Below are 55,335 nucleotides of genomic sequence, written 5' to 3'. Positions count from 1 at the left end.
ATCTGCAGGGCAACACCGACGAGGTGACCGGCCTGTGGAATCGCACGGCCTTCGAGCGCCGGCTCGCGCAGGAGTGGACGCGCTGGAGCCGCCATGGAGGCGATCTCGCGCTGCTGGCCGTCGATCTGGATCACTTCAAGCATTTCAACGATCTGCATGGCCACCCGGTCGGCGATGAGGCGCTGCGGCAGGCGGCGCAGGGCCTCGAAGGCAGCCTGCGCGGCCATGACGTGCTTGCGCATTGCGGGGCCGGCGAGTTCAGCGTGTTGCTGCCGTCGACCGACACGGGCGGTGCGATGGCGGCAGCCGAGCGCATGCGCATCGCCCTGGCGGCGGTGCCCTGGGCGGTCGAGCCGTTGACGGCGAGCATTGGCGTCGCGGTGGCGGCGCACGCGGCCGACATCGAGCCGATCGCATTGACGCGACGCGCCCATCGTGGCCTCACCCACGCCAAGGCGCAGGGCCGCAATTGCGTGGAGCTGTGTCTGACGTGAGCTTTGCCGGCGAGGCGGCCGATCGGACCGCCGCGCTTCAGGCGCTGTCGCCGCCCAGCACCCAGACGCCTGCGGGCGGCAGGTTACCCCACACCACGTCGCACAGCGACCAGCGCAGCGAGCTGCGAGCCGGCAGCTCGAAAGGAGCACGCGGCTGGTAGGTGTACTGGACCATGCGTCGCGTCGGGTGGGCCTCGATGAACTGAAGCAACGCCGCCAACGTGGTCGTGCGCAGTGGCTCGGGCAGGCTTCTGAACGGCAGCGACGAGACCAGCATCGTGTCGACAGGAGCGTGCGCATGCCGCGCCAGCACCTCGTGCGCGGGAGCGCAGGCCACCTCGATGTCGGGGAAGCGTCGCCGCAGGCCGTTCGCGAGATCGGACTGCAGCTCGACGGCCAATAGCGGGGTTCCGGGCGCGGCGTGTCGCAGCGCCGAGGTCACGGCGCCGGTGCCCGCGCCGAGCTCGATCAGCGCGCCGGCATCGCCGATCTGCGACGCCATGGCCCGCGCCAGCCGCCGCGAGGACGGCGCGACCGCGCCGACGAGCCCGGGACGCGTGAGTGCCAGCGCGATGAAGGCCGAGGTGTTCATGCCGCGGCGCACCTCGGCGACGTGGGCGCTGGGAGGCGGCTTGGAAAGCCGACTTTGCGGTCGACGTGTCTCACCACGTGAAGATCTTCCCGGGGTTCATGATGTTGCCGGGGTCCAGCGCATGCTTGATCTGCCGCATCAGCGCCACGCCGCCGGCGCCGGCCTCGTCGAGCAGGAAGCCCATCTTGTGCAGGCCGATGCCGTGTTCGCCGGTGCAGGTCCCTTCGAGCCGCAGCGCGCGTGCCACCAGCAACTGGTTCAGGCGCTCCGCCTCGGCGCGCTCACCCGGCGCCGTCGGGTCGATCAGGTAGCCGACGTGGAAATTGCCGTCGCCGACGTGACCGACGATGAAGTAGGGAACGCCGCTCGCGTCGGCTTCGGCAACCGTCTCGTTGATGCATTCGGCCAGGCGCGAGATCGGCACGCAGGTGTCGGTCGTCACGGCACGGCAGCCGGGCCGGGTCTGCAGCGCCGAGAAGTAGGCGTGGTGGCGGGCGGTCCACAGCCGCGTGCGCTCTTCCGGCGTGGTGGCCCACTGGAAGTCCTCGCCGCCGAGGTCGGCCGTGAGGGCCTGTACCGTCTCCGCCTGCTCCTGCACGCTCGCCGGGCTGCCGTGGAACTCCATCAGCAGCATCGGTGCCTCGCGCAGCCCGAGGTGATCGTGTGCGTTGACGGCCCGCACCGCGTGCACGTCGAGCAACTCGCAGCGCGCGATCGGCACACCCATCTGGATGATCTGGATGGTGCTGCGCACCGCCGCGTCGATGCTCGGGAAATGGCAGACCGCCGCGCTGACGGCTTCCGGCAGGGGGTAGAGCTTCAGCGTGATCTCGGTGATCACGCCGAGCGTTCCTTCGCTGCCGACGAACAACCGCGTCAAGTCGTAGCCCGCCGACGACTTGCGTGCCCGCGAGCCGGTGTGGATCAGCTCTCCGCTCGCGGTGACCACGGTGAGGCCGAGCACGTTCTCCCGCATCGTGCCGTAGCGCACCGCGTTCGTGCCGCTGGCGCGGGTGGCGCACATGCCGCCGAGCGTGGCGTCGGCGCCGGGGTCGATCGGAAAGAACAGCCCGTCATGGCGCAGCGCCTCGTTGAGCTGCTTGCGGGTCACGCCGGCCTGCACGGTGACGGTCAGGTCTTCCGCGTTCACGCGCAGCACCTGGTTCATGCGCGACAGGTCGACGCTGACACCGCCCTGCACCGCCAGCAGGTGGCCTTCGAGCGAGGAGCCGATGCCGAACGGGATCACCGGCACGCCATGCGGCTGCGCCAGCGCCACCAGGGCAGCCACGTCCTCGTTGCTCGTCGCGAACACGACGGCATCAGGTGCCGGCACGTCGAACGGCGACTCGTCGCGACCGTGTTGCTCGCGGATGGCCTGCGCCGTGGAAAAGCGCTCGCCGAAGTGCGCCTTCAGCGCGGCGAGCATCGCCGCCGGCATGGGCCGCCGTGCGATTCGGGGCAACAAGTCGATCGGAGCGTTCATCGTGTCTCCTCTTGACGGCTCGGAGCCGTGGACCATTCTAGAAACAAGGAGGCCGGGCTGCTGCGGTCCCGAGTCCGCTAGCATCGCGTGATGGGCAATCGACTGACACAGATCGCAACGCGCACCGGCGACGACGGGACCACCGGGCTCGGCGACGGCACCCGTGTGGCCAAGGACCACCTGCGCGTGCAGGCCATGGGCGACGTCGACGAACTCAATTCGCTGCTCGGCCTGTTGCTGTGCGAGCCCTTGCCCGACGCGCTGCGCGTGTTGCTGGTGGCGGTGCAGCACGAACTGTTCAATCTGGGCGGCGAACTGTCGATTCCCGGCTACACGCTGCTGAAGGACGAGGCGGTGGCGGCGCTGGACGACGCATTGGCCGAGCACAACGCCGCGTTGCCGCGGCTGAAGGAGTTCATCCTGCCGGCCGGCACGCGCAGCGCCTCGATCGCCCACCTCGGCCGCACTGTGGCGCGCCGCGCGGAGCGGGCCGTGGTGGCACTGGCCAACGCCGAGCCGGGCGCGGTGCGATCTGCGCCCCGCCAGTACCTGAACCGGCTGAGCGATCTGCTGTTCGTGCTGGCCCGTGTGCTCAACCGCGCCAACCTCGACGGCCTGGGCGGCGACGACGTGTACTGGCGCAGCCCGAGGCTGGAGACCCCGCACTGACGCCACCCACTCAGCCGGCCCGCGGCCTCATTGAGGAGCCTTGCTGCCGGCCATGAACTCCTCGGCGCTGAGGAAGCCGTCGCGGTCGGTGTCGAGCGACTTGAAGCGCTGGGCGATCGCGGGTAGCTTCGCCGCTTCGGCGGGGCTCAGCTTGTTGTCGGTGTCCACGTCGGCACGCTTGAAGGCCTGCTGCGCCGTCACGTCGCTCGACTTGTCGGTTGGCGCCGACTGCGCCTGAGCCAGGTGGGCGAAGCCCACGGTGCCGGCGAGCGCCAGACTGACCACGGTGATCTCGATGACCTGACGCGCCTGGGTCTGGATGGAAGGGGTGATGCGAGAGCGATTCATGGAGGTTTCCTTCGCAGGAAGTTCTGGAATCTCCATTCAAGCGCTGACCGGGGTCTCCGGCCAGCACTCTTGCGGCAGCTTGCCTCCGTTACCTGACGGCGGCAGTGCTTACTCTCGTTTGCATGCGCTCACTTTGTTGCTGTGGCTCGTGTGATGTAGCCCAGTTGTCTAGCGGAGGCGTTCAGCCCCGTCCGCGCCGGGCCGCCACCGCGGCGCTGAGCACGCCCAGCACCTCCAGAGAATCGTCCCAACCGATGCAGGCGTCGGTGATGCTCTGGCCGTAGACGAGCTTCGCCGGGTCGTCCTTGCCGGCGCTGAACTTCTGGGCGCCGGCGCTCAGGTGGCTCTCGACCATCACGCCGAAAACCTGGCGGCTGCCGCCGGCCAGCTGGTCGGCGATGTCGCGTGCCACGTCGATCTGCTTCTGGTGCTGCTTGCTGCTGTTGGCGTGCGAGCAGTCGACCATCAGCGAGGCCGGCAGACCGGCCTTGCCGAGTTCGGTGCAAGCCGCGCCGACGCTGCTGGCGTCGTAGTTCGGTGCCTTGCCGCCGCGCAGGATGACGTGGCAGTCGGCGTTGCCGCGGGTCTCGACGATCGCGACCTGGCCGTTCTTGTGCACCGACAGGAAGTGGTGTGGCCGGCTGGCGGACTGGATCGCATCGGTGGCGATCTTGATGTTGCCGTCGGTGCCGTTCTTGAAGCCGATTGGCGCGCTGATGCCGGAGGCGAGCTCGCGGTGGACCTGGCTTTCGGTGGTGCGCGCGCCGATGGCGCCCCACGAAATCAGGTCGCCGATGTACTGCGGTGAAATCACGTCGAGGAACTCGCTGCCGGCGGGCAGCCCGAGGCGGCCGATCTCCAGTAGCAACTGGCGCGCGATGCGCAGGCCTTCGTCGATGCGGAAGCTTTCGTCGAGGTAGGGGTCGTTGATCAGGCCCTTCCAACCGACGGTGGTGCGCGGCTTCTCGAAGTACACGCGCATCACGATCTCCAGCGTGTCGGCGTACTTGTCGCGCTGGGCCTTCAGCTTGCGCGCGTAGTCCACCGCCGCCACCGGGTCGTGGATCGAGCACGGCCCCATGATGACCAGCAGGCGGTCGTCGTTGCCGCGCATGATCTCGCGGATGCGGCGGCGGGTGCTCGATACCAGCTCCTCGACGGGCGTGCCGCGCACTGGGAAGAAGCGGATCAGGTGTTCGGGCGGCGGCAGCGGCATCACGTCCTCGATCCGTTCGTCATCGGTCTGGCTGGTCTTGTCGGCGGGCGCGGCCCAACCCTCGGGAACGTTGGCAGACAGGGCATTCATCGATGTTTCTCCTGGGCGGTCTGACGGGGGGCGCACGGTCGAAAAAAAACCGCCGGGTTGGGCCCGGCGGTTTGAGATTCGGCTTGCGCTGCTTTTACGCTGATGCGCTGGCCTCTCCTCCGCCGGGGCGGTGCGAGAACCAAAAGTACGCAAAAAAGTAGGCGTTGGAACGCATAGGAGCGGAATGTAGCACGGCGCGGCTCAGTAGGCCTTGGCCTCGAATCCCTGCGCGACCAGGGCCGCGATCACGGCGCCGATGTGGGCGTGGTTGCGCGTCTGCAGCACCAGCTCCACCTCGGCGTTCTGCGCCGACAGCGTGGTGAAGGCCCGCTGGTGATGCACTTCCTCGATGTTCGCGCCGGCCTCGGCCACGGTGGCCGTGATGCGCGCCAGGGCGCCGGGGGCGTCGCGGGCGTCGACGCGGATGCGCGCCAGCCGCCCCGCCCTCACCATGCCGCGCTCGATGATCGCCGACAGCAGCAGCGGATCGATGTTGCCGCCGCACAGCACCAGGCCCACGCGCCGCCCGGCGTAGCGCTCGGGCTCCTTCAGCAGCGCGGCCAGGCCCGCGGCGCCGGCCCCTTCGACCAGCGTCTTCTCGATCTCCAGCAGCATGACCAGCGCATGCTCGATGTCCGCTTCGTCCACCAGCACCATGTCGTCGACGAGGTCGCGGACGATCGCCCGCGTGATCCGGCCTGGCTCACCGACCGCGATGCCCTCGGCGATCGTGCTCGTGCCTTGCGGATGGGCGCGATCCTTGACGAGGTTCACCATGGCCGGAAAGCGTGCCGTCTGCACCCCGACGATCTCCAGCCCGGGCTTCAGCGCCCGGGCGACGGTGGCGATGCCGGAGATCAGCCCGCCGCCGCCGACGGCGATGACCAGCGTGTCGAGCGTCGGTTGCGCGCGCAGCATCTCCAGGCCGATCGTGCCCTGGCCGGCGATCACCAGCGGGTCGTCGAACGGGTGGACGAAACTCAGCCCCTGCGCCGCGGCCACCTCCAGTGCGTGCGCGCGAGCCTCGTCGAAGCTCTCGCCGTGCAGCAGCACCTCGGCGCCGAAGCCGCGCGTGCGCTCCACCTTCACCGTCGGCGTGTGCCGGGGCATCACGATGACCGCGCGCAGGCCCAGCCGCTGCGCGTGGTGCGCCACACCTTGTGCATGGTTGCCGGCGGAGGCGGCGATCACGCCCTTCAGCGCGGCGGTGCCGTCGTCGCGCGCGGCGACCAGCGCCAGCAGCTTGTTCAGCGCGCCGCGCTCCTTGAAGGAGGCGGTGAACTGCAGGTTCTCGAACTTCAGGAAGACCTGGGCGCCGGTGATCTCGGACAGCGTCTTCGACTCGACGCACGGCGTGTCGAGGACCTGTCCGGCAAGCCGGCGTGCGGCGGCCTCGACGTCCGCCAGGGTCACCGTCGCCGGCGACTCGGCTGAGGTCAAGCCGTCCCCCCCACGGTGAGCCCGTCGATGCGCAGCGTCGGCTGGCCGACGCCGACCGGCACGCTCTGGCCTTCCTTGCCGCAGGTGCCGACACCGGTATCGAGCTGCAGGTCGTTGCCGATCATCTTCACGCGCGTCAATGCGTCCGGGCCGTTGCCGATGATCGTGGCGCCCTTCACCGGGTACTGAACTCGGCCGTTCTCGACCCAGAAGGCCTCGCTGGCCGAGAACACGAACTTGCCGCTCGTGATGTCGACCTGGCCGCCGCCGAAGTTGGTGGCGTACAGGCCCTTCTTGATGCTCGCGACGATCTCGTCCCGGCTCTTGTCGCCACCCAGCATGTAGGTGTTGGTCATGCGCGGCATCGGCACGTGTGCGTAGCTCTCGCGCCGGCCGTTGCCGGTCGGCTTGACCTTCATCAGCCTCGCATTCATCGAATCCTGGATGTAGCCCTTCAGGATGCCGTCCTCGATCAGCACGTTGCGCTGGCTCGGGTTGCCCTCGTCGTCGACGTTCAGCGAACCGCGCCGGTCGGGCAGGGTGCCGTCGTCGAGCACGGTCACGCCCTTGGCCGCGACGCGCTTGCCGATCTTGCCGCTGAAGGCGCTGGAGCCCTTGCGGTTGAAGTCACCTTCGAGGCCGTGGCCGATGGCCTCGTGCAACAGGATGCCGGGCCAGCCCGGGCCCAGCACCACGGTCATCTCGCCGGCCGGTGCGGGGCGGCTCTCGAGGTTCGTCAATGCGGCGTTGACGGCCTGGTCCACGTAGCCGGCGATCACGTCATCGCGGAAATAGCCGAGCCCGAAGCGCCCGCCCCCGCCGCCCGAGCCCATCTCGCGGCGGCCGTTCTGCTCGGCGATCACGGTGAGGCTCAGGCGCACCAGCGGGCGCACGTCGGCCGCGACGGTGCCGTCGGCGCGAGCCACCAGCACCACGTCGTACTCACCGGCCAGGCCGGCCATCACCTGCACCACGCGCGGGTCGCGCGCGCGCGCCAGCTTTTCCGCCCGCTCCAGCAAGGCCACCTTCTGCGTACTGTCGAGCGTGGCGATCGGGTCCATCGGCGCGTACAGCACGCGGCTGCCCGCGATCTTCGGCGCGTCGCCGACCTTGACCGAGCGGCTCATCCCCGAGGCCGCGATGGTGCGCACCGTGCGCGCCGCGTCCAGCAGGGCGACTTCAGAGATGTCGTCGCTGTAGGCGAAGGCGGTCTTCTCGCCGGCCACGGCGCGCACACCGACGCCCTGGTCGATGCCGAAGCTGCCGCTCTTGACGATGCCCTCCTCCAGGCTCCAGCCCTCACTGCGGGTGTATTGGAAGTAGAGGTCGGCATCGTCGATGCGGTGCTCGCCGATCACGCGCAGCGCGTTGGCGAGCTTGGTCTCGTCGAGGCCGAAGGGTTCGAGCAGCACCTGGCGGGCGACGGCCAGACGTTCGAGGGTGGGTTCGCGCGAAATCATGGGGTGTCGATTCTAGGCAGCAGGGGATGTCACACGCTTCACCAATCTTTACCGATTCGCACGGTGGACGGGTGCACGGCCTGGCAGCCTCGGCGTTGGAAAGAAGTGGGCATCTTCCCACCTTTGACCGACCAAGGAGCCAGTGCAATGAAAACCATTCCCGTCCTGTTGAGTGCCGTCCTGCTGGCCGCCGCCGGCGCCAGCTTTGCGCAAGGGGTGACCGCCACGCCGCGCATCGACCAGCGCGAGCAGCGGCAGGAGCAGCGCATTCAGCAGGGCGTGGGCTCCGGCGCGCTGACGCCCCGCGAGACCTACCGGCTCGAGAAGGAGCAGGCCCACATCGACAAGGCGGAAAGCCGAGCCAAGGCCGACGGTGACGTGAGCCCCGCGGAACGCAAGCGCCTGACGAACATGCAGAACCGCGCCAGCCGCGACATCCGGCACCAGAAGCACGATCGCCAGGCCGTCTCGCCCAAGGGATGAGGCGAGGCTCAGGCGTCGTCGTCTCCGGTCGGCGCCCCGGATTTCAGTTGCAGTGCCCGCTCGTAGAGGGCATTGCGGGGCGCGCCGGTGGCCTCGGCCGTCAGTGCCACGGCCTGCTTCAGCGGCAGCGCCGCGACCAGGGTGCGCAACAGCCGCTCGGCGCCGGCGCTCATCGGGCTGTCCTCGCCGCCCGCGGCCGGCAGCGCGTGCAGCACCAGCACGAACTCGCCGCGGATGCGGTGCGGGTCGGCTGCCAGCCAGGTCGGCAGGGCCTTGGCGTCCAGGGTCTCGACGTGCTCGAACTGCTTGGTCAGCTCGCGACACAGGCTCAGCGATCGCGCCGGCATCACCTCGGCCAGGGCGCCGGCCAGCGCGGCGATGCGGTGCGGCGCCTCGAACAACACGGTCGTCTCCGGTCGCGTGGCCAGTTCCCGCAACTGGGCCGAGCGCTCGACGGCCTTGCTGGAGAGGAAGCCGACGAAGCGGAAGCCCTCACCCTGCGTGTCACCGGCCGCGCTGAGCGCGGTGGTGACGCTGCTGGGCCCCGGCAGCGGCAGCACGCGGTGGCCGGCGGCACGCACCGCGGCCACCAGCCGTGCACCGGGATCGCTGACGGCCGGCGTGCCGGCATCGCTGACGTAGGCGACGCGCTCGCCGCGCGCCAGCCTCTCGATCACCACGCCGGCGGCCTGGGCCTCGTTGTGCTCGTGCAGCGCGATCAGCGGCTTGTCGAGTCCCAGGTGACGCAGCAGCGGTGCGGTGACGCGCGTGTCCTCGCAGGACACGGCGTCGACCAGTCCGAGCGCATGGATCGCGCGCAGCGTCAGGTCGGCCAGATTGCCGATGGGCGTGGCCACGATGTAGAGCGTGGCTTTGGGATACTGCTGCGCGCCGGCCGCGCTGGCGGCAGCTTGCTGGATCAACGGGGCGTCGATGGTCACGACCAAGGCGGTGGGAGACGGGGGCGAGGACCGGGCGCTGGCTTACCTGCTGCGCGCCGGGCTGAAGCTCGTGGAGCGCAATTATCGAGTCGCCGGCGGCCCGCGCGTGCGAGGTGGAGAGATCGATCTCGTGCTGAGGGACCGCGATGGCACGCTGGTGTTCGTCGAGGTGCGTACCCGGGCCACCCGGTCGCACGGCGGCGCCGCGGCCACCGTGTCGGGCGTGAAGCAGCAGCGGATCGTGCGCGCCGCGCGCCACTACCTGATGCGCTTTGCGTCGCCGCCGCGGTGTCGCTTCGACGTGGTGGCGATCGAAGGGGAACACATGGAGTGGCTGCGCGCGGCCTTCGACGCTTCCTGACGCCCTCGACCGGGCTGCACAAGACGGCTCGCGGAACCCGGGTCCGCGAAAGCGTGTCATATCATCATGGGCATGCTTGAACAACGAATCCAGCGGCACTTCTTCGACAGTGCCGACCTGAAGAATCAGGCGGCCGAAGTGTTGAGCAAGCCGATAGCCGATGCGGTTCAGGCCGTGCTCGGCTGCATCACCGCCGGCGGCAAGGTGCTGGCCTGTGGCAACGGGGGCTCCGCCAGCGACGCGCAGCATTTCGCGGCCGAGTTCGTCGGCCGCTTCGAGCGCGAGCGTCCCGGGCTGGCCGCGATCGCGCTGAACACCGACACCTCTATCATCACCGCGCTCGGCAACGACTACGATTTCTCCGCGATCTACGCCAAGCAGGTGCAGGCGCTCGGCAATCCCGGTGACGTGCTGCTGGCCATCACGACGAGTGGCAACTCGGCCAACGTGGTGGCCGCGGTGGACGCGGCCCACGACAAGGACATGACCGTCATCGCCCTCACCGGGCGGGGCGGCGGCAAGCTCGGCGCTCGCCTGACCGAGACCGACGTACACATCTGCGTGCCGCACGAGCGCACGGCGCGCATACAGGAAGTGCACATCCTCGCGATCCACTGCCTGTGCGACGCGGTCGACGTGCAACTGCTCGGTGAACAGGACCTGACATGACCTCACGAACCTCTCCTTCGCCTGCCCAGGCGGCAACCCGAGCCCCTCGCACGCTCCGTCGCGTTGCGCTGGCTGCATTGGCCTGCATCTCGCTCTCCGGCGCCTTGGGCGGCTGTGCGCTGCTGATCGGTGGTGCGGCCGTCGGCAGTGCACTGGTCTACAGCGACCGTCGCACGTCGGGGGCGCAGCTTGAAGACCAGGGCATCGAGCTGAAAGGCGCGGCGCGGGTCAAGGAGGCCATCGGCGAACGCGGCCGGGTCAGCCTGACCAGCTTCAATCGCACGGTGCTGCTGACCGGCGAGGTACCGACCGAGGCCGACAAGGCGGCAGTCGAGGCCTCGGTCTCGAAGCTCGAGAACGTCCGCTCCCTGCTGAACGAACTGGCGATCGGCCCGACGACCTCGCTGGTCGACCGCTCGAACGACGCGCTGATCACGAGCAAGGTGAAGGCGAGCTACGTCGATGCGCGCGACATCTTCGCCAATGCCTACAAGGTGGTCACCGACCGCGGCATCGTCTACCTGATGGGCCGCGTCACCGAACGCGAGGCCGACCGCGGCGTGGCGATCGCCCGCGGCGTCTCCGGGGTCGTGAAGGTCGTCAAGGCCTTCGAGATCATCACCGAGGCCGAGCTCGCGCAGACGGTGCCGAAGAACGCGCCGGCCGCCCCGGCCCCCTGAGAGGTCGCGACCGCGACGCGGTCGGTCTCCGCGCGGGCTACTTCAGGCGCTGGATCAGGCTCGAGGTGTCGCGGCGGCCGCCGTCGTCGGCCTGCACGTCCGCATAGAACTGATCGACCAGCGCCGTCACCGGCAGCCGGGCGCCGTTGCGTTTCGCCTCGTCCAGGCAAAGCCCAAGGTCCTTGCGCATCCAGTCCACCGCGAAACCGAAGTCAAACTTGCCGTCGACCATCGTCGGGCCGCGGTTGTCCATCTGCCAGCTCTGCGCCGCGCCCTTGCCGATCACGCCGAGCACGGCCTTCATGTCCAGCCCGGCCTTCTGACCGAAGGCGATCGCCTCGCTGAGGCCCTGCACCAGGCCGGCGATCGCGATCTGGTTCACCATCTTCGCCAGCTGGCCGGCGCCGGCCTCGCCGAGCAGCGTGACCGCCTTCGAGAACGCCATCGCCACCGGCTGGATCTTCGCGAAGTCGGCCGCATCGCCGCCGCACATCACCGTGAGCGCGCCATTGATCGCGCCGAGGTTGCCACCCGAGACCGGGGCATCGACGAAGCCCAGGCCGCGCGCGCGCGCCGCCGCCGCCAGTTCGCGCGCGATGTCGGCCGATGCGGTGGTGTGGTCCACGAACACGGCGCCGGGCCTCATGGACTGAAAGGCGCCATCAGCACCGGTCGTCACCGACCGGAGGTCGGCGTCGTTGCCGACGCAGGCGAACACGATATCGGCGTCCTGCGCCGCGGCGCTGGGCGTCGGCGCCGAGCGACCACCGTACTCGCTCACCCAGGCCTGGGCCTTGGCCGCGGTGCGGTTGTAGACGCACACGCTGTGGCCGGCGCGCGCCAGGTGGCCGGCCATGGGATGGCCCATCACGCCCAGGCCGAGGAAGGCCACGCGCTGTGAGGGCACCGGATCGTAGGTCTTGCTGGTCATCGGGCGTCTCCGAAAAGGCAACGGCCTCCAAACGAGGCCGTTCTACACCGCATGATCGCTCAAACCACCGCGGCCGGGCAGGCCGCGGGTTACTCAGACGATGGTCAGGTGCTCGGTGCCCGAGGCCAGGTCGGAATTGCGCGCCCGGTTGCTGTTGAGCTTGATCTGCAGGCGCAGGTCGTTGACCGAATCGGCGTTGCGCAGGGCATCCTCGTAGGTGACTAGCTGGCCCTCGTACAGGTCGAACAGGCTCTGGTCGAAGGTCTGCATGCCGAGCTCTCGGCTCTTCTTCATGATTTCCTTGATCTCGGCCACCTCGCCCTTGAAGATCAGGTCGGAGATCAGCGGCGTGTTCAACAGGATCTCGATCGCCGCGACGCGGCCGCGGCCTTCCTGGCGCGCCAGCAGGCGCTGCGACACCAGCGCCTTGAGGTTCAGCGACAGGTCCATCAGCAACTGCGCGCGCCGCTCCTCGGGGAAGAAGTTGATGATGCGGTCGAGCGCCTGGTTGGCGCTGTTGGCGTGCAGCGTGGCCATGCACAGGTGGCCGGTCTCGGCGAAGGCCACGGCGTGTTCCATGGTCTCGCGGTCGCGGATCTCGCCCATCAGGATCACGTCGGGCGCCTGGCGCAGCGTGTTCTTCAGCGCCGGGGCCCAGTCGTCGGTATCGATGCCGACCTCACGCTGCGTCACGATGCAGTTCTTGTGCGGGTGCACGAACTCCACCGGGTCCTCGATGGTGATGATATGGCCGTAGGAGTTCTCGTTGCGATAGTCCACCATCGCGGCCAACGAGGTGCTCTTGCCCGAGCCGGTGGCGCCGACGAAGATCACCAGCCCGCGCTTGGTCGAGGCGACGTCCTTCAGCACCTGCGGCAGGCCGAGTGAGTCGATCGTCGGCAGCGTTTGCGGGATCGTCCGCAGCACCAGACCCACGCAGCCCTGCTGCACGAAGGCATTGACCCGGAATCGGCCGATGCCGGTCGGCGCGATCGCGAAATTGCACTCCTTGGTGCGTTCGAACTCGGCGGCCTGCTTGTCGTTCATGATCGAACGCGCCAGGGCCATCGTGTGTTGCGGCGTCAGCGGCTGCGGCGATACCTTGGTGACGCGGCCGTCGACCTTGACCGCCGGAGGAAAGTCGGCCGTCAGGAACAGATCCGAACCGTTGCGGGCGACCAGCAGGCGCAGCAGGTCGTTGACGAATTTCGACGCTTGATCGCGTTCCATGAGTTCCTCCCTTGGAGATTTTCTGAGGCCGCAGCGCTCGCTGCTCAGCCACCGGACAACAAAGCAGACAGCCGGGCGCTCACCTGGCGCAGGCGCAAGGACAGGCGCCGCGCGAGCGAGGCCAGCAGGGCCATGGCGAGCCGCGGTTCGTTCGCCATCATCGCGTCGAGGCGCCGGGCGTCGAGCACGGCCACGATGCAGGGAGTGAGCGTGGTGCAGGCGGAAAAGCGTGAGCCGGCGTCCAGCACCGACATCTCTCCCAGCATGTCCCCGGCGCGAGCCTCGGCCACGCGGACCCGGCCGCCGCCGCGCTGCACGCGCTCGACGCCGACCCGGCCTTCCAGCACCACCAGCAGGTAGTTGCCCTGCTCGTCCTGGCCGATCACCTCCTGGCCGGCCGGGACCGTGAAATGGCGGAAGTGCTCGGCGATGCGGCCCAGTTCGGAGGGGCTCAGGCCGACCAGATGCGTCTCGGCCTCCCACAGCTGCACGAACAGATCGCAGGCGCGGCGCTCGTCGAAGGGCTGCGCCCTGGCCTGCCGGGCTCGGGCATCCCAATCGACCGTGGCGGTCGCGCGTTCCTCGCCGTCGTCTGACGGGGCGCCTTCGGCAGAAACCGCAGGGCTCCCCGGTCGATCGAGCTGCTTTTTCACGGTGAGCGCTCTGCGGACGACGGGGCGGTGCCCGGGATCAGCCCGGGAAGTTCTCGGGCAGCTTGGCCTTGCCGCGTGCCTCGGCCGGCGTGATGAGGTTGCGGCGCACCAGGTCCGTCAGGTTCTGGTCCAGCGTCTGCATGCCCATGCTGTTGCCGGTCTGGATGGAGCTGTACATCTGCGCGACCTTGGCTTCGCGGATCAGATTGCGGATGGCCGGCGTGCCCAGCATGATCTCGTGCGCCGCCACGCGGCCCGAGCCGTCCTTGAGCTTGCACAGCGTCTGCGAGATCACGCCGATCAGCGACTCCGACAGCATCGCGCGCACCATGTCCTTCTCGGCGGCGGGGAACACGTCGATCACGCGGTCGATCGTCTTGGCCGCGCTGCTGGTGTGCAAGGTGCCGAACACCAGGTGCCCCGTCTCCGCCGCGGTCAGCGCGAGGCGGATGGTCTCCAGGTCGCGCATTTCGCCCACCAGGATCGCGTCCGGGTCCTCGCGCAGCGCCGAGCGCAGCGCGTTGCTGAAGGACAGCGTGTGCGGTCCGACCTCGCGCTGGTTGATCAGGCAGCGCTTGGACTCGTGCACGAACTCGATCGGGTCCTCGACGGTCAGGATGTGGCCGTACTCGTTCTCGTTGAGGTGGTTCACCATGCCGGCCAGCGTGGTGCTCTTGCCCGAGCCGGTGGGGCCGGTCACCAGCACCAGGCCGCGCGGCTTGAGGGCCAGGTCGGCGAAGATCTTCGGGGCGTTCAGCTGCTCGAGCGTCAGGATCTTGCTCGGGATGGTGCGGAATACCGCGCCCGCGCCACGGTTCTGATTGAAGGCGTTGACCCGGAAGCGCGCCAGGCCCTGGATCTCGAACGAGAAGTCGCATTCCAGCGTCTCCTCGTAGGCCTTGCGCTGCGCATCGTTCATGATGTCGTACACCATGTCGTGCACGTTCTTGTGGTCCAGCGGGTCCACGTTGATGCGCCGCACGTCGCCGTGCACCCGGATCATCGGCGGCAGTCCGGAGGACAAGTGCAGGTCCGAGGCCTTGTTCTTGACCGAGAACGCCAGCAGTTGGGTGATGTCCATGGGGTGGTGTGGGGAGCGCAGCGCTCACCATGCGGCAGAGGGTCGAGGGATTATGGCGACGATAGCGAGCAAGATACAAGAAGTGAGCGGGCGCATCGCACGCGCCTGCGACGCAGCGGGGCGTCCCGTGGCAAGCGTCACGCTGCTGGCGGTCAGCAAGACGTTCGGTGCCGACATCGTGCGCGAGGCGCTGGCGGCCGGGCAGACGCGGTTCGGCGAGAACTACGTGCAGGAAGCGCTCGACAAGATGGCCGCGCTGGCCGACGTTCGCGCCCGCCTCGAATGGCACCTGATCGGTCCGCTGCAGAGCAACAAGACGCGCGGGGTGGCCGAGTCCTTCGACTGGGTGCACTCGGTCGATCGCCTGAAGATCGCCCAGCGGCTGTCCGAGCAACGCCCGACATCGCTGCCGCCCTTGCAGGTCTGCCTGCAGGTCAACACCAGCGGCGAAGCCAGCAAGAGCGGTCTGGCGCCGGCCGAGGTGGAGGGGGTGGCGCGAGCGGTCGCTGCGCTGCCGCGGCTGCGGCTGCGCGGGCTGATGGCGATTCCCGAGCCGGCCGGTGATCTGAGCGCCCAGCGCCGGCCGCACCGTGCGCTGCGCGAACTGTTGGAACGCCTGCAGGCGGGCGGCCTGGCGCTCGACACGCTGTCCATGGGGATGACCGCCGACCTCGAGGCCGCGGTGCTGGAGGGCGCGACGCTCGTGCGGGTCGGCACCGCGATCTTCGGCGGGCGGTCGACGGGGGGTGACCCGCCCGCCGCCGGGTGACGGCGCTCAGGCGCGGCGCCAGCGCGCCAGCATCGCACCCGCCTCGCCGACGATGCCACGCCGGAAGGCGAGCACGCACAGGATGAAGATGAGGCCAGTGACCAGCGTGACCGCCTCGCCCAGGCCGTTGAACCAGGCGATCCCGGTCAGTTCGGCCAGCGCGCGTCCCACGTCGCCGATCTTGTTCTCCAGCGCCACGATCACCAGCGCGCCCACCATCGGGCCCACCATCGTCCCCATGCCGCCCACCAGCGTCATCAGGATCACCGCGCCCGAGGTCGTCCACACCGCGTCGGTCAGCGTCGCGAAGCCCAGCACCAGCGTCTTGGTCGCGCCGGCCAGCCCCGCCAGCGCGGCCGACAGCACGAAGGCCACCAGCTTGAAGCGCTCCACGTCATAGCCCAGCGAGGTGGCGCGTGCCTCGTTCTCCCGGATCGAGGTCAGCACCTGCCCGAACGGCGAGTGCACCGTGCGGTAGATCAGCCAGAAACCGGCGATGAAGATCGCCAGCACCACGTAGTACAGCGTCAGGTCGTTGCCCAGGTCCAGCCCCAGGAAGCGCCCGCGCGGCACCGACTGCAGCCCGTCCTCCCCGCCGGTGAAGGGCGCCTGCAGGAAGAAGAAGAACAGCATCTGCGCGAGCGCCAGCGTGATCATCGAGAAGTAGATCCCCGAGCGGCGGATCGCCAGCCAGCCGAAGGCCAGCCCGGCCAGCGCCGCCACCGCCGCCCCGAACAGCAGCCCCAGCGGGGCCGGGAAGCCCCAGACCTTGAGCGCATGACCGGCGCCGTAGGCCGCCGCGCCCAGGAAGGCCGCGTGGCCGAAGGACAGCAGCCCGGTGAAGCCGATCAGCAGGTTGAAGGCGCAGGCGAACAGCGCATAGCACAGCACCTTCATCACGAAGATCGGGTAGGCCCCCAGCGCCGGCAGCAGCGCGATCGCGATGAACAGGGCCGCGTAGCCGGGCAGCGGGGATCGTTGGGTCGTCATTTCTCTTTTCCGAACAGGCCGGCGGGTCGGATCAGCAGCACGATGGCCATGATGACGAACACCACGGTGCTGGAGGCCTCGGGGTAGACCACCTTGGTGAGGCCCTCGATCAGGCCCAGGCCCAGGCCGGTGACGATGGAGCCCAGGATGGAGCCCATGCCGCCGATCACGACCACGGCGAAGACCGTGATGATGAGGTTGGAGCCCATCAGCGGAGAGACCTGGATGATGGGGGCGGCCAGCACGCCGGCGAAGGCTGCCAGCGCCACGCCGCCGGCGTAGGTGAGCGTGACCAGGCGCGGCACGTTGATGCCGAAGGCCTGTACCAGGCGCGGGTTCTCGGTGCCCGCGCGCAGGGTGGCGCCCAGCGAGGTCTTCTCGATCAGGGCCCACACGGCCAGGCAGACCACGATGGAGGCCAGCACGACCCAGGCGCGGTAGTTGGGCAGGATCATGAAGCCCAGGTTGGTGGCCCCGGAGAGGGCCGAGGGCACTGGGTAGGGTTGGCCGGAGACGCCGTAGAAGGAGCGGAAGATGCCCTCGGCCACCAGGGTGATGCCGAAGGTCAGCAGCAGGCCGTAGAGGTGGTCGAGCTTGTAGAGCCACTGCAGCAGCAGCCGCTCGATGAGGATGCCCAGCACCCCCACCAGCAGCGGCGCGAGCAGCAGCATGACCCAGTAGTTCAGCCCCAGGTACTCCAGGCCCATCCAGGCCAGGAAGGCGCCCATCATGTACAGCGCCCCGTGGGCGAAGTTGATGATGTTGAGCATGCCGAAGATCACCGCCAGCCCCAGCGACAGCATCGCGTAGAACGAGCCGTTCACCAGGCCCAGCAGCAGCTGCCCCAGCAGCGCGGGCAGGGGAATGCCGAAGACGTCGCTCATCGGGAATCGGCGCCTCGGCGCAGGCTCGGCGCCGCGCTCACTTCTTCACCAGCGGGCACTTGCTGTCGGCCAGCTTCGTGAAGGCCTGTTCGCCGGGGATCTTCTCGACCACCTTGAAGTAGTCCCAGGGCTCGGTCGACTCCTGCTGCGACTTCACCTGCAGCAGGAACATGTCGTGGATGCCGCGCCCGTCTTCCTTGCGGATGCTGCCCTTGGCGTAGAAGTCGTTGATCGGCATGGCCTTCATCTGTGCCATGACCTTGTCGCCGTCGTCGGTCTTGGCAGCCTCGACGGCCTTCAGGAAGTGCATGGCTGCCGAGTAGTCGGCAGCCTGGATCGATGACGGCATGCGCTTCATCTTCTCGAAGAAGCGGCGGCTCCACGTGCGCGCCTCCGGGCTCTGGTTCCAGTACCAGCTGTCGGTCATGTACATGCCCTGGGTCGCATTCAGGCCCAGCGAATGGATGTCGTTGATGAACATCAGCAGGCCGGCCAGCTTCATCGTCTTCGTGATGCCGAACTCGTTGGCGGCCTTGATCGCGTTGATGGTGTCGCCGCCGGCGTTGGCCAGCCCCAGGATCTGCGCCTTGCTCGACTGCGCCTGCAGCAGGAAGGACGAGAAGTCGCTGGCCGACAGCGGATGCTTGACGCTGCCGAGCACCTGGCCGCCCGATTTCGTCACCACGTTGCTCGTGTCGTTCTGCAGCGACTGGCCGAAGGCATAGTCGGCCGTCAGGAAGTACCAGGACTTGCCGCCCGCCTTGGTGACTGCGCTGCCGGTACCGTTGGCCAGCGCCACGGTGTCGTAGGCATAGTGGATCGAGTAGGGCGTGCAATCCTCGTTCGAGATGCGCGAGGTGCCGGCGCCGATGGCGATGAAGGGCTTCTTCTTCTCGGCCGCGACCTTGGTCATGGCCAGCGCGGTGCCGGAGTTGGTGCCGCCGATGAGCATGTCGACGCCCTGGGTGTCGAACCATTCGCGGGCCTTGCTGGCGGCCACGTCGGCCTTGTTCTGGTGATCGGCGTAGACGAGCTCGATCTTCTTGCCCGCAACCGTGCCCTTCATGTCGCCGATGGCCAGCTTGATGGCCTCGACGCCGCCGGGGCCGTCGATGTCGGCGTACAGGCCCGACATGTCGGTAATGAAGCCGATCTTGACCGTGTCCCCGGAGATCTGGGCCTGTGCCGGCGTGCCGCCGACGGCGAGGAGGCCGGCGGTGGCGGCGGCAGCGAGTGCGGTGCGCGAGCGAGCGAGGGTCATGCGGGGCTCCTGAGGGTGTTGGATGAGAGGAAGCGGAAGGCGCGTCGCGATCAGACGCTGAGCAGTTCATCGAGCCGTGCCTGGTGGGCCGCGAGCTCGGAGGCAGCAAAGGACAGCGCGACGCGGCCGTGCTCGACCACATGGAACTGGTCGGCCAGGCGGGCGGCGAAGCGGAAGTTCTGCTCCACCATCACGATGGTGAAGCCCTGGGCCTTGAGCGCGGTGATCATGCGCGCGAGCGCCTGCACGATCACCGGCGCCAGCCCCTCGCTGATCTCGTCGAGCAGCAGGATGTCGGCCCCGGTGCGCAGGATGCGCGCCACCGCCAGCATCTGCTGCTCGCCCCCCGAGAGCCGCGTGCCCGGGCTGGCGCGCCGCTCGGCCAGGTTGGGGAACATGGCGTAGATCTCGGCCTCGCCCATCGCCTTGCCCCGCCCGGCCTTCAGGCGCGGGGGCAGCAGCAGGTTCTCCTCGGCGCTCAACGAGGCGAAGATGCCGCGCTCCTCCGGGCAGTAGCCCAGCCCGAGGTGAGCGATGCGGTGGGTGGGCAGCGCGATGGCTTCCTGGCCGTGCACCTTGATCGAGCCCTTGCGGCTGCCCGTCAGGCCCATGATGGCGCGCAGCGTGGTGGTGCGCCCGGCGCCGTTGCGCCCGAGCAGCGTGACCACCTGCCCGCGCGGCACCGCCAGGTCGATGCCGTGCAGGATATGGCTCTCGCCGTACCAGGCCTGCAGGCCCTTGATCTCCAGCGCCAGGGGAGGCGTGCCGCTCATCCGTGGGCTCCTTGCAACTCGGCCGCGTCGCTGCCCATATAGGCCTCCAGCACGGCCGGGTGGCGCGAGACGCTGGCGTAGTCGCCTTCGGCCAGCACGGCCCCGCGCGCCAGCACGGTGATGCGGTCGGCGATGGTGGCCACCACCTTCATGTTGTGCTCCACCATCAGCACGGTGCGGCCTTCGGCCACCCGCTTGATGAGCGCGGTGACGCGCTCGACGTCCTCGTGGCCCATGCCCTGGGTGGGTTCGTCGAGCAGCATGAGCTCGGGGCTCATGGCCATGGTGGTGGCGATCTCCAGCGCGCGCTTGCGTCCGTAGGGCAGGTCGGCGGCCTTGAGCGCGGCCATCTCGCGCAGGTCCACCAGCTCCAGCAGCTCGAGCACGCGGGCGTCGAGTGCGCGCAGCCCCGACAGGCCCTTCCAGAAGTGGAAGGACGTGCCGGTGAAGCGCTGCAGGCCGATGCGCACGTTCTCCAGCACGCTCAGGTGGGGGAAGACGGCGGAGATCTGGAAGGAGCGGATGACGCCGCGGCGGGCGATCTGCGCGGGCTTCTCGGCGGTGATGTCATGGCCGTTGAAGTGGATCGTGCCGCGGCTGGGCGCGAGGAACTTCGTGAGCAGGTTGAAGCAGGTGGTCTTGCCCGCGCCATTGGGCCCGATCAGCGCATGGATGTGTCCTCGCTGCACCGCCAGATCCACGCGGTCCACCGCCGTGAACCCCTTGAAGTCCTTCGTCAACTCGCGGGTCTGGAGAATGATGTCGCTCATGCGGGGACAGGAAAGAAGGCTTGCACTCTAAGTAGCGCTGTTGCGCTGCAATAGACGGGGTTCCCCTTAAGTGGATTCGCGCAACGCTCGGCCGTGCACACGGCCACGCAAGCCCCAGGCCGGTGCGCGGTCGTCATCGGCTTGTCACCTGCGTGACGATCGGCCCTGCCCGCACGCCGACGTCCGGGAAGGATTCCAATTCGGCAGCAAGACACGGAGTGCCACGGGCCGGACCGATGCCTACAGTCACCGCATCGACCCACGCACATCCTGACGGACGATCATGAACATGAGCACCCAGAACGAACAACGGGCCGCCGCCACCGTGAACGACCCGCGCTGGGCCGCCGTCGTGGCGCGCGACGGCGCCGCCGATGGCCGCTTCTTCTATTCGGTGCGCACGACCGGCGTCTACTGCCGCCCGAGCTGCGCCGCGCGACCGGCCCGCCCCGAGAACGTGGCCTTCCACGACACCGCCGAGGCCGCACGCGCGGCCGGCTTCCGGCCCTGCCTGCGCTGCAAGCCCGACCAGCTGCCGGCGGCCGCGCTGCAGGCGGCCCGGGTCGCCGAACTGTGCCGCTACATCGAGACCGCGGACGCGGTCCCCCCGCTCGCCGACCTGGCCCGGCGCGCCGGCCTCAGCCCCTACCACCTGCACCGCGTGTTCAAGGCGGTCACCGGCCTCACGCCGAGGGCCTATGCCACCGCGCACCGGGCGCGGCGCCTGCGCGAGGCGCTCGGCCGCAGCGGCGGCACGGTGACCGACGCCATCTACGACGCCGGCTTCAACTCCGGCGGCCGCTACTACGAGACGGCCGACGGGGTGCTCGGCATGACGGCCACGCGCTACCGCGCCGGCGGCGCGGGCACGGCGATCCGCTTCGCGATCGGCCAGTGCTCGCTGGGCGCCATCCTCGTGGCACAGAGCGAGCGCGGCATCTGCGCGATCCTGCTCGGCGATGACCCGGATGCGCTGGCGCACGACCTGCAGGACCGCTTCCCCCAGGCCCGCCTGATCGGCGGCGAGGCCGACTTCGAGGACTGGGTGGCCCGCGTGGTGGGCTTCGTCGAGGCACCGGGTCTCGGCCTGGACCTGCCGCTCGACGTGCGCGGCACCGCCTTCCAGCAGCGCGTGTGGCAGGCATTGCGTGACATCCCGCCCGGGCGCACCGCCAGCTACACCGAGGTCGCCGCGCGCATCGGTGCGCCGACGGCGGTGCGCGCGGTGGCGCAGGCCTGCGCCGCCAACGCGCTGGCGGTGGCCATTCCTTGCCACCGCGTGGTGCGCAGCGACGGCGCGCTGTCGGGCTACCGCTGGGGCGTGGAGCGCAAGCGCCAGTTGCTGGCGCTGGAGCGGGAGGCGAGCACGCCATGACCGTGCTCCAGACCGTCGGCGCTGCGGCGCCGGAGGCCGCCGCGAGCCTGGAGGCGCGTATCGCCGCGGCCGACTGGCCGCAGCTGGCCCGCGATCTCGACGCGCAAGGCCACGCCCAGATCGATCGCCTGCTCATGCCTGCAGAATGCCGCGCACTGGCGGGGCTGTACGCGGACGACGCGGCCTTCCGCAGCCGCGTGGTGATGGCCCGCCACGGCTTCGGGCGCGGCGAGTACCGCTACTTCGCCCACCCGCTGCCGGCGCTCGTCGCGATCCTGCGCGGCGGCTTCTATCCGCACCTGGTGCCGATCGCCAACCGCTGGCACGCGGCGATGGGCGTGGCTGCGCGCTTCCCGTTGCGGCATGCCGAGTTCATCGCGCGCTGCCATGCCGCCGGCCAGACCCGGCCCACGCCGCTGCTGCTGCAGTACGGCGAGGGCGACTACAACTGCCTGCACCAGGATCTCTACGGCGAGCACGTGTTCCCGCTGCAGGTGGTGCTGCTGCTCTCCGAACCCGGGCGCGATTTCGAGGGCGGCGAGTTCGTGATGACCGAGCAGCGCCCACGCATGCAGTCGCGGCCGATGGTGCTGCCGCTGCGCCAGGGCGACGCCGCGGTGATCGCCGTCCACGAGCGGCCGGTGCAGGGCACGCGCGGCAGCTACCGCGTGCGGCTGCGCCACGGCGTCAGCCGGGTGCGGTCCGGGCAGCGCCACACCGCCGGCGTGATCTTCCACGACGCGGCCTGACGGACGTGGCGATGAGTAGTGCCACGCCGGACCTGTTCGACGTCGCCGCCGCCGGCGGACCGGGCGTGACGCCGTGGACCGAGCCGCTCGGTCCCGGCGCGCTCGTGTGGCACGGCGGTGCGGCCGCGCAGGCGGCGGCATTGGTGGCCGACGTGCAGGCGGTGGTGGCGCAGGCGCCGTTTCGCCACCTGGTCACGCCCGGCGGTTTTCGCATGTCGGTCGCGATGAGCAACTGCGGCGCGCTCGGCTGGCTCAGCGACGCCACCGGCTACCGCTACGACGCCGTCGACCCCGACAGCGGGCGGCCCTGGCCGCCGATGCCGCGTGCCTTCGGCGAACTGGCCGCGCATGCCGCGGCGCAGGCCGGCTTCGACGGCTTCGAGCCCGACGCCTGCCTGATCAACCGCTACGAACCCGGCGCCCGGCTCACGTTGCACCAGGACCGCAACGAGCGCGACTTCCGTGCCCCCATCGTCTCGGTGTCGCTGGGCCTGCCGGCGGTCTTCCTGTTCGGCGGTGCGAAGCGCAGCGATCCGACGGCGCGCGTGCCGCTGGTGCACGGCGACGTGGTGGTGTGGGGCGGCCCGTCGCGGCTGCGCTACCACGGCGTGCTGGCATTGAAGGACGGCGGCGCGCACGCGCTGACGGGCCGCTGCCGCATCAACCTCACCTTCCGGCGCGCGGGCGGGCCGTTCGCCGGGCGCGCGCCGAAGGGCCGCAAGGAGTGTCCATGACGATCTTGACGACGGTGCTGCGTCGCTGCCTGCTGGCCGGGCTCGGCGGCCTGGGGGTTGCCGGCGCGCCCGCAGTCGGCGCCGAGGCTGATGCTCCTGCGGATGGCACGGCCCTCCAGGCGCCGCGCCGGCTGTACGAGGTGAGCACCGAGACCGGCATGCCCCACCTCGAAGAGAACCTGCGCTACGCGGTGCGCAGCGAGCAGCGCTGCCTCGCGGCGGACGACCTGTCGACGGTGTTCTGGATGCTGCAGGACGTGTCGCTGCAGGACTGCACGCTCGACAAGCTCAGCGACGACGCCTACCGGCTGCGCTGCAGCGGCGGGCACGGCACCACCGGCGACGCGCGCTGGCAGTTCGGCACGGACGGCGCTCTGGTCGGCCGGATGAACGTGCGCCTGGGCGGCAAGAACATGACCTTCTTCCAGCGCGTCACCGCCACGCCGGTCGGCCCCTGCCCTTGACGGCGCCGGCTGGCGCGATCAGATCGCCAGTGCCGTGGTGTTCTTCACTTCCTCCATCACCGCGTAGGTGCGCGTCTCGCGCACGCCGGGCAGCGCCCAGATCACGCTGGCCAGCATCTCGCGGTAGGCCGCCATGTCGGCCACGCGCGTCTTGATCAGGTAGTCGAAGCCGCCGGCCACCAGGTGGCATTCCAGGATCTCGGGGCGCACCTGCACCGCGGCCCGGAAGCTCTCCATCACATCGGGGGCCGTGCGGTCCAGCATCACCTCGATGAACACCAGCATCGCCGCGCCCAGCCGCGCCGGATTCAGGCGCGCCTCGTAGCCGAGGATCACGCCGTCGCGCGTGAGCCGCTTCACCCGCTCCAGCACGGCCGTCGGCGACAGGTGCACCTGCTGCGCGAGCTCCAGGTTGGTGATGCGGCCGTCGCGCTGCAGCACGCGCAGGATGCGCTGGTCGGTGCGGTCCAGGCCCTCGATGGCCCGCGGCGGTGGCTCGGCGACCGCCGCCGTCGCGCGGGCGCCCTTGGGCTTCGTGCTGGATTTTGTTCGGCTGGAAGGCATGAGCTTGGTGAATCATTCGGCAAGGACGGGCTTACGCTAACAGGAACGGCGGCCAACGGGGCAGCCGGTCCCCGCCGATCGAGGTCTGCCATGCCGCTGCCCACCGCCACGCCCGCCGCCCGCCTGCCGTCGCCGCTGCGCGACGAGGCGTCCGTCCTCCAGGCCCGGCTGGCCGCACTGGCCGGCGCGCTCGACTGGGCCGGCGTGCAGGCGCTCGCGCGCCCCTGGGTGCAGGCGGTGCGAGACGAGCCCGCGCCGTTCTGGGCCATGGAGTCGCTGCTGCGCGAGTACCCGATCTCCAGCGCCGAGGGCCTGGCGCTGATGCGGCTGGCCGAGGCGCTGCTGCGCGTGCCCGACGCCGCGACCGCGATCGCGCTGACTGCCGACCAGCTGGGCCGCGCCGATTTCGACACCGCCGCGGCCGGCGACGGCCCGCACCGAATGCTGGCCAGCCTGTCGGCCAGCGCGATCGCGCTGTCCAAGAAGTTCCTGCCCAACGGCGAGCACCCGCCCGGCCTGCTGCAGCGCCTGGGCGCGCAGACCGTGGTGGCGGCGACGGTGCGCGCCATCCAGCTGCTGGGCCGGCAGTTCGTGCTCGGCCAGTCGATCGGCGAAGCGCTGGACGAGGCCCGCACTCAGCGCAAGGCCCAGCCGCAACTGCGCTTCAGCTTCGACATGCTGGGCGAGGGCGCCCGCACCGCGCACGATGCGCAGCGCTACCTGCGCTCCTACCGCGACGCCATCGCGGCGATCGCGGCCACCGCCGTGGCGGGCGCCGGCCCGGAAGCCAACGACGGCATCTCGATCAAGCTGTCGGCGCTGTTCCCGCGCTACGAAGATGCGCAGCGGGCACGCGTCATCGCCGAACTGCTGCCGCGCGTGCTGGGCCTGATCGACGACGCCGCGGCGGCCGACCTCAACCTCACCGTGGACGCCGAGGAGAGCGACCGGCTCGAACTCTCGCTCGAGCTGATCGATGCGGCCGCCGCGCACATCGCCGCGTGCCACCCGCACTGGCGCGGCTTCGGCCTCGCGATCCAGGCCTACCAGACGCGTGCAGAGGAATGCGTCCACGAGGTCGCGCGCATCGCCCGCCACCACGGCCTGCGCTTCATGGTGCGGCTGGTCAAGGGCGCCTACTGGGACGGCGAGATCAAGCGCGCGCAGGAGCTGGGCCTGGCCGCCTATCCGGTGTTCACCCATAAGCACCACACCGACATCTCCTACCTCGCGTGCGCGAAGGCGCTGCTCGACCACGCCGACGTGATCTACCCGCAGTTCGCCACGCACAACGCCGGCACCGTCGCGGCCATCGTGCAGATGGCGCGCGTGCACGGCACGCCTTTCGAGCTGCAACGACTGCACGGCATGGGGGAGGGTGTGTACCGCGAGGTGTCGCGGTACACACCTCCCCCTGCGGGTGAGATGACGACCACACCCCCCGCTCCCCCCGCTCAAGCGGGGGGCCTGCCGGTGCGGGTCTACGCGCCGGTCGGCGAGCACCGCGACCTGCTGGCCTACCTGGTGCGCCGCCTGCTGGAGAACGGTGCCAACTCGTCCTTCGTGCACCAGCTGGCCGACCCGCAGGTCGATGTCGACGCACTGCTTGCGTCGCCGCTGCAGGCCGCGCCCGAGCCGGGCCAGCCGTCGCCGCTGCAGCTCTACGGCAGCGCGCGGCGCAACGCGCGGGGCGTCGACCTGAGCATCGCCGCTGAGCGCGCGCCGCTGCTGGCCGCGGTGGCGGCCACCCGCGTGCCCGCGGTGGCCGAGACGCCGGTGTCGGAGATCGACGCGACGATGCGCCGCCTGCACGCCGGCCAGGTGGCCTGGAACGACACGCCGCTGGCCGAGCGCGCCGCCGTGCTGCTGCGCGCCGCCGACCGGTTGGAGGCCGAACTGCCCGTCTGGTGCGGATTGCTCGTGAAGGAAGCGCACAAGACGCTGGGCGACTGCGTGGCCGAAGTGCGCGAGGCGGTCGACTTCTGCCGCTACTACGCCGTGCAGGCGCGCGACACCCTCGGCCCGCGCGAGCTGCCGGGCCCGACCGGCGAATCGAACACGCTGCACCTGCACGGCCGCGGCGTGTTCGTCTGCATCAGCCCGTGGAACTTCCCGCTCGCCATCTTCGCGGGCCAGGTGGTCGCCGCGCTGGTGGCCGGCAACAGCGTGGCCGCCAAGCCGGCCGAGCAGACACCGGCGGTCGCGCAGCGCTTCGTCGGGCTGCTGCAGGCAGCCGGCGTGCCGCCGGACGCGCTGGCCCTGCTGCACGGCCCGGGCGAGACGGTGGGCGCCGCGCTGGTGGCGCACCCGCTGACCGCGGGCGTGTGCTTCACCGGCTCCACGCAGGTGGCCAAGCTCATCCAGCGCACGCTCGCCGCGAAGGACGGCGCCATCGTCCCGCTGATCGCCGAGACCGGCGGCCTCAACGCGATGGTGGTCGACAGCAGCGCGCTGCCCGAGCAGGTGGCCGACGCCGTGGTGCAGAGCGCCTTCCGCTCCGCCGGCCAGCGCTGCTCGGCGCTGCGCCTGCTGTGCGTGCACGAGGGCGTGGCCGACGGCGTGATCGCGATGATCGGCGGCGCGCTGCAGGAGCTGGCGGTCGGCGACCCGGCCGACCTGGCCACCGACGTCGGCCCGGTGATCGACGCCGAGGCGCACGCCGGCCTCACGCGCCAGCTCGAGCGGCTCGACCGCGAGGCCACACTGCTGGCGCGCCGCGCGCTGCCCGACGGGCCGGCCGGTGCGCAGCACATCGCCCCCTGCGCCTACGAACTGGCGCGCGTGGCCGATCTGCGCCAGGAGGTGTTCGGCCCGGTGCTGCACGTCGTGCGCTGGGGCCCCGGTACCGCCGCGCGCGGCGGCGCGGCCGATGTGGAGGCGCTGGTCGGGCAGATCAATGCGCTGGGCTACGGCCTCACGCTCGGTGTGCAGACGCGCATCGACTCGCGCGCGCAGCGCATCGCGCACGCGGCGCGCGTCGGTAACGTCTACGTCAACCGCAACATGATCGGCGCGGTGGTCGGCGTGCAGCCGTTCGGCGGCGAGGGCCTCAGCGGCACCGGCCCGAAGGCCGGCGGGCCGCTCTACCTGTACCGCTTCTGTGCCGAGCAGGTGGTGACCGTCAACACCGCGGCGGCCGGCGGCAACGCCGCGCTGCTGGCCGGCGCACACTGAGCCGCGCGGCGCGGAACGCGCCCGGCTGGCTAGACTCGAACTCCGATCGAAATCCCGTCCCTGGAGTTGCCGATGAACCACCTGTCCTCTCCCATCGCCTTCATCGGCGGCGGCAACATGGCCAGCGCGCTGATCGGCGGCCTGCTGCGCAGCGGCGTGCATGCGCACGAGATCTTGGTCGTCGAACCCTGGGCCGAGCAGCGCGAGCGCCTGAAGCAGACCTTCGGCGTCGTCGCCGCCGAGCAGGCGACGCCGGCGCTGGCCGACGCCGGCCTGGTGGTGTGGGCCGTCAAGCCCCAGCTCTTCCGCGAGGCGGCCGCGCCCTGCGCGCCGCACGTGGGCGAGGCCGCCCAGCTCAGCGTCATGGCGGGCATCCGCACCGACGCCATCGTCGCCGCCACCGGCAACCGCTGCGTGGTGCGCGCGATGCCCAACACGCCGGCGCTGATCGGCCAGGGCATCGCCGGGCTGTACGCGCGGCCCGAGGTCGACGCCGGCCAGCGCAGCAGCGTGGAGGCGCTGCTGGCGCCCACCGGCGCCACGCTGTGGGTCGACCGCGAGGCCGACCTCGACGCCGTGACCGCGCTGTCGGGCTCCGGCCCGGCCTACGTGTTCCTGTTCATCGAGGCGCTGATGGAAGCCGCGCGCGACATGGGCCTGACCCCCGAGCAGGGCCGCGCGCTGGCGCTCGGCACCTTCTCCGGCGCCACCGCGCTGGCCGCGCAGAGCGCCGAGCCGCCGTCGGTGCTGCGCGAGCGCGTCACCTCGCGCGGCGGCACCACGCACGCGGCGCTCGTCGCGATGCAGGCCGACGGCGTGCCCGCGGCGATCGTGCGCGCTGTTCGTGCGGCGCAGCGCCGCGCGGTCGAGCTGGGCGACGAGTTCGGCGGCTGAGCCCGGGGAGAGGGCTGGGCGAGGGGCGCATGTCGATGAACGCCGCCCGCGGCAGGCATGCAAACCCGGCATCAACCCGGTAGGCGCAGCGGTGCGGTGGCGCCTACAGTCTTGTGGCCGCGCCACGAACGCGGCGTCATCCCGACCCCACAAGGACAAGCATGAGCGCCAAGACCGATTCCAAGCAGTCGAGTTCCTTCCTTTCCTACGTCTCGCCGTCGCCGACCAGCCCCTGGGGCACCTACCTGTCGCAGGTCGACCGCGTGATCCCCTACCTCGGCCACCTGGGCAAATGGGCCGAGACGCTGAAGCGCCCGAAGCGCGCGCTGATCGTCGACGTGCCGATCGAGATGGACGACGGCTCGGTGCGCCACTTCGAGGGCTTCCGCGTGCAGCACAACCTGAGCCGCGGCCCCGGCAAGGGCGGCGTGCGCTACCACCCCGACGTGACGCTGGAAGAGGTGATGGCGCTGTCGGCCTGGATGACGGTGAAGTGCGCCGCGGTCAACCTGCCCTACGGCGGCGCCAAGGGCGGCATCCGCGTCGACCCCAAGCAGCTCTCCCAGAAGGAGCTGGAGAAGATGACGCGCCGCTACACCAGCGAGATCGGCATCATCATCGGCCCGCAGCGCGACATCCCGGCGCCCGACGTCAACACCAACGGCCAGATCATGGCCTGGATGATGGACACCTACTCGATGAACACCGGCGCCACCGCGACCGGCGTCGTCACCGGCAAGCCCATCCACCTGGGCGGCTCGCTGGGCCGCGTGAAGGCCACCGGCCGCGGCGTGTTCGTCACCGGCCGCGAGGCGGCCCGCCGGCTGGGCCTGAGCCTCGACGGCGCGCGCGTGGCGGTGCAGGGCTTCGGCAACGTGGGCGGCTCCGCGGCCGAGTTGTTCGCGCAGGCCGGCGCGAAGATCGTCGCGGCGCAGGACCACACCGGCACCATCTTCAACGACCAGGGGCTCGACCTGGCCGAGCTGGTGCCCTATGTGAAGCAGGTGGGCGGCGTGGGCGGCTTCAAGGGCGCCGAGGCGATGGACGGCGAATCGTTCTGGGACGTGAAGGCCGACATCCTGATCCCCGCAGCGCTGGAGGGCGTGATCAGCGCCGAACGTGCCGCGCGCATCAAGGCCAAGCTGGTGCTCGAAGGCGCCAATGGCCCCACGGTGCCCGAGGCCGACGACATCCTGCGCGACCGCGGCGTGCTGGTGGTGCCCGACGTCATCTGCAACGCCGGCGGCGTGACCGTCAGCTACTTCGAGTGGGTGCAGGACTTCTCGTCCTTCTTCTGGACCGAGGACGAGATCAACGTGCGGCTCGACAAGATCATGGTCGACGCGCTGCGGCGTATCTGGGACACCGCGGACACCCACAAGATCACCTTGCGCACCGCGACCTTTGCGGTGGCGTGCGAGCGGATTCTCACTGCGCGCGAGGAGCGAGGGTTGTATCCCTGAGGTGGCGCGGCGGGCGCCGAGTGGCGCCGGTCTGAGCGCGCGAGTGTTCGAGCAGAGCGATGCGGCGATCGCCGCCAGTTGTGTTTGCGCGTGTCGTTGTTGCTGAAGAAGCACGCGTACGTGCTGGGCAACGCGTACGGATGAATGATGGGGTTAGATCGCAAGTATTGGTGTGACGAATAGCGAAGCTAGGACGCTTATGACAAACCCAATGATCACAACCCATCGAATCTGTTCGCCAAAGGCATGGCGAGCGATACCCTGACCAACGGCAAATGTGGCTACCGGAAAGAAACGCGCCCGCAGCCTGGAGATGGCGGAGCCAATGAAGTAGACAAGAGCCATAAGTCCGAGCGCTAATACTGTCAAATACAAAGTTCGCTGGAAAGTCACGGCTGACTTGGGTGCGGCTGGTGCATCAGACACCTGCAACGAAAACATCAGCACCACAAACAGCGGCATAGCTACATAGAACAAATCAAGGGTCGCAATCCGCGAATACCAAGATCGCATTCCATCAAGTGTGTCTGCGAGGCTCGACTGCCACTTTGTAATGAGCGCCTCTTCGCCGCCGAGGGACAGAGACATGGGGCTTCGATACTTGCCGCCCAACGTTACCTCGGCTGAACTCTCCCAATCGGATGAGCGAGCGGAGATCTCAATTGAAAGCATGGCTGCGCGTACAGGATTCTCATAGGCCAACAGTTCGTCGAGCGACGTGAACTCACGGACGATGTCGTCTTTGCAGCGCACAGTCGCCGAAAGCTTCATGCCATCCGCTGCAAAGAGTTGCCAGATCTTCCCAAGATCGGCGCCTTTGGCGACGAACGCATGCGGGACATCTACACGAAGCTTCGCCTTCACTCTGGTCTCCTGGATGGAGTTTGCGGCTTATCGCTTGAAATGAGAGGACCGACTCGGTTTGCCAGCGCGAGTCCTCTCGATGGAATGATCAGGCGTCCCCGGTGACGGAAGTGAGGCAAGGCCATCAGCGTTCTTCCAGGCGACATACCGAGACAACATTGAATTCTGCCGCGAACTAATTGGGACTGCCCACTCATTGCCCGCCGCCCATGCAACGAGGTGATCCCAGATTCGACCAGTATGGCCGAGAAGATCTGCAACCAGCAGTTGGCTCAAAACTTGGCTGTCTTGCAGAAGTACAGCCGAACCAGGCACGGGGTGACCACCGAACTCGCAGTGATGCCCGTAATCTTCGCCGCGAAACTTCCCGTTAGCTGCCTTTCGTAGCTTGGCCGGCGTAAAGAACGATCGCCGTTCGGCGGCGTCGCTTCTCAACCACCTTGCTCCGTCCTTGTCGCGGGTTTGAAACGCCCAAGCTAGGTATTCGATTTCAACCATTTGTCGAAGCAGCGCTGCCGCTGCATAGTGCCGGCCGTCCGCGAAAAGGTCGGAACTGGCCGAAGTAAGTTGACCTGCTATGCGTAAGAGCAAAGATACTGCGACGATCTCATCGTTACCGTGCCCGCCAGGTGAAGCTCCATTGGTCCTGTCGGGGCCAAAGATGTGCCCAACTACATGCAGTTCTTCTCCGACTTCTGAGAAGACCTTCACGGTGAAGCTCAGAAGCTCTCGCCGCATGAGCACCAGCGCACTGTTTGCGGCAGCTTTGTCGATGATCGCAACGGCCTCTTCAGTTCGCATGCGAGTGGCACCTAGCTAGGTTTGGACACAGCGACGCTATCGGGTGCGGTCAACATACGTCAATCGCTCGTTCCCACAAGTCCTCATGCCGCGAGCCCATGCAAGTACCGAGGCCGCGTCAGATCACCCAACTCAACGCGTCACGCACGCCACGTCAGATCCACCGCAATCCCCGCAAACACCGCAAACCCCACCCAGTGGTTCAGCCTGAAGGCCTTGAAACAGCCATCGCGGCTGCGGTCCCGGATCAGCGTGTGGTGCCAGGCCACCTGCACCGCCGCGGCGGCCAGACCGATGGTGAAGGGCACGCCGAGGCCCTGCCAGAAGCCGATGCCGGCCCAGACCAGCAGGTAGAGCGCATAGAAGCCCATCACCGCCGCCACGTCGTGGCGGCCCAGCGTGATGGCGGAGGTCTTGATGCCGATCCGGAGGTCATCGTCGCGGTCGACCATCGCGTACTCGGTGTCGTAGGCCAGCACCCAGAACAGGTTGCCGATCAGCAGGCCCCAGGCCCACCACGGCACGGCCGCGTTCAGCGCGGCCAGGTCCCACGCGTTGCCACCGCGCACCGCGCTGAAGGCCATCGGGATGCCGAAGCTGAAGGCTACGCCCAGCACCGCCTGTGGCATCGACACGAAGCGCTTCGCGTAGGGGTAGGCGAGCGTGATCGCGAGCGCCGCGAACGACAGGGCGATGGTCAGCGCATTGGTGGTCAGCACCAGCCCAAAAGCTGCCAGCGCCAGCACCGCGCCGACCGCCAGCGCTTCCTTCACCGACACCGCGCCGCGCGTCACCGGCCGCTCGGCGGTGCGCTTCACGTGGCGGTCGAACTCGCAATCGGCGACGTCGTTGACGCAGCAGCCGGCGCTGCGCATCAGCACCGTGCCGATGGTGCACACCGCCAGCAGGTGCCAGCCCGGGAAGCCGCCCGCAGCGAGCCACAGCGCGCCGAGCGTCGGCCACAGCAGCAGCAGCCAGCCGGCCGGCCGGTCCCAGCGGATCAGGTGCCGGTAGAGCGCCAGCCGCGACGGCGGCCTTGGGGGAGTGGGTGGCGTGGACATCGGGCGCGAGTGTAGGGCGCGGGCATGGCACCATCAGTGCGAAGCCGCCGCCATGTCCTCGCCCGCGCCAGACCTGTCGAACTCGCGCCATCGTCACCGTACGGCGCTGGTGGTGGTGTTGCTGCTGTCGATGCTGCAGGCCTTGCTCGGGCTGGCGGGCTGCTCCTCGCTGCCGTCGCGGCCGCCGTTGCCGGACGAGGCCGCGTTGCCCGCGGCGACCGCCGGGGCGCTGGTCACCCAGGTCGCGCCGCTGGTCCAGGCGCATCCCGGCCGCTCCGGCTTCGTGCCGCTCGACAGCGGGCTCGACGCCTTCGCCGCGCGCGTCTGGCTGCTCGATCGCGCCGGCAGCAGCCTCGACATCCAGACCTACATCTGGCGCAGCGACCGCACCGGCCGCTGGCTGCTGAGCCGCCTGCAGGCGGCGGCCGAGCGCGGCGTGCGGGTGCGCCTGCTGCTCGACGACGGCAACGGCAGCCCCACGCTCGACGGGCTGCTGTCGCAGCTCGATGCCCACCCGGGCGCCGAGGTGCGCTTCTTCAACCCCTACCCGCACCGTGGCCTGGGCCGCGCGTGGGACCTGGCCACCGACTTCTCGCGCCTGCACCGGCGCATGCACAACAAGACGTTCAATGCCGACGGCGTGGTCACCATCCTCGGCGGCCGCAATGTCGGCGACGAGTACTTCGGCGCCGCGGCCGACATGGAGTTCGCCGACCTCGACGTGCTCGCGGTCGGGCCGATCGTCGGCGAGGTCTCGGCGTCCTTCGACGCCTACTGGAACAGCGCCTCGGCCTACCCGCGGCGGTCGCTGCTGTTGCCCGGCAACGACCGGCCGCTCACGCCCGAGCAGCAGGCGGCGCTCGACGAGGCCAGCGCCTACGCGAAGGACCTGCGCGAACGTCCGCGCGTCGAGCGCTGGCGCGAGCGCGGGCCGCAGGCGGCCGACTTCGTCTGGGGCCGCTCCACGCTGTTCGTCGACCCGCCCGACAAGGTGCTCAAGCAGGCCGGCGAGAGCGAGCTGATGCTGCCGCGGCTCGCGCGCACGCTGGGCAATGCCGACCGCAGCATCGACATCGTGTCGCCCTACTTCGTGCCCACCGACGACGGCGTGGCCGCGTTCGCCGCGCTGCACGACCGAGGCGTGCGGCTGCGCGTGCTGACCAACTCGCTGGCCGCGACGGATGTCTCTGCGGTGCACGCCGGCTATGCACCGTATCGCCCGGCGCTGCTCGACGGCGGCGTGGAGCTCTACGAACTGCGGCCCGTCCCGGCGCCCGAAGGTCGCGCGCGCGGGCGGCTGCTGGGCCTGGGTTCGTCGCGCGCGAGCCTGCACGCCAAGACCTTCGCCGTCGACGGCGAGCGCGTGTTCATCGGCTCCTTCAACTTCGATCCGCGCTCGGCCTGGCTCAACACCGAGATCGGCGTATTGCTCGAGCACCCGGGCCTCGCGCAGCGCATCGGCCAAGCGTTCGACACCGAAGTGCCGCGCCAGGCCTGGCAGGTGACGCGCGACCCCGACCGCGGCCCCGATGCGCTGCGCTGGCAAGGCCTCACGCCCGAAGGCCAGCCGATCGAGCTGACCGAGGAGCCCGAGGCCGGCTGGCTCACGCGGCTGTGGGTGTGGCTGCTGTCGTGGCTGCCGATCGACGGGTTGCTGTAGCGCCCCCGTCGGCGCGTGTTGCCTACTCCTCGAGCAGCGAGCGCAGCATCCAGGCCGCCTGCTCGTGCACCGTGAGGCGCTGCGTCAGCAGGTCGGCGGTCGGCTCGTCGGAGGCCTTGTCGGCCAGCGGGAAGATGCCGCGCGCGGTGCGGGCCACGGCCTCGTGGCCCTCGACGAGGATGCGCACCATGTCCATCGCCTTCGGCGGCTCGGCCGGCGCGTCCTTCAGCGAGCTGAGCTTGCCGAACTGGCCGTAGCTGCCGGCGGCCGGGAAGCCCAGCGCGCGGATGCGCTCGGCCACCGGGTCGACCGCGTTCCACAGCTCGGTGTACTGCGTCATGAACATGGTGTGCAGCGTGTTGAACATCGGCCCCGTCACGTTCCAGTGGAAGTTGTGGGTCGTGAGGTAGAGCGTGTAGGTGTCCGCCAGCAGGGCGTTGAGCCCCTTGGCGATCGCCGCGCGATCCTTCTCCGAGATGCCGATGTTCACCGGCGGCGTGGCGGTACGGGTCTTGGCCATCGTGCGTGCTCCTGGGTCAATGGGAATGGCTGGAACTGTAGCCGCCGGGTCAGGCCAGGTCGTAGCGGTCCAGGTTCATGACCTTGGTCCACGCGGCCACGAAGTCGTGCACGAACTTGGTCGGGGCGTCGGCGCTGGCGTACACCTCGGCCAGCGCGCGCAGCACGGCGTTGGAGCCGAACGCCAGGTCCACCCGCGTCGCGGTCCACTTCAGTCGGCCGGTCTGGCGGTCCTTGCCCTCGTACACGCCGTTGGCCGGTTGCCACACCGTGCCCATGTCGAGCAGGTGGACGAAGAAGTCCGGGGTCAGCACGCCCGGCCGGTCGGTGAACACGCCGTGGCGGCTGCCGCCGGCGTTGGCGCCCAGCACGCGCAGCCCGCCGACCAGCACCGTCATCTCGGGAGCGGTGAGCGTGAGCAGCTGCGCCTTGTCGACCAGCAGGTGCTCCACCGGCACGCTGCCCGGGCCCTTGAAGTAGTTGCGGAAGCCGTCGGCCACCGGTTCCAGGAAGGCGAAGGACTCGACGTCGGTCTGCTCCTGCGTGGCGTCCACGCGGCCGGGGGCGAACGGCACCTCGATGCCGACACCCGCCGCCTTGGCGGCCTGCTCCACGCCCACGCCGCCGGCCAGCACGATCACGTCGGCCAGCGAGAACTTGCCCGAGGCCTTCTGGAGGGTCTCCAGCGTCGCCAGCACCTTGGCCAGCTCGCCCGGCGTGTTGGCTTCCCAGTCCTTCTGCGGCGCCAGTCGGAGGCGCGCGCCGTTGGCCCCGCCGCGCTTGTCGCCGCCGCGGAAGGTGGAGGCCGAGGCCCAGGCGGTGGCCACGAGCTGTGCGACCGTCAGGCCCGATGCGGCGATCTTCGCCTTCAGCTCGGCGATGTCGGCGGCATTCGGCGCCGGCAGCGTGGCCGGGGGCAGCGGGTCCTGCCAGAGCAGCTCTTCCTTCGGCACCTCGGGGCCGAGGTAGCGCACCTTCGGGCCCATGTCGCGGTGGGTGAGCTTGAACCAGGCGCGCGCGAAGGCGTCGGCGAAGCCCTGCGGATTGTCGAGGAAACGGCGCGAGATCTTCTCGAACTCGGGGTCGACGCGCAGCGTCAGGTCGGTGGTCAGCATCGTCGGCTTGAGCTTCTTGCCGGGGACGTGCGCGTCGGGAATGATCTCCGGCGCATCCTTGGCCGTCCACTGCTTCGCGCCGGCGGGCGACTGCGTCAGCTCCCACTCGTACTTGAACAGGTGCTCGAAGAAGTCGTTGCTCCAGCGTGCCGGCGTGGTGGTCCAGGTGACCTCCAGTCCGCTGGAGACGGTGTCCTTGCCGTGGCCGCTGCCGAAGCTGCTGGTCCAGCCCAGGCCCTGCGCCTCGAGCGGCGCGCCTTCGGGCTCGGGACCCTTGTGCGATTCGGGCGCGGCGCCGTGCGCCTTGCCGAAGGTGTGGCCGCCGGCGATCAGCGCCACGATCTCCTCGTCGTCCATCGCCATGCGGCCGAAGGTCGCGCGGATGTCCTTGGCGGCGGCGAGCGGATCGCCGCTGGCGTTGGGGCCCTCGGGGTTCACGTAGATCAGCCCCATGTGGGTGGCGGCCAGCGGCTGGTCGAGATCACGGTCGCCGGTGAAGCGCTTGTCGGTGGCCAGCCAGGTGGCCTCGCTGCCCCAGTTCACGTCGTTGTCGGGTTCCCACACGTCCTCTCGGCCGCCGGCGAAGCCGAACGTGCGGAAGCCCATCGATTCCAGCGCCACGTTGCCGGTCAGGATCAGCAGGTCGGCCCAGCTGATACGCTGGCCGTACTTCTGCTTGATCGGCCACAGCAGGCGGCGCGACTTGTCGATGTTCACGTTGTCGGGCCAGCTGTTGAGCGGCGCGAAGCGCTGCTGTCCGCGGCCGCCGCCGCCACGGCCGTCGGCCGTGCGGTAGGTGCCGGCGGCGTGCCAGGCCATGCGCACGAACTGCGGACCGTAGTGGCCGAAGTCGGCCGGCCACCAGTCCTGCGAGTCGGTCATCAGCGCCAGCAGGTCCTTCTTGAGCGCGAAGTAGTCGAGCTTCTTGAACTCTTCGGCGTAATCGAAGCCGGTACCCAGCGGGTCGGACTTGCTCGAGTGCTGGGTCAGCAGTTCCAGCCGCAACTGAGCGGGCCACCAGTCCTGGTTGGTCGTGCCGCCGCCCGCGGCGTGGTTGAACGGGCACTTCGATTCGGTCGCCATGCAAGTCTCCAGAGGTTGTCCACGATGTTTCGCGGCCAGTTTAGGAGGCGCATCCCGCCCGATCAATGACGGTGCGGCAATGGCGGCGATAGCCGCGGGCGCTCAGGCGGTCAGACGGGTGACGCCCGATAGTTCACAGGCGTAGATGGCGTTGCGCAGCGCGGCGATGGCCTCGTAGCGCGTGAAGGTGCGCCGCCATGCGAGCACCACGCGGCGCGTCGGCAGCGGCGCGCTGAAGGGCACATAGCGCAGGTGCGGCTGCGGTTCCTTCGGCACGCTGAGCTGCGGCACCACGGTGACGCCCATGCCGGAGGCGACCATGTGCTTGATGGTCTCGAGCGATGAGCCCTCGAAGCTCTTGCGGATGCCCTCGGCGTCGCTCGAGAAGCGCGCGAACTCCGGGCACACCTCGAGCACGTGGTCGCGGAAGCAGTGGCCGGTGCCGAGCAGCAGCATCGTCTCCTTCTTCAGCTCCTCCGACGAGACGCTCTCGCGTTTGGCCAGCGGATGGGTGGCGGGGCAGGCGACGACGAAGGGCTCGTCGTAGAGCGGCGCGATGGCCAGGCCGGTGTCGGGGAAGGGCTCGGCCATGATGGCCGCGTCGAGTTCGCCGGTGCGCAGCATGTCGAGCAGCTTGACGGTGAAGTTCTCCTGCAGCATCAGCGGCATCTGCGGGAACATGTCGATCGCGTGCTTCACCAGGTCGGGCAGCAGGTAGGGCCCGATCGTGTAGATGATGCCCAACCGCAGCGCGCCGGCCAGCGGGTCCTGGCCGCGCTTGGCGATCTCCTTGATCGCCGCGGCCTGCTCGATCACCGCCTGCGCCTGGCGCACGATCTCCTCGCCCAGCGGCGTGGTGGAGATCTCGTTGCTGCCGCGCTCGAAGATCTTGACGTCGAGCTCGTCCTCGAGCTTCTTGATCGCGACGCTGAGCGTCGGCTGCGAGACGAAGCAGGCCTCGGCCGCGCGGCCGAAGTGGCGCTCGCGGGCGACGGCCACGATGTAGCGCAGTTCGGTCAGTGTCATTTCCGGGTTCCCAGCCTTGGAGCGGATTCTGCGGGCTTTTCGAACCCGATGGCGAGCGCGCTGCCGCGCAGGCCGTGCTAACGTCGATCGGGGAGCGACCCAGGGAGGGTGGCCTTTGACGCTGCGGGACGAAGATGCGTAGCGGCTTGCCGCGGGCGCTGCGATGGCTGGCCGGGTTCGTGCTCGGCCTGTGTGCGCTCGCCTGCAGCGCCGCGTCGCCATCGCCGCTGCGCTACGGGATGCTGGCGGATTTCCCGCCGTTCCAGATCTGGCCCGAGGGCAGCGAGGCCGGGGGCGCCGATCTGGAAATTTTGCGCCGCCTGGCGCCCGCGCTCGGGGTGCAGGTGGAGCCGGTGCGCTACACCGACTTCGTGGCGCTCGAGCGCGATCTGCGCGCCGGCCGGCTGGACCTCGCGTCGTCGATGGCCCGCAACGCCGCGCGCGAGCCGGCGCTGGCGTTCTCGGTGCCCTATGCGCTGATCGAGCAGGCGGTCGTCACCCGCGCGAGCGATCCGTCGGGCTCGCTCGCGGCCGACCTGAACGGCCGGCGTCTGGCCACCGTGGCCGGCTACGCCGCCGAGGCCAATGCGCGCGAGCTGTTCCCGCTGGCGCAGCGGGTGCCGGTGGCCAGCATCGCCGACGGCCTGCGGGCCGTGCAGCAGGGGCGTGCCGACGTGATGATCGAGGCGCAGCCGGTGCTCATCGGCACCATCGAGCGCGAGCGCCTCGCCGGCTTGCGGCTGGTGCGCACGCTGGCGTTGCCGAGCGGCGCGCTGCATTTCGTGGCACCGAAGGCCGGCGCGGCGCGGCTCGACTCGCTCTCGGCGGCGTTGGCGGGCATGGGTGCCGAGACGCGCGAGTTCATCATCGGCCGATGGCGTGCGGAACCGCATTTCGCGCGGCGCGCCGAGCCGCTGCGCCTGGACGACCCCGAGCGTGCGCTGCTCGCGGCGCAGCGGCCGCTGAATGTCGCCGTGGTGGACGGGCGGCTGCCGTTCGCGGTGCTCGACGCCGATGGCCGGCCGCAGGGCCTGTCGGTCGACGTGCTGCGCGCGGTGCTCGGACGCCTCGGGCTCGTGTCCGGCACCTGGCGCGCGAGCGGCGCCGCCGACGCGCTGGCGGCGCTGCAGCGCGGCGAGGTCGACCTCGCGCTCGGCCTGTCGGCGGTGGCGACGCCGGCCGACGCGGTGCACGTCATCGGCCCCTACATCGAGCACCCGATGGTGCTGCTGGGCCGTCCCGGCGGCAGCGCCTGGGGCCTGGACCAGCTCGTCGGCCGGCGCCTGGCGCTGCCACCCGCGCATTTCGCGCGACCGCTGATCGCCGCGCGCTACCCGGGCATCGAGCTGGTGGCTTGCGATCCGCTGCCGAACTGCGTCGAGCGCGTCGCGAGCGGCGGCGCCGACGCGGCGCTGGCCGACGTGATCACCGCGGCGGTGCTGCTGGCCGAATCGCCGCGCAGCGACGTGCAGATCACCGGCACGGCGGCCGGCTTGCGCCAGGAGCACGGCATCGCGGTGTCGTCCCGCCACGCGGCGCTGCTGCCGCTGCTGCAGCGGGCGCTGGATGCGACCGTGGCCGACGACCTGCTCGAGCTCAAGCGCCGCTGGCTGACGCGGCCGACGCCGGCGCGCGTCGTGCGCGAGCTGCTGCTGCGCTACCTGCCCTGGGTCGCGGCGGCGCTCGCGCTGCTGCTCGCGGCGTGGTGGTGGCACCACCGCGGACTGCGGCACGAGATGCAGCGCACGCTCGGCGCGCAGCGCCAGGCCGAGCGGGCCCGCGGCGCGAGCGAGCGCTTCGTGACCTTCCTGGCCCACGAGGTGCGCAACTCGCTGCATTCGGTGATCGCCGGGGCCGAGCTGCTGCGCAGCGGACGCGAGGGCTCGGCGTCGGTGGCCGGTTCGCTGGGCGACTCGGCGCGCTCGACGCTGAACCTGCTGAACAACCTGCTCGACCGCAACCGGCTCGATGCCGGTCGTCTCAGCCTGCACCTGGAGCCCGTGCAGCTCGGGCCGCTGCTGCGCGGCGTGCGCACGGAGATGCTGCCGGCCGCACGGGCGAGGCAACTCACGCTGACCTGCACCGCGCCGATGCCCGATCCGCTGCTGCGCGTCGACGCGCTGCGCGTCGAGCAGATCGTGCGCAACCTGGTGGCCAACGCGATCAAGTACAGCGAGCGCGGCGAGATCCTGATCGAAGCCCGCTGCACGCCGCAGGCGGGCGAAGAAGCGTCTCGCTGCGTGATCGAACTGCGCGTGCGCGACCAGGGCCCCGGCATCGCCGAGGCCGACCAGGCGCGGCTGTTCGAGCGCTACTACACCGCCGGCGGCCAGACGGCGGCGCGCAGCGGCACCGGGCTCGGGCTGTCGCTGTGCCGCGACCTCGCCGCGCTGATGGGCGGTGCGCTGCACCTCGAGAGCACCCCGGGGCACGGCACCACCGCGCTGCTGCGCTGGACGGCCGACGTCGAGACCGAGGCCACCGGCCCCGCACCCCTGGCCGAGGACGCACCGCGCCGGCTGCTGCTGGTCGAGGATGCCGACGTCTACGCGATGCTGCTGGAGCGCGCGCTCGAGACCCAGGGCTACACGGTGCGGGTCGCGGGTTCGCTGGCGGAAGCGCAGGCCGCGCTGGCGGCGCCGGGCCCGCCCTTCGAGGTGGTGCTGACCGACCTGAACCTCGGCGACGGCGACGCGCACGGCGTGATCGCGGCCGTGCGCGCCCGCGCGGGCGCGGGGCTGCCGGCGATCGTCGCGATGTCGGCCGACGTCGACCCCGAGCGCGTGGCCACGCTGCGCGCGGCCGGGGCCGAGGCGCTGCTGCAGAAGACCGGCGACGTGGCGCTGCTGGTGCGCCAGTTGCTGGCGCACGTGAACACGCGGCCCTGACCGTCAGGCCTTCAGGTACTCGGCCTTGCTGCCGAGCCAGCGGTTCACGTGGGCGTCGGCCGCTCGCGCGTGGTGTTCCAGCAGCTGCGGCGCCAGCTGTCGCGCCTGGGCCAGCAGCGCGCTGTCCTCGGCCAGGTCGGCGAAGCGCAGCAGCGCCGCGCCGCTCTGGCGGGCGCCCATGAACTCGCCGGGGCCGCGGATGTCGAGGTCGCGGCGCGCGATCTCGAAGCCGTCGTTCGTCTCGGCCATCGCACGCAGGCGCGCCTTGCCGGTGTCCGACAGCGGCGGCGTGTACAGCAGCACGCACACGCTGGCCACGCTGCCGCGGCCGACGCGCCCGCGCAGCTGGTGCAGCTGCGACAGCCCGAAGCGCTCGGCGTGCTCGATCACCATCAGGCTCGCGTTGGGCACGTCGACGCCGACCTCGATCACCGTGGTCGATACCAGCACGGCCAGTTCGCCGCCGGTGAAGCGCGCCATCACCGCCGCCTTCTCGGCCGCCGGCATGCGGCCGTGCAGCAGACCGACCTGCACGCTTGGCAGCGCCGCGCCGAGCCGCGCGTGGGTCTCGGTGGCGTTCTGCAGGTCCAGCGTCTCGCTCTCCTCGATCAGCGGACACACCCAGTAGACCTGCCGGCCCTTCGCCACCTCGTCGCGGATGCGCGCGATCACGCTGTCGCGGCGACCGTCGGCGAAGACCTTGGTGACGATGGGCGTGCGGCCCGGCGGCAGCTCGTCGAGGGTGCTCACGTCGAGGTCGGCGTAGTAGGTCATCGCCAGCGTGCGCGGGATCGGCGTGGCCGACATCATCAGCAGGTGCGGCTCCAGCGGCGTGCCCTCGAGCTTGCGCTTGAGCTGCAGCCGCTGCGCGACGCCGAAGCGGTGCTGCTCGTCGATGACGGCCAGGCCGAGGCGCTCGAACACCACGCGGTCCTGGATCACCGCGTGCGTGCCGACCACCAGCCGCGCCTCGCCGCTGGCCACGCGCTCCAGCATGCGCGTGCGCGCCTTGCCCTTCTGGCTGCCGGTGAGCCAGGCGATCGGCACGCCCAGCGGCTCGAGCCAGCCGACCAGCTTGCGGAAGTGCTGCTCGGCCAGGATCTCGGTGGGGGCCATCAGCGCGCACTGCCAGCCTGCGTCGATCGCCACGGTGGCCGCCAGCGCCGCGACCACCGTCTTGCCGGAGCCCACGTCGCCCTGCAGCAGCCGGTGCGTGGGGTGCGGGCGGGCCAGGTCGCGCGCGATCTCCTCGGCCACGCGGTGCTGGGCCCCGGTCAGGCGGAACGGCAGCGCCGCGAGCAGCCGTTCATGCAGGCCGCCGGCGCCCGCCCGCAACGGCGGCGCGCGCAGCGCGGCCCGCTCGCGCTGTGCCTGCAGCTGCGACAGCTGCTGGGCCAGCAGCTCGTCGAACTTCAGCCGTTGCCAGGCCGGGTGGCTGTGGTCCTCCAGCGTCGCCAGCATCACCTCGGGGGCCGGGTGGTGCAGGAACAGCAGGGCCTGCTTCAGGCTCGGCAAGCCGGCCGGCACGCTGCCGGGCGGCAGCAGTTCATCGAGCGGCGCGCGCGTCAGCGCCGAGCTCACCGCCTTGCGCAGGTAGGCCTGCGGCAGCTGCGCGCTGGCCGGGTAGACCGGCGTCAGCGCGGTGGCCAGCGGCGTGTCGTCGTCCACCGCCTTGAAGCTGGGGTGCACCATCTCGCGGCCGAGGAAGCCGCCGCGCAGCTCGCCGCGGACGCGCAGGCGCGCACCCACCGCCAGCGTCTTCTGGTGCGAGGGGTAGAAGTGCAGGAAGCGCAGCAGCAGCTCGCCGCTGTCGTCGGCCAGCCGCACGATGAGCTGGCGGCGCGGTCGCAGCTCGACGCGGCAGTCGCGCACGCGGCCCTCGACCTGCACCGTCTCGCCCTCGTGCGCCGCGGCGATCGGCGTGACGCGCGTCTCGTCCTCGTAGCGCAGCGGCAGGTGCAGCGCGAGGTCGATGTCGCGCACCAGGCCGAGCTTCTCCATCGCCCGTGCCGGGCCCGACTTCGCCGGAGCGGCGGCGGCGGGCGGTGCGGAGCGCGAGGCCTGGGGCATGGAACAATTCTGCCTTCTGCCCTCGTCAGGCCGGTCCAGCCTGCACGCCATGTCCGACGCCCCCGCTCATCCCTTCACCGTTGCCGATTTCGATTTCGCGTTGCCGCCGGAGCTGATCGCCCAGCATCCGGCGCCCGAGCGCAGCGGCTCGCGCCTGCTCGACGGCCGCGGCGCCGCGCCGCTCGACCGCCGCTTCCGTGAACTGCCGTCGCTGCTGTCGCCCGGCGACCTGCTGGTGTTCAACGACACGCGCGTCATCAAGGCGCGGCTGTTCGGCCGCAAGGCCAGCGGCGGCGGCGTCGAGGCGCTGGTCGAGCGCGTGCTGCCCGGCACGCACGAGGTGTGGGCCCACCTGCGCGCCAGCAAGTCACCGCGGCCCGGCAGCCGCGTGCACTTCGCCGGCCGCGACGGCGGCAGCACCGCCTTCGACGCCGAGGTGCTGGGGCGCTGCGGGCCCGACGGCTCGCTCTTCCACCTGCACCTGCCCGGCGACCCGTTCGCGCTGCTCGAACGCCACGGCCACGTGCCGCTGCCGCCCTACATCGAGCACGGCGACGATGCCGACGACGAGCGCCGCTACCAGACCGTGTTCGCGCGTGCGCCCGGCGCCGTGGCCGCGCCGACGGCGGCCCTGCATTTCGACGCCGAGGTGCTGGCGGCGCTGGAGGCGCAGGGGGTCGCGCGTGCGAGCGTCACGTTGCACGTCGGTGCCGGCACCTTCCAGCCGGTGCGCGTGGAGCAGCTGTCCGAGCACCGCATGCACAGCGAGTGGTTCGAGCTGCCGGAGGCCACCGTCGACGCGATCGCGCGCACCCGCGCGGCGGGCGGGCGGGTGGTCGCGGTCGGCACCACCACGCTGCGGGCTCTGGAGTCGGCCGCGCTCGGCGGCGAACTGCAGGCCGGCGCGCGCGAGACCGACATCTTCATCACCCCGGGCTTCACGTTCCGCGTGGTCGATCGCCTGCTGACCAACTTCCATCTGCCGCGCAGCACGCTGATGATGCTGGTCAGCGCCTTCGCCGGCCACGAGCGCATCCGCGCGCTGTACACGCATGCGATCCGCGAGCGCTACCGCTTCTTCAGCTACGGCGACGCGATGCTGTTGCAGCGGCGGTAGCAAGGCGTCGCGTGCGCGCCGCATCGTTTGCTCCACGGCGCTCCATCGTGGAGTGACTCCGCGACGGCTTGACGTGGCGCAAGGCGCAGCGCGTGCCAGTCCCTAAGGTGGCATCGACGACCGATCGATTCCCACCACGAAGGACCCTTGCCGTGAAGCCCGTTGCCGTTCGCTCTTTCTCTCCGGCCCTTTGCGCCCTGTGGCTCGCTGCCACGCAGGCGATGGCCGCTCCCGATGATGCCGCGATGCTGAAGCTGGCCACCGGCAGCGGCTGCATGACCTGCCACCATGTCGAGCCCGGTGCGAAGGGCCCCGACGGCCTGCCGCCGATCGGTCCGGCATGGCGCGATGTCGCGGTCAAGTACAAGGGCCAGTCCGGGGCCGAGAAGCAGCTCACCGCCACGGTGCTGGCGGGCTCCAACCCCTACGACAGCCACTGGAAAGGCAAGGTCAGCGGCCTGGCGATGCCGCCCAATCGCGTCGCGATCAGCGAGCCCGACGCGCGCCGGCTGGTGCAGTGGATCCTGAGCCGCGACGCGAACAGGCCCTAGGCATCGCCGCTCGGGCTCAGCGCGGCGGCTGCTGGTTCTGGTGCGCGAACAGCGACACCAGCCAGCCCAGCAGCGCCACCGGATAGAGCACGCCGATCAGCACCTGCAGGATGCAGAGCGAGCGCGCCGCGGCGTGCACCGGCGTGATGTCGCCGTAGCCCAGCGAGGTGAGCGTGACGAAGGAGAAGTAGTTGAGCCTCGCCACCAGTGCGGCATAGTCCACCGGCTGGCCGAACATGAAGTAGGCGCCGTCACCCGCGTAGATCGCCACCAGCCGGTGCGCCTGGGCGAACGCCAGGCCGATCAGCAGGAAGGCGGCGATCGCGCCCAGCACACGGTGCACGTTGATGCGGCCGGCGGCCAGCGTGTAGGCCAGCGTCAGCCAGCCCAGCACCACCAGGTTGACCATCGCGAACAGCGCGTCGGCGCCGCGCAGCTCGCTGTCGGGCAGCCACAGGTTGGCGACACGGATCACCAGGCTGCCGAAGGCGGTGGCGACGAACCAGCGGCCCGCGAGCGTGTGGTCGGACAGCATCCACACGCCGAGCGCCAGCATCGCCAGGAAGCCGGCGTCGGCCAGGTGCCGGTTGAGCCAGCCCACCTCGACCAGCGGCGGCAGCAGCACCACCTCGGCGAGCAGCAGCAGCGTCAGCACGCTGAGGCTGCGGTCGGTGACGGCCTGGCGGGTCAGGCGGCGGAACACGCGTTGGACGATCGGCAGCATGCGCGCGAGCTTAGCCGGCGCGCGGGCCGCTGCGACAATCCGGCATGCTCCGCTTCGATCTGCTGCACACCGAAGGCCATGCGCGCCGTGGCCGCCTCACGCTCAACCACGGCGTGGTCGAGACGCCGATCTTCATGCCGGTCGGCACCTACGGCACCGTCAAGGGCGTGATGCCGGCCTCGCTGGAGGCGATGGGTGCGCAGATCATCCTCGGCAACACCTTCCACCTGTGGCTGCGGCCCGGGCTCGACGTGCTGCGCCAGTTCGGCGGGCTGCACCGCTTCGAGCACTGGAACAAGCCTATCCTCACCGACAGCGGCGGCTTCCAGGTCTGGTCGCTCGGCGCGATGCGCAAGATCAGCGAGGAGGGCGTGAAGTTCGCCTCGCCGGTCAATGGCGACAAGCTCTTCCTCACGCCCGAGACCAGCATGCAGATCCAGACGGTGCTGAACTCGGACATCGTGATGCAGTTCGACGAGTGCACGCCCTACGAGACCGCGGGCCACCTGACGACCGAGCAGGAAGCGCGTGCGTCGATGGAGCTGAGCCTGCGCTGGGCGGCGCGCTGCAAGACCGAGTTCGCGCGGCTCGAGAACCCCAACGCGCTGTTCGGCATCGTGCAGGGCGGCATGTTCGAGCCGCTGCGCCAGGCATCGCTCGATGCGCTGGTGGCGATGGACTTCCCCGGCTACGCGGTCGGCGGCGTCAGCGTCGGCGAACCGAAGGACGAGATGCTGCGCATCATGGCGCACACGCCGCACCGCCTGCCGGCGCACAAGCCACGCTACCTGATGGGCGTGGGCACGCCGGAAGACCTGGTCGAAGGCGTGACCCAGGGCGTCGACCTGTTCGACTGCGTGATGCCCACGCGCAACGCCCGCAACGGCCACCTGTTCACCCGCCACGGCGACCTGCGGCTGCGCAACGCGCGCTACAAGACCGACGAGCGGCCCATCGACGAGAGCTGCACCTGCACCGCCTGCAACGGTTTCAGCCGCGCCTACCTGCACCACCTCGACCGCTGCGGCGAGATGCTCGGGCCGATGCTCACCAGCATCCACAACCTGCATTACTTCCTGAACCTGATGCGCGAGGTGCGCGAGGCGCTCGACGCCGGGCGCTTCGAGGCCTGGCGCGCGCAGTTCCGGGCGGACCGCGCACGGGGCGTCTGAGGGCGGCGCCTCAGGTCGCCAGCATCGCCGCCACGCGTTCGCGCAGGCGCTCCGGCGTGACCTCGACGGCGGCCAGCGGCGCCGCGGCGCTCAGGCCCACGCGGCTCCACAGCCCGCGCCGGAACGGCTGCGTCATCGCGGCACCGCTCGCACGCGAGAAGAACGACCCCCACAGGTCGTGCAGCGCCAGCGGGACCACCGGCACCGGGTGGGTTTCCAGGATCTTCATCACGCCGCCCTTGAAGGGTTGCAGGGCCCCGTCTCGGGTGATCGCGCCTTCCGGAAAGATGCACAGCAGCTCGCCGTCGTCCAGCACCCGGCGGGCCTCGGCGAAGGCGCGCTCGTAGGTGACCGGGTCGTCCTTCTGCGGGGCGACCGGGATCGCCTTGGCCAGCCGGAACAGCCAGCCCAGCACCGGCGTCGCGAAGATGCGGTGGTCCATGATGAAGCGGATCGGCCGCGGGCTCGCGGCCATCAGCAGGATCGGATCGACGAAGCTCACGTGGTTGCACACCAGCACCGCAGCGCCGGCGGTGGGAATGTGCTCGTCACCCCGCACGCGGAAGCGGTAGACCAGGCGCGTCGCGATCAGCGCGATGAAGCGCAGCAGGTACTCCGGCACCAGCCCGAAGATGTAGGCGGCCACCACCGCGTTCAGCAGCCCCGTCACCAGGAAGATCTGCGGGATCGTCAGGCCGGCCTTCAGCAGCGCGCCGGCCATCACGGCGCTGACGATCATGAACAGGGCGTTGAGGATGTTGTTGGCCGCGATGATGCGGGCGCGGTGCGAGGCCGGCGAGCGCAGCTGGATCAGCGCGTACATCGGCACGCTGTACAGGCCGGCGAACAGCGCGAGCAACGCCAGGTCGGCCATCACGCGCCAGTGCCCGGGCTGGCGCAGGAACTCGGCCAGCCCGGCGACGCCGCTGCCCGGCGCATGGCCGCGCGTCGCGAAGTAGAGATCGATCGCGAACACGCTCATGCCGATCGCCCCGAACGGCACCAGGCCGATCTCCACGTGGCGGCGGCTCAGCACCTCGCACAGCAGCGAGCCGATGCCGATGCCGACCGAGAACACCACCAGCAGCAGCGAGGCCACCTGCTCGTCGCCGCCCAGCACTTCCTTCGCGAAGGCCGGGAACATCGACAGGAACACCGCGCCGAAGAACCACATCCACGAGATGCCCAGCAGCGAACGGAACACCACCAGGTTGCCGTGCGCCAGCTTCAGGTTGCGCCAAGTCTCGCTGACCGGGTTCCAGTTGATCACCAGCGCTGGGTCGGTGGGCGGCGAGGCCGGCACCCACTGCGCGGTGGCGCGGCCGAGCAGTGCCACGCCGAGGCAGGCGAAGGCCACGTAGTGCGGGCCGACCCCGGGCACCGCCACCAGCAGGCCGCCGGCCACCTGGCCCAGCAGGATGGCGACGAAGGTACCCATCTCGACCATGCCGTTGCCGCCGGTCAGTTCGCGCTCGCCCAGGTGCTGCGGCAGGTAGGAGAACTTGACCGGGCCGAACAGCGTGGAGTGCAGACCCATCAGGAACACGCAGGCCAGCAGCAGCGGCACGTGGGCGGTCCAGAAGCCGACGCCGGCGAGCAGCATGATCGCGATCTCCAGCGTCTTCACGAAGCGGATCACGCGCGTCTTGTCGAACTTGTCGGCCAGCTGGCCCGAGGTGGCCGAGAACAGCAGGAAGGGCAGGATGAACAGCGCGCCGATCGCCAGCCCGGCCAGCGCCGGCGGCAGCCACGCCACCTGCAGCTGGTAGGTGACCAGCACGGTGAACGCGAACTTGAACAGGTTGTCGTTGCCGGCGCCGAGGAACTGGGTCCAGAAGAAGGGCGCGAAGCGCCGCTGGGTCAGCAGCGCGAACTGGTTCGGCGGGTGCGAGGAGGCAGGGTCGTCGCTCAAGCGGGCTCCGTGTCGGGCGGTGGCGTGCCGCAGCTTAACGGCTGCGGCCGTGCGCCGGCGCCCCGCCCGGGCTGGGCTTACCAGCGATAGGCCAGCGACACCACGGCGCGCCGCTGGGTACCGAACCAGCAGTCGCCGCGCTCCAGGCAGGTGGCGATGTAGGTCTTGTCGGCCAGGTTGTTGACGTTCAGCGACAACGCCCACGGGCCGGTGTCGTAGCTGACCAGCAGGTCCAGCAGCGTGACCGACGGGACGCGGTTGTTGCCGGACCCATCCCACGACGCGCCGGCGTAGCGCACGCCGCCACCGGCTCGCAGGCCGGGCAGGCCCATGGCGCCGAAGCGGTGCACCGCCCACAGCGAGGCGGCGTGCTTCGGGATGCTGCTGAGTTGCTCGCCGCGGTTCGTGTCGATCGCGCCAGTGAGTCGGGCGCGGGTGTAGGAATAGTTGGCCAGCAACTGCCAGGCGGCGAAGTTCGCGGTCGCGTCGAGCTCGAGGCCATCGACCGTGGCCTCGCCGACCTGGATCGAGTAGTTCACGTCGGCCGGGTCGTTGGCGAGCCGGTTGCTTTCCTTCAGCCGGAACACCGCCGCCGACGCGCTCACCGGCGCATCGGCCGGCATCCACTTGACGCCGGTTTCCAGCTGCCGGCCGCGCGAGGGCTCGAACGGCCGGCCACCGCGCGCCGGGCTGGTCGTGCCGGCCACCGGCTGGAAGGATTCGGAGTAGCCGGCATACGGAGACCAGCCGCCGTCGGCCAGGTAGACGATGCCCAGGTTCTTCGAATTGGCCGAGTCCTTGGCGGCATCGGTCTTCGCCTTGTCGTGGCGCAGGCCGGCGGTGAGCACCCAGCGCTCGTCGAACTTGACCTGGTCCTGGAGCAGCAGGCCGACGTTGCGCACGCGCGAGTCGCTGACGAAGCTCTGTGCGGGGTCGAGCGCCGGCAGGGGGGAGCTGCCGTAGACCGGATCGAAGGGGTCCAGCGGCGTCATCAGGAAGCTGCCGCGGTCGGTGTGCAGCATGCGGTGCGACATGTAGTCCACGCCGGTCAGCAGCGTGTGCGTCGTGCGGCCGAGCGCGAGCTTGCCCTGCAGCAGCAGGTCGGCGTTGTTGATGCGCGAGCGGTCGTCGGCCACGTAGCCGTAGCGGTTCAGGTAGGTGTTGTTGGTTGGATCGACGGTGTCCACCTGGCCGTCCGCGCCGACGTACTGGCTCCAGTCGGCGTAGGCGGTGGCGAGATGGCCGGTCACGTTGTCGCGCCGCAGGTGATGGCGCAGCGTCCACTGCGCGTTCAGCTGCTGCTCGAGTTCCCAGCCGTAGCGCTTGCGCGTGCCGCCGTAGGTGTCCCAGTCGGGTTCGCCGACGAACACCTCGGGGTCGATGCGGCGGCCGTTCGGCGCGCGGTTGAGCGTGCCAGCCACCGGGAAGAAGCCGTTCTGGTTGAGGCTCCTGTCCTTCTGGTATTCGCCGTAGACCGTCAGCGAGGTGCCGGCCAGCGGCTGCCAGCGGAGCGAGGGTGCGAACAGCGTGCGCTCCTGGTCGGCGAACCGGACCTGGCTGCCGCTGTCCTTGCGCAAGGCGATCACGCGGTAGGCGAGGCGGCCGTCGTCGACCAGCGCGCCGCCCAGGTCGGCTGCGACCTGCTTGTGGTCGTCGTTGCCGAGCTGCACCTGCACTTCCCGCTGCGCCTCGGCGGAAGGCCGCTTCGACACCAGGTTCACCACGCCGCCCGGCCCGTTCTGGCCGGCCATCAGCGAGGCCGGACCGCGCAGCACCTCGACGCGCTCGAAGGCATAGGGCTCGTTGCGCACGCTGCCCCAGTAGCCGGTGATCGGCAGGCGCAGGCCGTCGAGCAGCGTCGAGCCCTCGCTGCCGCCGCGCATCGCGTAGTAGTCGCCGCGGTTGTCGAGGCCGTACATCTCGGCGCGCACGCCGGGCGTGTAGCGCAGCACCTCCTGGATCGTCAGCGAGTTCTGGTCCCGCACCTGCTCGGCGCCGATCACCGAGATCGACTGCGGCACTTCGTTGAGCGGCGTGTCGGTCTTGGTCGCCGTGGCGCTGCGCCGGGCGGTGTAGCCCGGCACCGGGCCGGTCGCCGTCTCGGCCTGGGAGGTGGCCTTCACTTCGGGCAGCGTGCTGGCGGCCTCGTCGGAGGGCGGGGTCTGCTGGGCGAGGGCCCACGGTGCGCAGGTCAGCAGGGCGCAGGCAAGGGCGCCCACGCGGTGGGTGGCAAGCATCGGTCGTTCCTTTGGTCGTGTCGAACACAGAACCGCTGGCGACGGGCTTGCGGTGGCTCCTCGGTCATCTCCGCGACGCGTGATCCCCGTCGGCTTCCCGGCGGACAAGGATCTTTACGCGACGCGACTGATAGTGATTCGCATTTAATAGTTTACACTAGGTCGCAACTTTTGAGGAGGGCGCGTTGCAGTCCGCGAGGCTGCGTGCCCGGGCGCGAAGAGACGCGAAGGCATGCGCAAGACCGACAACACCCAGCGGGCCTACTGGCTGAAGACGCTGCATCAGTGGCACTGGATCAGCTCGGCGGTCTGCCTGCTGGGCATGCTGCTGTTCAGCGTCACCGGCATCACGCTCAACCACGCCGCGCAGATCGAGAGCCGGCCGGCGGTGACCGCCCGCGAACTGCAGTTGCCGCCGGAGCTGAAGGCCCTGGTGGCGCCGGACGCCCCGGCGCCGTCGTCGCCGCGCGCGCCGCTGCCCCTGCAGGTTGCCGACTGGGTCGACGCGCAGCTGGCGGTCGACGTGCGCGGTCAGGACGCCGAGTGGTCCGACGAGGAGCTCTACGTCTCGCTGCCGCGCCCCGGCGGCGACGCCTGGCTGCGCATCGACCGCGAGAGCGGCGCGGCGGAATACGAGCGCACCGACCGCGGCTGGATCTCCTACCTCAACGACCTGCACAAGGGGCGCCACACCGGCGTGGCGTGGTCGTGGTTCATCGATGTGTTCGCGGTCGCCTGCCTGGTGTTCTGCCTCACCGGCCTGTTCATCCTGAAGCTGCACGCGGCCAACCGGCCGACCACCTGGCCGATCGTCGGCCTGGGACTGGTGATCCCACTGCTGCTCGCCCTGTTGTTCATCCACTGAAGAAGAAAGCCCTGTCATGCACGTGCGTTACTCCATCGCGCTGAGCGCCGCGGCGCTCGGTGTCCCGGCCCTGGCGGCCGACCTGGCGGTCGGTGTCGAGGTGCCCCGGCTGACCGTCGCCGAATACCACCGCCCCTATGTCGCGATGTGGGTCGAGCGCGCCGACCAGGGCGTCGCCGCCAACCTCGCGGTCTGGTACGCCACCGCCAAGAAGGACGGCGAGGGTGCGAAGTGGCTGAAGGACATGCGCCAGTGGTGGCGCCGCAGCGGCCGCGAACTGCAGGTGCCGTCCGATGGCCTGACCAGCGCCACGCGCCCGGTCGGCAAGCACAAGCTCAGCTTCAGCGACGGCGCCAAGCCGCTCGGCAAGCTGCCGGCCGGCGACTACAAGCTGGTGGTCGAGGCGGCGCGCGAGTCCGGTGGCCGCGAGCTGCTGAGCATCCCCTTCCAGTGGCCGCCCGCCAAGGCGCAGCAGCTGAGTGCCCAGGGCAGCAGCGAGCTCGGCGAAGTCACGCTCGAGCTCAAGCCCTGAACCGTCGCCGGCCCCCTCACCCCGTCCAGGAGATCCCCATGTCCCGTTCCCGTTTCGCGCTCGTCGTCACGACGGCGCTCGCCTTCGGTCTGTCGGTGCCGCTGGCGCGCGCCCACAGCAGCTTCCTGGTGCCCTCGTCGACCGTGCTGTCCAAGCCTCAATGGGTCACGATCGACGGTGCCTCCGGCAACGACATCTTCTACTTCAACCACGCGCCGCTGCGGCTCGACGGGCTGGTGGTCACCGCGCCGGACGGCAGCGCCGTGGCGCCCGAGAACGTGGTGGTGGGCAAGCTGCGCAGCGTGTTCGACCTGAACCTCACGCAGGCCGGCACCTACCGCGTGGCCAACGGTTTCAGCGGCGTGACGGCGCGCTACAAGGACGCGGCCACCGGCCAGAACAAGGGCTTCCGCGGCACGGCCGAGAACTTCGCCAAGGACGTGCCGGCCGACGCGCCCGAACTGACGGTCAACGAAGGCATCAGCCGGCTGGAAACCTTCATCACCGTCGGCAAGCCCAGCGCGATCCAGCCGGTCGGCAAGGGCCTGGAGTTCGTGCCCGTCACGCACCCCAACGACCTGTTCACCGGCGAGGCGGCGACCTTCGGTTTCCTGCTCGACGGCCAGCCGGCTACGGACCTGGAGGTCGAGATCGTCTTCGGCGGCACCCGCTACCGCGACAAGGTCGGCGAGATGACCTTGAAGACCGACGCGAAGGGCCAGGTGAAGGTGAACTGGCCGCAGCCCGGGCTCTACCGCATGGAGGTCAGCACCAAGGACAACAAGACCACGCTGAAGCAGGCCAAGGAACGCCGGCTGGTCTACGCCGCGGTGCTGGAAGTGCTGCCGCAGTGACGGGCCGACCGCCCCCGAGCGCCGCGGCCGCATGACGACACGCCTGTCCTTCGCCGACCTGCCCCTGCCGGGCTACCGCCACGACGGCGGGGTCGCGCCGCGCCTGCTGGCCGCGGCCGTGCAGGAGCTGGGCGGGCCGACCATGGGCACCCGCTGGAGCGTGAAGTACTGGCATGCGCCGGCCACGCCCGGCCCGGCCCGCCGCGAGGTCCGCGAGGCGATCGAGACCGCGCTGGACCTGGTGGTGCGCCAGATGAGCACCTGGGAAGACGACTCCGACCTGAGCCGCTACAACCGCGCCGCGCCGGGCCGCTGGCAGAAACTGCCCGAGCCCTTCTTCAGCGTGCTGCAGCACGCGCTCGAGCTGGCGCGCGCCACCGGCGGTGCCTACGATCCGACCGTCGGCCCCGCGGTCAACCTCTGGGGCTTCGGCCCCGATCCGGCGCGCCGCGATGCGCCGACGGACGACGATCTGGAGGTGGCGCGCCGCCGCATCGGCTGGCAGCGCGTGCAACTCGACGTCGAGCAGCGCCGTGCACGCCAGGACGGCGGCACCTACGTCGACCTGTCGTCGATCGCCAAGGGCTATGCGGTCGACGCCGTCGCGCGTGCGCTGCAGCGCCTGGGCTGCGGCAATGCGCTGGTCGAGGTCGGCGGCGAGCTGCTCGGCATGGGCCGCCGGCCCGACGGACAGCCGTGGCGGGTGGCCGTCCGCCTGCCCGGGCTGGCGCGCGGCGAGGAAGGCCCGGTACTGGCGTTGCACGGCCTGGCGGTTGCGACCTCCGGCGACGATTTCCGCTGCTTCGAGACCGACGACGGCGAGCGCTGCTCGCACACCATCGACCCGCGCACCGGCCGGCCGGTGCGGCACGCGCTGGCGTCGGTGACCGTCGTGCATGCGCAATGCATGCACGCCGATGCGCTGGCCACGGCGCTGACGGTGCTGGGCCCCGACGAAGGGTGGGCCTACGCCGAGCGGCAGCGGCTGGCCGTGTTGTTCATCCGCCGTGCTGCGGACGGCGGCCACGAGGCCCGCCCGACGGCCGGATTCGAAGCGCTGCTGGCATGACGTTGCCGTCCGACGACGCGTTGCGGGCGCTCGCCGCGGGCGGGACCGTGCTGTCCTACGTGGCGCTGTGCGCCGCCACCTGGCGCGCGCACCGGGCGCGCGAAGCCCGGGTGGCGCGCGCGGCGGCCGCCCTGGCGCCGGCGGCGGAGGGCGCGCAACCCGTGCTGGTGGCGCACGCCAGCCAGACCGGCAACGCCGAACAGATCGCGTGGCAGACCGCGCAGGCGCTGCACACGGCCGGCGTGCCGGCGCGCATCGCCAGCCTGGCGGAGCTGCTGGCCGGCGACCTGGCGGCGGCCGAGCGGGCGCTGTTCATCGTCAGCACCTACGGCGAAGGCGATCCACCCGACGCGGCGGCGCCGTTCGTGCGCCGCGTGATGGCCCAGGCCGCCGAGACGTCCCTCGCGCTCGACGGCCTGCACTGCGCCGTGCTGGCGCTCGGCGATCGCGAGTACCAGCACTACTGCGGCTTCGGCCGCACGCTCGATGCCTGGCTGCGCCGGCAGGGGGCGCAGGCGATGTTCGAGCGCATCGACGTCGACGGGGGCGATGCCCTGGCGCTGCAGCAGTGGCAGCACGAGGTGGCGCGCCTGGCGGGTACCAGCGATCTGCCGGACTGGCAGCTCGCGGCGCCGTTCGAGCCCTGGCGGCTGGCGCACCGCCGGTTGCTCAACCCCGGCAGTGTCGGCGGCCCTTGCTTCCATCTGGAGCTCGAAGCGCCGGCGGGCGCAGCGATGCGCCCGGACTGGCAGGCGGGTGACCTGGTGCAGGTGCTGCCGCCCGGCGACGGCGAACGCCCGCGCGAGTACTCGATCGCCTCGCTGCCCGCCGACGGCCGCGTGCACCTGCTGGTGCGCCAGGAGCGCCACGCCGACGGCACGCCGGGCCTGGCCTCCGGCTGGCTCACCGAGCGGGCCGCCGTGGGCGACGAGATCGCGCTGCGTCTGCGGGCTCACGGCAACTTCCGCCTCGGCGACAACGCCGGGCGCCCGTTGATCCTGATCGGCAACGGCACCGGCCTGGCCGGCCTGCGCGCCCACCTCAAGGCCCGCGCCGCGGCCGGACACGGCGCGAACTGGCTGGTGTTCGGCGAGCGCCACGCCGCGCACGACGCCTACTACCGCGACGAGATCGCCGCCTGGCAGGCCGGCGGCGTGCTCGAACGCGTCGACCTGGTGTTCTCGCGCGATGCGCCGGGCAAGCGCTATGTGCAGGACCGCCTGCGCGAGCAGGCCGACATGCTGCGCGACTGGATCGCGCGCGGTGCCGCGCTCTACATCTGCGGCAGCCTGGTCGGCATGGCCTCGGGCGTGGAGGCCGCGCTGGTCGACGTGCTCGGCCGTGACGGCGTCGACCGGCTCATCGAGACCGGCCGGCTGCGGCGCGACGTGTACTGAGCGTGTCCCGACAGGACCCGTGAGCGGCGGCCGGCCGCGTCACACCTCGGCCCACTGGCGCAGCAGGTTGTGGTAGTGGCCGGTGAGGCCGACGGTCTCCTCGCAATCGCCGATCCGCTGCCGCAGCCTC

At 70.4% G+C, this 55,335-nt stretch carries 52 protein-coding genes (2 of these 52 running past the window's edge); 24 read left to right on the top strand and 28 right to left on the bottom strand.

Annotated elements, in window-relative coordinates; translation table 11 throughout:
- Positions 1–494: the 3' portion of a sensor domain-containing diguanylate cyclase gene (locus tag C1M51_RS08815; protein ID WP_129449151.1), read on the top strand. Its footprint begins 550 nt before the window's first position; the window shows 494 of its 1,044 coding nt (coding positions 551–1,044); its start codon lies off the left edge, out of view; its stop codon occupies positions 492–494.
- A gap of 37 nt (positions 495–531) precedes the next feature.
- Here C1M51_RS08815 and C1M51_RS08810 read toward each other — a convergent pair whose 3' ends face one another.
- Complete coding sequence (locus C1M51_RS08810; RefSeq protein ID WP_129449149.1) at positions 532–1,086, bottom strand: class I SAM-dependent methyltransferase; 555 nt, start codon at positions 1,084–1,086, stop codon at positions 532–534.
- A gap of 70 nt (positions 1,087–1,156) precedes the next feature.
- The gene (locus C1M51_RS08805) at positions 1,157–2,572 is read right to left on the bottom strand and encodes an FAD-binding oxidoreductase (protein ID WP_129449147.1); all 1,416 of its coding nucleotides are present in this window, start codon (positions 2,570–2,572) and stop codon (positions 1,157–1,159) included.
- A 90-nt stretch (positions 2,573–2,662) separates the two neighbouring features.
- Between C1M51_RS08805 and C1M51_RS08800 the strand changes: the two genes are divergently transcribed.
- Positions 2,663–3,241 carry a cob(I)yrinic acid a,c-diamide adenosyltransferase gene (locus C1M51_RS08800; protein WP_129449145.1) on the top strand — a complete coding sequence of 193 codons (579 nt, stop codon included), beginning with the start codon at positions 2,663–2,665 and terminating at the stop codon, positions 3,239–3,241.
- 27 nt (positions 3,242–3,268) lie between these two features.
- On the opposite strand, the gene C1M51_RS08795 is transcribed toward C1M51_RS08800, so the two are convergent.
- The 4 genes from C1M51_RS08795 to tldD form a co-directional block, all read right to left on the bottom strand.
- The gene (locus tag C1M51_RS08795) at positions 3,269–3,589 is read right to left on the bottom strand and encodes an EF-hand domain-containing protein (RefSeq protein WP_242500009.1); all 321 of its coding nucleotides are present in this window, start codon (positions 3,587–3,589) and stop codon (positions 3,269–3,271) included.
- 181 nt (positions 3,590–3,770) lie between these two features.
- Positions 3,771–4,895, bottom strand: a complete 1,125-nt coding sequence (locus C1M51_RS08790) for a 3-deoxy-7-phosphoheptulonate synthase (protein WP_129449142.1) — start codon at positions 4,893–4,895, stop codon at positions 3,771–3,773.
- A gap of 201 nt (positions 4,896–5,096) precedes the next feature.
- Positions 5,097–6,335 carry a threonine ammonia-lyase gene (locus C1M51_RS08785; protein ID WP_129449140.1) on the bottom strand — a complete coding sequence of 413 codons (1,239 nt, stop codon included), beginning with the start codon at positions 6,333–6,335 and terminating at the stop codon, positions 5,097–5,099.
- Positions 6,332–7,795 (bottom strand): metalloprotease TldD, encoded by a 1,464-nt coding sequence (gene tldD / locus C1M51_RS08780; protein WP_129449139.1) that lies wholly within the window; start codon positions 7,793–7,795, stop codon positions 6,332–6,334. The genes C1M51_RS08785 and tldD overlap by 4 nt, the downstream gene beginning before the upstream one ends.
- A gap of 147 nt (positions 7,796–7,942) precedes the next feature.
- Between tldD and C1M51_RS08775 the strand changes: the two genes are divergently transcribed.
- Positions 7,943–8,278, top strand: a complete 336-nt coding sequence (locus C1M51_RS08775) for a hypothetical protein (RefSeq protein WP_129449137.1) — start codon at positions 7,943–7,945, stop codon at positions 8,276–8,278.
- Positions 8,279–8,286: 8 nt separating this feature from the next.
- On the opposite strand, the gene rsmI is transcribed toward C1M51_RS08775, so the two are convergent.
- Positions 8,287–9,219 carry a 16S rRNA (cytidine(1402)-2'-O)-methyltransferase gene (gene rsmI / locus C1M51_RS08770; protein WP_242500008.1) on the bottom strand — a complete coding sequence of 311 codons (933 nt, stop codon included), beginning with the start codon at positions 9,217–9,219 and terminating at the stop codon, positions 8,287–8,289.
- Here rsmI and C1M51_RS08765 point away from each other — a divergent pair.
- The 3 genes from C1M51_RS08765 (at position 9,212) to C1M51_RS08755 (ending at position 10,929) form a co-directional block, all read left to right on the top strand.
- Complete coding sequence (locus tag C1M51_RS08765; protein ID WP_129449135.1) at positions 9,212–9,580, top strand: YraN family protein; 369 nt, start codon at positions 9,212–9,214, stop codon at positions 9,578–9,580. The two genes, rsmI and C1M51_RS08765, sit on opposite strands and share 8 nt — an antisense overlap.
- A 72-nt stretch (positions 9,581–9,652) precedes the next feature.
- Positions 9,653–10,249 (top strand): phosphoheptose isomerase, encoded by a 597-nt coding sequence (locus C1M51_RS08760; RefSeq protein WP_036233929.1) that lies wholly within the window; start codon positions 9,653–9,655, stop codon positions 10,247–10,249.
- Positions 10,246–10,929 carry a BON domain-containing protein gene (locus tag C1M51_RS08755; RefSeq protein WP_129449133.1) on the top strand — a complete coding sequence of 228 codons (684 nt, stop codon included), beginning with the start codon at positions 10,246–10,248 and terminating at the stop codon, positions 10,927–10,929. Before C1M51_RS08760 ends, C1M51_RS08755 begins: the two co-directional genes overlap by 4 nt.
- A 37-nt stretch (positions 10,930–10,966) precedes the next feature.
- On the opposite strand, the gene C1M51_RS08750 is transcribed toward C1M51_RS08755, so the two are convergent.
- From C1M51_RS08750 to C1M51_RS08735, 4 genes are all read right to left on the bottom strand, one after another.
- A complete protein-coding gene (locus tag C1M51_RS08750; protein WP_129449131.1) occupies positions 10,967–11,860 on the bottom strand; it encodes an NAD(P)-dependent oxidoreductase in 894 nt (297 codons plus the stop codon).
- Positions 11,861–11,953: 93 nt separating this feature from the next.
- On the bottom strand, positions 11,954–13,090 hold the full coding sequence (locus C1M51_RS08745) for a PilT/PilU family type 4a pilus ATPase (protein ID WP_011831335.1): 1,137 nt from the start codon (positions 13,088–13,090) through the stop codon (positions 11,954–11,956).
- Between the two features lie 44 nt (positions 13,091–13,134).
- Positions 13,135–13,743, bottom strand: a complete 609-nt coding sequence (locus C1M51_RS08740) for a cyclic nucleotide-binding domain-containing protein (protein ID WP_129449129.1) — start codon at positions 13,741–13,743, stop codon at positions 13,135–13,137.
- Positions 13,744–13,780: 37 nt separating this feature from the next.
- Complete coding sequence (locus C1M51_RS08735; RefSeq protein ID WP_011831333.1) at positions 13,781–14,824, bottom strand: type IV pilus twitching motility protein PilT; 1,044 nt, start codon at positions 14,822–14,824, stop codon at positions 13,781–13,783.
- 52 nt (positions 14,825–14,876) lie between these two features.
- Here C1M51_RS08735 and C1M51_RS08730 point away from each other — a divergent pair, with 52 nt between their 5' ends.
- The gene (locus C1M51_RS08730; RefSeq protein WP_129449127.1) at positions 14,877–15,593 is read left to right on the top strand and encodes a YggS family pyridoxal phosphate-dependent enzyme; all 717 of its coding nucleotides are present in this window, start codon (positions 14,877–14,879) and stop codon (positions 15,591–15,593) included.
- A gap of 6 nt (positions 15,594–15,599) precedes the next feature.
- Here the strand turns inward: C1M51_RS08730 and C1M51_RS08725 are convergent, their stop codons facing one another.
- The 5 genes from C1M51_RS08725 to C1M51_RS08705 are packed head-to-tail and all read right to left on the bottom strand — an operon-like array spanning position 15,600 to position 20,271.
- Positions 15,600–16,583 carry a branched-chain amino acid ABC transporter permease gene (locus C1M51_RS08725; protein WP_129449125.1) on the bottom strand — a complete coding sequence of 328 codons (984 nt, stop codon included), beginning with the start codon at positions 16,581–16,583 and terminating at the stop codon, positions 15,600–15,602.
- Complete coding sequence (locus C1M51_RS08720; protein WP_129449123.1) at positions 16,580–17,467, bottom strand: branched-chain amino acid ABC transporter permease; 888 nt, start codon at positions 17,465–17,467, stop codon at positions 16,580–16,582. The genes C1M51_RS08725 and C1M51_RS08720 overlap by 4 nt, the downstream gene beginning before the upstream one ends.
- A 37-nt stretch (positions 17,468–17,504) precedes the next feature.
- Positions 17,505–18,728 carry an ABC transporter substrate-binding protein gene (locus C1M51_RS08715; RefSeq protein ID WP_129449121.1) on the bottom strand — a complete coding sequence of 408 codons (1,224 nt, stop codon included), beginning with the start codon at positions 18,726–18,728 and terminating at the stop codon, positions 17,505–17,507.
- Positions 18,729–18,778: 50 nt separating this feature from the next.
- Positions 18,779–19,501 carry an ABC transporter ATP-binding protein gene (locus tag C1M51_RS08710; protein ID WP_129449120.1) on the bottom strand — a complete coding sequence of 241 codons (723 nt, stop codon included), beginning with the start codon at positions 19,499–19,501 and terminating at the stop codon, positions 18,779–18,781.
- Entirely contained in the window at positions 19,498–20,271 is a 774-nt protein-coding gene (locus C1M51_RS08705) for an ABC transporter ATP-binding protein (RefSeq protein ID WP_129449118.1), read from the bottom strand. The genes C1M51_RS08710 and C1M51_RS08705 overlap by 4 nt, the downstream gene beginning before the upstream one ends.
- Positions 20,272–20,554: 283 nt before the next feature.
- Between C1M51_RS08705 and ada the strand changes: the two genes are divergently transcribed.
- Genes ada through C1M51_RS08685 form a run of 4 tightly spaced genes read left to right on the top strand, consistent with a single transcriptional unit; the run spans position 20,555 to position 23,593 of the window.
- Positions 20,555–21,646 (top strand): bifunctional DNA-binding transcriptional regulator/O6-methylguanine-DNA methyltransferase Ada, encoded by a 1,092-nt coding sequence (gene ada, locus C1M51_RS08700; RefSeq protein WP_207207822.1) that lies wholly within the window; start codon positions 20,555–20,557, stop codon positions 21,644–21,646.
- Positions 21,643–22,395, top strand: a complete 753-nt coding sequence (locus C1M51_RS08695; RefSeq protein ID WP_129449114.1) for a 2OG-Fe(II) oxygenase — start codon at positions 21,643–21,645, stop codon at positions 22,393–22,395. The genes ada and C1M51_RS08695 overlap by 4 nt, the downstream gene beginning before the upstream one ends.
- A gap of 11 nt (positions 22,396–22,406) precedes the next feature.
- Entirely contained in the window at positions 22,407–23,129 is a 723-nt protein-coding gene (gene alkB, locus C1M51_RS08690; protein ID WP_129449113.1) for a DNA oxidative demethylase AlkB, read from the top strand.
- On the top strand, positions 23,126–23,593 hold the full coding sequence (locus C1M51_RS08685) for a hypothetical protein (protein ID WP_129449111.1): 468 nt from the start codon (positions 23,126–23,128) through the stop codon (positions 23,591–23,593). The genes alkB and C1M51_RS08685 overlap by 4 nt, the downstream gene beginning before the upstream one ends.
- Before the next feature lie 18 nt (positions 23,594–23,611).
- Here the strand turns inward: C1M51_RS08685 and C1M51_RS08680 are convergent, their stop codons facing one another.
- Positions 23,612–24,157 (bottom strand): Lrp/AsnC ligand binding domain-containing protein, encoded by a 546-nt coding sequence (locus C1M51_RS08680; RefSeq protein ID WP_242500007.1) that lies wholly within the window; start codon positions 24,155–24,157, stop codon positions 23,612–23,614.
- A gap of 90 nt (positions 24,158–24,247) precedes the next feature.
- Here C1M51_RS08680 and C1M51_RS08675 point away from each other — a divergent pair, with 90 nt between their 5' ends.
- The 3 genes from C1M51_RS08675 (at position 24,248) to C1M51_RS08665 (ending at position 29,688) form a co-directional block, all read left to right on the top strand.
- A complete protein-coding gene (locus tag C1M51_RS08675) occupies positions 24,248–27,331 on the top strand; it encodes an L-glutamate gamma-semialdehyde dehydrogenase (protein ID WP_129449110.1) in 3,084 nt (1,027 codons plus the stop codon).
- A gap of 72 nt (positions 27,332–27,403) precedes the next feature.
- Positions 27,404–28,225, top strand: a complete 822-nt coding sequence (proC, locus tag C1M51_RS08670) for a pyrroline-5-carboxylate reductase (RefSeq protein ID WP_129449108.1) — start codon at positions 27,404–27,406, stop codon at positions 28,223–28,225.
- A gap of 161 nt (positions 28,226–28,386) precedes the next feature.
- Positions 28,387–29,688 carry a Glu/Leu/Phe/Val dehydrogenase gene (locus C1M51_RS08665; protein WP_129449106.1) on the top strand — a complete coding sequence of 434 codons (1,302 nt, stop codon included), beginning with the start codon at positions 28,387–28,389 and terminating at the stop codon, positions 29,686–29,688.
- Positions 29,689–29,841: 153 nt separating this feature from the next.
- Here the strand turns inward: C1M51_RS08665 and C1M51_RS08660 are convergent, their stop codons facing one another.
- The 3 genes from C1M51_RS08660 to ubiA all read right to left on the bottom strand — a co-directional run bounded on the left by C1M51_RS08660 (position 29,842) and on the right by ubiA (position 32,414).
- Complete coding sequence (locus C1M51_RS08660) at positions 29,842–30,552, bottom strand: hypothetical protein (protein WP_129449104.1); 711 nt, start codon at positions 30,550–30,552, stop codon at positions 29,842–29,844.
- 27 nt (positions 30,553–30,579) lie between these two features.
- A complete protein-coding gene (locus C1M51_RS08655) occupies positions 30,580–31,353 on the bottom strand; it encodes a hypothetical protein (RefSeq protein WP_129449103.1) in 774 nt (257 codons plus the stop codon).
- A gap of 140 nt (positions 31,354–31,493) precedes the next feature.
- Positions 31,494–32,414, bottom strand: coding sequence for a 4-hydroxybenzoate octaprenyltransferase (ubiA, locus tag C1M51_RS08650; protein WP_129449101.1), 921 nt, complete (start codon positions 32,412–32,414; stop codon positions 31,494–31,496).
- 52 nt (positions 32,415–32,466) lie between these two features.
- Here ubiA and C1M51_RS08645 point away from each other — a divergent pair, with 52 nt between their 5' ends.
- Positions 32,467–34,074 carry a phospholipase D family protein gene (locus C1M51_RS08645; RefSeq protein WP_129449099.1) on the top strand — a complete coding sequence of 536 codons (1,608 nt, stop codon included), beginning with the start codon at positions 32,467–32,469 and terminating at the stop codon, positions 34,072–34,074.
- A gap of 22 nt (positions 34,075–34,096) precedes the next feature.
- Here C1M51_RS08645 and C1M51_RS08640 read toward each other — a convergent pair whose 3' ends face one another.
- From C1M51_RS08640 to C1M51_RS08630, 3 genes are all read right to left on the bottom strand, one after another.
- A complete protein-coding gene (locus C1M51_RS08640) occupies positions 34,097–34,594 on the bottom strand; it encodes a Dps family protein (protein WP_011831314.1) in 498 nt (165 codons plus the stop codon).
- Positions 34,595–34,643: 49 nt separating this feature from the next.
- A complete protein-coding gene (gene katG / locus C1M51_RS08635; RefSeq protein ID WP_129449097.1) occupies positions 34,644–36,791 on the bottom strand; it encodes a catalase/peroxidase HPI in 2,148 nt (715 codons plus the stop codon).
- Between the two features lie 102 nt (positions 36,792–36,893).
- Positions 36,894–37,817 carry a hydrogen peroxide-inducible genes activator gene (locus C1M51_RS08630; protein WP_129449095.1) on the bottom strand — a complete coding sequence of 308 codons (924 nt, stop codon included), beginning with the start codon at positions 37,815–37,817 and terminating at the stop codon, positions 36,894–36,896.
- Positions 37,818–37,951: 134 nt separating this feature from the next.
- On the opposite strand from C1M51_RS08630, the gene C1M51_RS08625 reads away from it, so the two are divergent.
- Positions 37,952–40,705 carry a transporter substrate-binding domain-containing protein gene (locus C1M51_RS08625; protein WP_129449093.1) on the top strand — a complete coding sequence of 918 codons (2,754 nt, stop codon included), beginning with the start codon at positions 37,952–37,954 and terminating at the stop codon, positions 40,703–40,705.
- A gap of 3 nt (positions 40,706–40,708) precedes the next feature.
- On the opposite strand, the gene recG is transcribed toward C1M51_RS08625, so the two are convergent.
- The gene (recG, locus tag C1M51_RS08620) at positions 40,709–42,775 is read right to left on the bottom strand and encodes an ATP-dependent DNA helicase RecG (RefSeq protein ID WP_129449091.1); all 2,067 of its coding nucleotides are present in this window, start codon (positions 42,773–42,775) and stop codon (positions 40,709–40,711) included.
- 49 nt (positions 42,776–42,824) lie between these two features.
- On the opposite strand from recG, the gene queA reads away from it, so the two are divergent.
- Positions 42,825–43,892, top strand: a complete 1,068-nt coding sequence (gene queA, locus C1M51_RS08615; RefSeq protein ID WP_129449089.1) for a tRNA preQ1(34) S-adenosylmethionine ribosyltransferase-isomerase QueA — start codon at positions 42,825–42,827, stop codon at positions 43,890–43,892.
- A gap of 221 nt (positions 43,893–44,113) precedes the next feature.
- On the top strand, positions 44,114–44,443 hold the full coding sequence (locus tag C1M51_RS08610) for a c-type cytochrome (RefSeq protein ID WP_049820844.1): 330 nt from the start codon (positions 44,114–44,116) through the stop codon (positions 44,441–44,443).
- Positions 44,444–44,459: 16 nt separating this feature from the next.
- Here the strand turns inward: C1M51_RS08610 and C1M51_RS08605 are convergent, their stop codons facing one another.
- Positions 44,460–45,167: a potassium channel family protein gene (locus C1M51_RS08605; protein ID WP_129449085.1), complete on the bottom strand. Its 708-nt coding sequence runs from the start codon at positions 45,165–45,167 to the stop codon at positions 44,460–44,462.
- 44 nt (positions 45,168–45,211) lie between these two features.
- On the opposite strand from C1M51_RS08605, the gene tgt reads away from it, so the two are divergent.
- Positions 45,212–46,339: a tRNA guanosine(34) transglycosylase Tgt gene (gene tgt, locus C1M51_RS08600; protein WP_129449083.1), complete on the top strand. Its 1,128-nt coding sequence runs from the start codon at positions 45,212–45,214 to the stop codon at positions 46,337–46,339.
- A gap of 10 nt (positions 46,340–46,349) precedes the next feature.
- Here the strand turns inward: tgt and C1M51_RS08595 are convergent, their stop codons facing one another.
- Both C1M51_RS08595 and C1M51_RS08590 read right to left on the bottom strand, forming a co-directional pair.
- Positions 46,350–48,251, bottom strand: a complete 1,902-nt coding sequence (locus tag C1M51_RS08595) for an MFS transporter (RefSeq protein WP_129449082.1) — start codon at positions 48,249–48,251, stop codon at positions 46,350–46,352.
- A 77-nt stretch (positions 48,252–48,328) separates the two neighbouring features.
- Complete coding sequence (locus C1M51_RS08590; protein ID WP_129449080.1) at positions 48,329–50,488, bottom strand: TonB-dependent siderophore receptor; 2,160 nt, start codon at positions 50,486–50,488, stop codon at positions 48,329–48,331.
- Positions 50,489–50,720: 232 nt separating this feature from the next.
- On the opposite strand from C1M51_RS08590, the gene C1M51_RS08585 reads away from it, so the two are divergent.
- From C1M51_RS08585 to C1M51_RS08565, 5 genes are read left to right on the top strand one after another with little or no spacing between them, the layout of a single operon-like run.
- Positions 50,721–51,353 carry a PepSY-associated TM helix domain-containing protein gene (locus C1M51_RS08585; protein WP_129449079.1) on the top strand — a complete coding sequence of 211 codons (633 nt, stop codon included), beginning with the start codon at positions 50,721–50,723 and terminating at the stop codon, positions 51,351–51,353.
- 16 nt (positions 51,354–51,369) lie between these two features.
- Positions 51,370–51,885 (top strand): DUF2271 domain-containing protein, encoded by a 516-nt coding sequence (locus tag C1M51_RS08580; RefSeq protein WP_129449077.1) that lies wholly within the window; start codon positions 51,370–51,372, stop codon positions 51,883–51,885.
- 38 nt (positions 51,886–51,923) lie between these two features.
- On the top strand, positions 51,924–52,739 hold the full coding sequence (locus C1M51_RS08575; RefSeq protein WP_129449075.1) for a DUF4198 domain-containing protein: 816 nt from the start codon (positions 51,924–51,926) through the stop codon (positions 52,737–52,739).
- 31 nt (positions 52,740–52,770) lie between these two features.
- Complete coding sequence (locus C1M51_RS08570) at positions 52,771–53,808, top strand: FAD:protein FMN transferase (RefSeq protein WP_129449073.1); 1,038 nt, start codon at positions 52,771–52,773, stop codon at positions 53,806–53,808.
- Complete coding sequence (locus C1M51_RS08565) at positions 53,805–55,205, top strand: sulfite reductase subunit alpha (protein WP_129449071.1); 1,401 nt, start codon at positions 53,805–53,807, stop codon at positions 55,203–55,205. Before C1M51_RS08570 ends, C1M51_RS08565 begins: the two co-directional genes overlap by 4 nt.
- Before the next feature lie 39 nt (positions 55,206–55,244).
- On the opposite strand, the gene C1M51_RS08560 is transcribed toward C1M51_RS08565, so the two are convergent.
- A protein-coding gene (locus C1M51_RS08560; RefSeq protein WP_129449069.1) for a Fe2+-dependent dioxygenase crosses the window boundary here: on the bottom strand, positions 55,245–55,335 show its 3' end. It continues 590 nt past the right edge of the window; the window shows 91 of its 681 coding nt (coding positions 591–681); its start codon lies beyond the right edge, outside the window; the stop codon is at positions 55,245–55,247.

The organism is Methylibium sp. Pch-M (genome assembly GCF_004136295.1).
GTDB classification, from domain to species: Bacteria; Pseudomonadota; Gammaproteobacteria; order Burkholderiales; family Burkholderiaceae_C; genus Methylibium; species Methylibium petroleiphilum.
The sequence above is the reverse complement of the archived record's forward strand: the minus strand, read 5'-3'. Positions and strand labels throughout refer to the sequence as shown.

Coding starts and splice junctions, on each gene's coding strand:
- C1M51_RS08810 (WP_129449149.1), bottom strand. CDS start 1,086: ATGAACACCTCGGCCTTCATCGCGCTGGCACTCACGCGTCCCGGGCTC.
- C1M51_RS08805 (WP_129449147.1), bottom strand. CDS start 2,572: ATGAACGCTCCGATCGACTTGTTGCCCCGAATCGCACGGCGGCCCATG.
- C1M51_RS08800 (WP_129449145.1), top strand. CDS start 2,663: ATGGGCAATCGACTGACACAGATCGCAACGCGCACCGGCGACGACGGG.
- C1M51_RS08795 (WP_242500009.1), bottom strand. CDS start 3,589: ATGAATCGCTCTCGCATCACCCCTTCCATCCAGACCCAGGCGCGTCAG.
- C1M51_RS08790 (WP_129449142.1), bottom strand. CDS start 4,895: ATGAATGCCCTGTCTGCCAACGTTCCCGAGGGTTGGGCCGCGCCCGCC.
- tldD (WP_129449139.1), bottom strand. CDS start 7,795: ATGATTTCGCGCGAACCCACCCTCGAACGTCTGGCCGTCGCCCGCCAG.
- C1M51_RS08775 (WP_129449137.1), top strand. CDS start 7,943: ATGAAAACCATTCCCGTCCTGTTGAGTGCCGTCCTGCTGGCCGCCGCC.
- C1M51_RS08765 (WP_129449135.1), top strand. CDS start 9,212: ATGGTCACGACCAAGGCGGTGGGAGACGGGGGCGAGGACCGGGCGCTG.
- C1M51_RS08760 (WP_036233929.1), top strand. CDS start 9,653: ATGCTTGAACAACGAATCCAGCGGCACTTCTTCGACAGTGCCGACCTG.
- C1M51_RS08755 (WP_129449133.1), top strand. CDS start 10,246: ATGACCTCACGAACCTCTCCTTCGCCTGCCCAGGCGGCAACCCGAGCC.
- C1M51_RS08750 (WP_129449131.1), bottom strand. CDS start 11,860: ATGACCAGCAAGACCTACGATCCGGTGCCCTCACAGCGCGTGGCCTTC.
- C1M51_RS08745 (WP_011831335.1), bottom strand. CDS start 13,090: ATGGAACGCGATCAAGCGTCGAAATTCGTCAACGACCTGCTGCGCCTG.
- C1M51_RS08735 (WP_011831333.1), bottom strand. CDS start 14,824: ATGGACATCACCCAACTGCTGGCGTTCTCGGTCAAGAACAAGGCCTCG.
- C1M51_RS08730 (WP_129449127.1), top strand. CDS start 14,877: ATGGCGACGATAGCGAGCAAGATACAAGAAGTGAGCGGGCGCATCGCA.
- C1M51_RS08725 (WP_129449125.1), bottom strand. CDS start 16,583: ATGACGACCCAACGATCCCCGCTGCCCGGCTACGCGGCCCTGTTCATC.
- C1M51_RS08720 (WP_129449123.1), bottom strand. CDS start 17,467: ATGAGCGACGTCTTCGGCATTCCCCTGCCCGCGCTGCTGGGGCAGCTG.
- C1M51_RS08715 (WP_129449121.1), bottom strand. CDS start 18,728: ATGACCCTCGCTCGCTCGCGCACCGCACTCGCTGCCGCCGCCACCGCC.
- C1M51_RS08710 (WP_129449120.1), bottom strand. CDS start 19,501: ATGAGCGGCACGCCTCCCCTGGCGCTGGAGATCAAGGGCCTGCAGGCC.
- C1M51_RS08705 (WP_129449118.1), bottom strand. CDS start 20,271: ATGAGCGACATCATTCTCCAGACCCGCGAGTTGACGAAGGACTTCAAG.
- ada (WP_207207822.1), top strand. CDS start 20,555: ATGAACATGAGCACCCAGAACGAACAACGGGCCGCCGCCACCGTGAAC.
- C1M51_RS08695 (WP_129449114.1), top strand. CDS start 21,643: ATGACCGTGCTCCAGACCGTCGGCGCTGCGGCGCCGGAGGCCGCCGCG.
- alkB (WP_129449113.1), top strand. CDS start 22,407: ATGAGTAGTGCCACGCCGGACCTGTTCGACGTCGCCGCCGCCGGCGGA.
- C1M51_RS08685 (WP_129449111.1), top strand. CDS start 23,126: ATGACGATCTTGACGACGGTGCTGCGTCGCTGCCTGCTGGCCGGGCTC.
- C1M51_RS08680 (WP_242500007.1), bottom strand. CDS start 24,157: ATGCCTTCCAGCCGAACAAAATCCAGCACGAAGCCCAAGGGCGCCCGC.
- C1M51_RS08675 (WP_129449110.1), top strand. CDS start 24,248: ATGCCGCTGCCCACCGCCACGCCCGCCGCCCGCCTGCCGTCGCCGCTG.
- proC (WP_129449108.1), top strand. CDS start 27,404: ATGAACCACCTGTCCTCTCCCATCGCCTTCATCGGCGGCGGCAACATG.
- C1M51_RS08665 (WP_129449106.1), top strand. CDS start 28,387: ATGAGCGCCAAGACCGATTCCAAGCAGTCGAGTTCCTTCCTTTCCTAC.
- C1M51_RS08655 (WP_129449103.1), bottom strand. CDS start 31,353: ATGCGAACTGAAGAGGCCGTTGCGATCATCGACAAAGCTGCCGCAAAC.
- ubiA (WP_129449101.1), bottom strand. CDS start 32,414: ATGTCCACGCCACCCACTCCCCCAAGGCCGCCGTCGCGGCTGGCGCTC.
- C1M51_RS08645 (WP_129449099.1), top strand. CDS start 32,467: ATGTCCTCGCCCGCGCCAGACCTGTCGAACTCGCGCCATCGTCACCGT.
- C1M51_RS08640 (WP_011831314.1), bottom strand. CDS start 34,594: ATGGCCAAGACCCGTACCGCCACGCCGCCGGTGAACATCGGCATCTCG.
- katG (WP_129449097.1), bottom strand. CDS start 36,791: ATGGCGACCGAATCGAAGTGCCCGTTCAACCACGCCGCGGGCGGCGGC.
- C1M51_RS08630 (WP_129449095.1), bottom strand. CDS start 37,817: ATGACACTGACCGAACTGCGCTACATCGTGGCCGTCGCCCGCGAGCGC.
- C1M51_RS08625 (WP_129449093.1), top strand. CDS start 37,952: ATGCGTAGCGGCTTGCCGCGGGCGCTGCGATGGCTGGCCGGGTTCGTG.
- recG (WP_129449091.1), bottom strand. CDS start 42,775: ATGCCCCAGGCCTCGCGCTCCGCACCGCCCGCCGCCGCCGCTCCGGCG.
- queA (WP_129449089.1), top strand. CDS start 42,825: ATGTCCGACGCCCCCGCTCATCCCTTCACCGTTGCCGATTTCGATTTC.
- C1M51_RS08610 (WP_049820844.1), top strand. CDS start 44,114: ATGGCCGCTCCCGATGATGCCGCGATGCTGAAGCTGGCCACCGGCAGC.
- C1M51_RS08605 (WP_129449085.1), bottom strand. CDS start 45,167: ATGCTGCCGATCGTCCAACGCGTGTTCCGCCGCCTGACCCGCCAGGCC.
- tgt (WP_129449083.1), top strand. CDS start 45,212: ATGCTCCGCTTCGATCTGCTGCACACCGAAGGCCATGCGCGCCGTGGC.
- C1M51_RS08590 (WP_129449080.1), bottom strand. CDS start 50,488: ATGCTTGCCACCCACCGCGTGGGCGCCCTTGCCTGCGCCCTGCTGACC.
- C1M51_RS08585 (WP_129449079.1), top strand. CDS start 50,721: ATGCGCAAGACCGACAACACCCAGCGGGCCTACTGGCTGAAGACGCTG.
- C1M51_RS08580 (WP_129449077.1), top strand. CDS start 51,370: ATGCACGTGCGTTACTCCATCGCGCTGAGCGCCGCGGCGCTCGGTGTC.
- C1M51_RS08575 (WP_129449075.1), top strand. CDS start 51,924: ATGTCCCGTTCCCGTTTCGCGCTCGTCGTCACGACGGCGCTCGCCTTC.
- C1M51_RS08570 (WP_129449073.1), top strand. CDS start 52,771: ATGACGACACGCCTGTCCTTCGCCGACCTGCCCCTGCCGGGCTACCGC.
- C1M51_RS08565 (WP_129449071.1), top strand. CDS start 53,805: ATGACGTTGCCGTCCGACGACGCGTTGCGGGCGCTCGCCGCGGGCGGG.